The 56,083-nt window shown below is 53.2% G+C and carries 54 protein-coding genes and 3 pseudogenes (2 of these 57 only partly in view); 36 read left to right on the top strand and 21 right to left on the bottom strand.

The features are described from left to right. The 7 genes from ACIN8IBEIGE_RS15710 to murB all read left to right on the top strand — a co-directional run. Window positions 1-296, top strand: partial view of a MotA/TolQ/ExbB proton channel family protein gene (locus tag ACIN8IBEIGE_RS15710; RefSeq protein ID WP_160015472.1) — the end only. It extends 337 nt beyond the left edge of the window; only the last 296 of its 633 coding nucleotides appear in the window; its start codon lies off the left edge, out of view; it ends in the stop codon at window positions 294-296. Beyond that, the gene (locus ACIN8IBEIGE_RS15705) at window positions 293-721 is read left to right on the top strand and encodes a biopolymer transporter ExbD (protein ID WP_090248015.1); all 429 of its coding nucleotides are present in this window, start codon (window positions 293-295) and stop codon (window positions 719-721) included. The genes ACIN8IBEIGE_RS15710 and ACIN8IBEIGE_RS15705 overlap by 4 nt, the downstream gene beginning before the upstream one ends. 13 nt (window positions 722-734) lie before the next feature. Then, a complete protein-coding gene (gene lpxK, locus ACIN8IBEIGE_RS15700; protein ID WP_160015471.1) occupies window positions 735-1,736 on the top strand; it encodes a tetraacyldisaccharide 4'-kinase in 1,002 nt (333 codons plus the stop codon). A 61-nt stretch (window positions 1,737-1,797) separates the two neighbouring features. Then, window positions 1,798-1,983 carry a Trm112 family protein gene (locus ACIN8IBEIGE_RS15695; RefSeq protein WP_090387286.1) on the top strand — a complete coding sequence of 62 codons (186 nt, stop codon included), beginning with the start codon at window positions 1,798-1,800 and terminating at the stop codon, window positions 1,981-1,983. Further along, window positions 1,984-2,748 (top strand): 3-deoxy-manno-octulosonate cytidylyltransferase, encoded by a 765-nt coding sequence (kdsB, locus tag ACIN8IBEIGE_RS15690; RefSeq protein WP_160015470.1) that lies wholly within the window; start codon window positions 1,984-1,986, stop codon window positions 2,746-2,748. After that, entirely contained in the window at window positions 2,748-3,212 is a 465-nt protein-coding gene (locus ACIN8IBEIGE_RS15685) for a low molecular weight protein-tyrosine-phosphatase (protein WP_160015469.1), read from the top strand. Before kdsB ends, ACIN8IBEIGE_RS15685 begins: the two co-directional genes overlap by 1 nt. Next, complete coding sequence (gene murB, locus ACIN8IBEIGE_RS15680) at window positions 3,209-4,243, top strand: UDP-N-acetylmuramate dehydrogenase (protein ID WP_160015468.1); 1,035 nt, start codon at window positions 3,209-3,211, stop codon at window positions 4,241-4,243. Before ACIN8IBEIGE_RS15685 ends, murB begins: the two co-directional genes overlap by 4 nt. A 124-nt stretch (window positions 4,244-4,367) precedes the next feature. Here the strand turns inward: murB and rne are convergent, their stop codons facing one another. Next, window positions 4,368-7,466 (bottom strand): ribonuclease E, encoded by a 3,099-nt coding sequence (gene rne, locus ACIN8IBEIGE_RS15675; protein WP_160015467.1) that lies wholly within the window; start codon window positions 7,464-7,466, stop codon window positions 4,368-4,370. Between the two features lie 578 nt (window positions 7,467-8,044). On the opposite strand from rne, the gene rluC reads away from it, so the two are divergent. Genes rluC through ACIN8IBEIGE_RS15660 form a run of 3 tightly spaced genes read left to right on the top strand, consistent with a single transcriptional unit; the run spans window position 8,045 to window position 10,653 of the window. Next, window positions 8,045-8,998 (top strand): 23S rRNA pseudouridine(955/2504/2580) synthase RluC, encoded by a 954-nt coding sequence (gene rluC / locus ACIN8IBEIGE_RS15670; RefSeq protein ID WP_160015466.1) that lies wholly within the window; start codon window positions 8,045-8,047, stop codon window positions 8,996-8,998. Beyond that, entirely contained in the window at window positions 8,991-9,686 is a 696-nt protein-coding gene (locus ACIN8IBEIGE_RS15665; RefSeq protein WP_178124365.1) for an HAD-IA family hydrolase, read from the top strand. Before rluC ends, ACIN8IBEIGE_RS15665 begins: the two co-directional genes overlap by 8 nt. After that, a complete protein-coding gene (locus tag ACIN8IBEIGE_RS15660) occupies window positions 9,676-10,653 on the top strand; it encodes a S49 family peptidase (RefSeq protein WP_160015465.1) in 978 nt (325 codons plus the stop codon). The genes ACIN8IBEIGE_RS15665 and ACIN8IBEIGE_RS15660 overlap by 11 nt, the downstream gene beginning before the upstream one ends. A 50-nt stretch (window positions 10,654-10,703) precedes the next feature. Here ACIN8IBEIGE_RS15660 and ACIN8IBEIGE_RS15655 read toward each other — a convergent pair whose 3' ends face one another. Continuing rightward, window positions 10,704-11,282, bottom strand: coding sequence for a nucleoside triphosphate pyrophosphatase (locus ACIN8IBEIGE_RS15655; protein WP_306109730.1), 579 nt, complete (start codon window positions 11,280-11,282; stop codon window positions 10,704-10,706). Between the two features lie 120 nt (window positions 11,283-11,402). Here ACIN8IBEIGE_RS15655 and ACIN8IBEIGE_RS15650 point away from each other — a divergent pair, with 120 nt between their 5' ends. From ACIN8IBEIGE_RS15650 to ACIN8IBEIGE_RS15585, 14 genes and pseudogenes are all read left to right on the top strand, one after another. Beyond that, complete coding sequence (locus tag ACIN8IBEIGE_RS15650; RefSeq protein ID WP_160015464.1) at window positions 11,403-11,930, top strand: YceD family protein; 528 nt, start codon at window positions 11,403-11,405, stop codon at window positions 11,928-11,930. Between the two features lie 13 nt (window positions 11,931-11,943). Beyond that, window positions 11,944-12,126: a 50S ribosomal protein L32 gene (rpmF, locus tag ACIN8IBEIGE_RS15645; RefSeq protein ID WP_002552688.1), complete on the top strand. Its 183-nt coding sequence runs from the start codon at window positions 11,944-11,946 to the stop codon at window positions 12,124-12,126. Window positions 12,127-12,129: 3 nt separating this feature from the next. Next, window positions 12,130-13,140: a phosphate acyltransferase PlsX gene (gene plsX, locus ACIN8IBEIGE_RS15640; RefSeq protein WP_160015463.1), complete on the top strand. Its 1,011-nt coding sequence runs from the start codon at window positions 12,130-12,132 to the stop codon at window positions 13,138-13,140. Window positions 13,141-13,244: 104 nt separating this feature from the next. Further along, complete coding sequence (gene fabD, locus ACIN8IBEIGE_RS15635; protein ID WP_160015462.1) at window positions 13,245-14,183, top strand: ACP S-malonyltransferase; 939 nt, start codon at window positions 13,245-13,247, stop codon at window positions 14,181-14,183. Window positions 14,184-14,198: 15 nt separating this feature from the next. Continuing rightward, window positions 14,199-14,942, top strand: coding sequence for a 3-oxoacyl-ACP reductase FabG (fabG, locus tag ACIN8IBEIGE_RS15630; RefSeq protein WP_108486327.1), 744 nt, complete (start codon window positions 14,199-14,201; stop codon window positions 14,940-14,942). Window positions 14,943-15,138: 196 nt separating this feature from the next. Continuing rightward, window positions 15,139-15,372 (top strand): acyl carrier protein, encoded by a 234-nt coding sequence (acpP, locus tag ACIN8IBEIGE_RS15625; protein ID WP_058066290.1) that lies wholly within the window; start codon window positions 15,139-15,141, stop codon window positions 15,370-15,372. Window positions 15,373-15,479: 107 nt separating this feature from the next. Continuing rightward, on the top strand, window positions 15,480-16,724 hold the full coding sequence (gene fabF / locus ACIN8IBEIGE_RS15620) for a beta-ketoacyl-ACP synthase II (protein ID WP_160015461.1): 1,245 nt from the start codon (window positions 15,480-15,482) through the stop codon (window positions 16,722-16,724). Beyond that, window positions 16,724-17,539, top strand: a complete 816-nt coding sequence (pabC, locus tag ACIN8IBEIGE_RS15615) for an aminodeoxychorismate lyase (protein WP_160015460.1) — start codon at window positions 16,724-16,726, stop codon at window positions 17,537-17,539. The genes fabF and pabC overlap by 1 nt, the downstream gene beginning before the upstream one ends. 3 nt (window positions 17,540-17,542) lie before the next feature. After that, a complete protein-coding gene (mltG, locus tag ACIN8IBEIGE_RS15610; protein WP_160015459.1) occupies window positions 17,543-18,595 on the top strand; it encodes an endolytic transglycosylase MltG in 1,053 nt (350 codons plus the stop codon). A 9-nt stretch (window positions 18,596-18,604) separates the two neighbouring features. Beyond that, window positions 18,605-18,898: pseudogene (gene tmk / locus ACIN8IBEIGE_RS15605) on the top strand (dTMP kinase); the annotation flags it as partial. 506 nt (window positions 18,899-19,404) lie between these two features. Continuing rightward, window positions 19,405-20,460 carry a ComEC/Rec2 family competence protein gene (locus tag ACIN8IBEIGE_RS15600; RefSeq protein ID WP_160015458.1) on the top strand — a complete coding sequence of 352 codons (1,056 nt, stop codon included), beginning with the start codon at window positions 19,405-19,407 and terminating at the stop codon, window positions 20,458-20,460. A 1-nt stretch (window position 20,461) separates the two neighbouring features. After that, window positions 20,462-21,739 (top strand): ABC-three component system protein, encoded by a 1,278-nt coding sequence (locus ACIN8IBEIGE_RS15595; RefSeq protein ID WP_160015457.1) that lies wholly within the window; start codon window positions 20,462-20,464, stop codon window positions 21,737-21,739. Beyond that, window positions 21,723-22,256: an ABC-three component system middle component 1 gene (locus tag ACIN8IBEIGE_RS15590; protein ID WP_160015456.1), complete on the top strand. Its 534-nt coding sequence runs from the start codon at window positions 21,723-21,725 to the stop codon at window positions 22,254-22,256. The genes ACIN8IBEIGE_RS15595 and ACIN8IBEIGE_RS15590 overlap by 17 nt, the downstream gene beginning before the upstream one ends. After that, window positions 22,253-25,408: an AAA family ATPase gene (locus ACIN8IBEIGE_RS15585; RefSeq protein WP_160015455.1), complete on the top strand. Its 3,156-nt coding sequence runs from the start codon at window positions 22,253-22,255 to the stop codon at window positions 25,406-25,408. The genes ACIN8IBEIGE_RS15590 and ACIN8IBEIGE_RS15585 overlap by 4 nt, the downstream gene beginning before the upstream one ends. 245 nt (window positions 25,409-25,653) lie before the next feature. Here the strand turns inward: ACIN8IBEIGE_RS15585 and ACIN8IBEIGE_RS15580 are convergent, their stop codons facing one another. After that, window positions 25,654-26,121, bottom strand: coding sequence for a helix-turn-helix domain-containing protein (locus ACIN8IBEIGE_RS15580; RefSeq protein WP_160015454.1), 468 nt, complete (start codon window positions 26,119-26,121; stop codon window positions 25,654-25,656). Window positions 26,122-26,769: 648 nt separating this feature from the next. Between ACIN8IBEIGE_RS15580 and ACIN8IBEIGE_RS15575 the strand changes: the two genes are divergently transcribed. After that, window positions 26,770-27,204 carry a hypothetical protein gene (locus ACIN8IBEIGE_RS15575; RefSeq protein WP_256665193.1) on the top strand — a complete coding sequence of 145 codons (435 nt, stop codon included), beginning with the start codon at window positions 26,770-26,772 and terminating at the stop codon, window positions 27,202-27,204. A 190-nt stretch (window positions 27,205-27,394) separates the two neighbouring features. Here the strand turns inward: ACIN8IBEIGE_RS15575 and ACIN8IBEIGE_RS15570 are convergent, their stop codons facing one another. The 5 genes from ACIN8IBEIGE_RS15570 to ACIN8IBEIGE_RS15550 form a co-directional block, all read right to left on the bottom strand. Continuing rightward, window positions 27,395-27,829, bottom strand: coding sequence for a hypothetical protein (locus ACIN8IBEIGE_RS15570; RefSeq protein WP_160015453.1), 435 nt, complete (start codon window positions 27,827-27,829; stop codon window positions 27,395-27,397). Between the two features lie 44 nt (window positions 27,830-27,873). Next, window positions 27,874-28,770: a hypothetical protein gene (locus ACIN8IBEIGE_RS15565; RefSeq protein ID WP_160015452.1), complete on the bottom strand. Its 897-nt coding sequence runs from the start codon at window positions 28,768-28,770 to the stop codon at window positions 27,874-27,876. 439 nt (window positions 28,771-29,209) lie between these two features. Continuing rightward, entirely contained in the window at window positions 29,210-29,923 is a 714-nt protein-coding gene (locus tag ACIN8IBEIGE_RS15560; protein ID WP_160015451.1) for a hypothetical protein, read from the bottom strand. A gap of 131 nt (window positions 29,924-30,054) precedes the next feature. Continuing rightward, entirely contained in the window at window positions 30,055-31,074 is a 1,020-nt protein-coding gene (locus ACIN8IBEIGE_RS15555) for an ATPase (RefSeq protein ID WP_160015450.1), read from the bottom strand. A 53-nt stretch (window positions 31,075-31,127) separates the two neighbouring features. Then, window positions 31,128-31,865 carry an HNH endonuclease gene (locus ACIN8IBEIGE_RS15550; protein WP_160015449.1) on the bottom strand — a complete coding sequence of 246 codons (738 nt, stop codon included), beginning with the start codon at window positions 31,863-31,865 and terminating at the stop codon, window positions 31,128-31,130. 605 nt (window positions 31,866-32,470) lie between these two features. Here ACIN8IBEIGE_RS15550 and ACIN8IBEIGE_RS15545 point away from each other — a divergent pair. The 3 genes from ACIN8IBEIGE_RS15545 (at window position 32,471) to umuC (ending at window position 34,492) form a co-directional block, all read left to right on the top strand. Next, a complete protein-coding gene (locus tag ACIN8IBEIGE_RS15545) occupies window positions 32,471-32,680 on the top strand; it encodes a carbon storage regulator (RefSeq protein WP_160015448.1) in 210 nt (69 codons plus the stop codon). Between the two features lie 106 nt (window positions 32,681-32,786). Then, the gene (locus tag ACIN8IBEIGE_RS15540) at window positions 32,787-33,224 is read left to right on the top strand and encodes a LexA family transcriptional regulator (protein WP_160015447.1); all 438 of its coding nucleotides are present in this window, start codon (window positions 32,787-32,789) and stop codon (window positions 33,222-33,224) included. After that, the gene (gene umuC, locus ACIN8IBEIGE_RS15535) at window positions 33,221-34,492 is read left to right on the top strand and encodes a translesion error-prone DNA polymerase V subunit UmuC (protein WP_160015446.1); all 1,272 of its coding nucleotides are present in this window, start codon (window positions 33,221-33,223) and stop codon (window positions 34,490-34,492) included. Before ACIN8IBEIGE_RS15540 ends, umuC begins: the two co-directional genes overlap by 4 nt. Before the next feature lie 152 nt (window positions 34,493-34,644). Here umuC and ACIN8IBEIGE_RS15530 read toward each other — a convergent pair whose 3' ends face one another. The 5 genes from ACIN8IBEIGE_RS15530 to ACIN8IBEIGE_RS15510 form a co-directional block, all read right to left on the bottom strand. Further along, window positions 34,645-35,283 carry a hypothetical protein gene (locus ACIN8IBEIGE_RS15530; protein WP_160015445.1) on the bottom strand — a complete coding sequence of 213 codons (639 nt, stop codon included), beginning with the start codon at window positions 35,281-35,283 and terminating at the stop codon, window positions 34,645-34,647. Further along, window positions 35,273-36,151 carry a hypothetical protein gene (locus ACIN8IBEIGE_RS15525; protein WP_160015444.1) on the bottom strand — a complete coding sequence of 293 codons (879 nt, stop codon included), beginning with the start codon at window positions 36,149-36,151 and terminating at the stop codon, window positions 35,273-35,275. The genes ACIN8IBEIGE_RS15530 and ACIN8IBEIGE_RS15525 overlap by 11 nt, the downstream gene beginning before the upstream one ends. Before the next feature lie 305 nt (window positions 36,152-36,456). Further along, a complete protein-coding gene (locus ACIN8IBEIGE_RS15520; protein WP_160015443.1) occupies window positions 36,457-37,413 on the bottom strand; it encodes a 4Fe-4S cluster-binding domain-containing protein in 957 nt (318 codons plus the stop codon). Then, window positions 37,407-39,617 (bottom strand): hypothetical protein, encoded by a 2,211-nt coding sequence (locus ACIN8IBEIGE_RS15515; RefSeq protein WP_160015442.1) that lies wholly within the window; start codon window positions 39,615-39,617, stop codon window positions 37,407-37,409. Before ACIN8IBEIGE_RS15515 ends, ACIN8IBEIGE_RS15520 begins: the two co-directional genes overlap by 7 nt. A gap of 3 nt (window positions 39,618-39,620) precedes the next feature. Continuing rightward, window positions 39,621-39,893: a hypothetical protein gene (locus tag ACIN8IBEIGE_RS15510; RefSeq protein WP_160015441.1), complete on the bottom strand. Its 273-nt coding sequence runs from the start codon at window positions 39,891-39,893 to the stop codon at window positions 39,621-39,623. Window positions 39,894-40,126: 233 nt separating this feature from the next. Here ACIN8IBEIGE_RS15510 and ACIN8IBEIGE_RS20990 point away from each other — a divergent pair. After that, window positions 40,127-40,332, top strand: a pseudogene (locus ACIN8IBEIGE_RS20990) (hypothetical protein); the annotation flags it as partial. 90 nt (window positions 40,333-40,422) lie between these two features. Beyond that, window positions 40,423-41,445 carry a hypothetical protein gene (locus ACIN8IBEIGE_RS15505; RefSeq protein ID WP_160015440.1) on the top strand — a complete coding sequence of 341 codons (1,023 nt, stop codon included), beginning with the start codon at window positions 40,423-40,425 and terminating at the stop codon, window positions 41,443-41,445. A gap of 213 nt (window positions 41,446-41,658) precedes the next feature. Here the strand turns inward: ACIN8IBEIGE_RS15505 and ACIN8IBEIGE_RS15500 are convergent, their stop codons facing one another. From ACIN8IBEIGE_RS15500 to ACIN8IBEIGE_RS15470, 7 genes are all read right to left on the bottom strand, one after another. After that, window positions 41,659-42,375 carry a hypothetical protein gene (locus ACIN8IBEIGE_RS15500; RefSeq protein ID WP_160015439.1) on the bottom strand — a complete coding sequence of 239 codons (717 nt, stop codon included), beginning with the start codon at window positions 42,373-42,375 and terminating at the stop codon, window positions 41,659-41,661. A gap of 32 nt (window positions 42,376-42,407) precedes the next feature. Next, complete coding sequence (locus ACIN8IBEIGE_RS15495; RefSeq protein ID WP_160015438.1) at window positions 42,408-43,133, bottom strand: hypothetical protein; 726 nt, start codon at window positions 43,131-43,133, stop codon at window positions 42,408-42,410. Beyond that, on the bottom strand, window positions 43,087-44,196 hold the full coding sequence (locus ACIN8IBEIGE_RS15490; RefSeq protein ID WP_178124364.1) for a tyrosine-type recombinase/integrase: 1,110 nt from the start codon (window positions 44,194-44,196) through the stop codon (window positions 43,087-43,089). Before ACIN8IBEIGE_RS15490 ends, ACIN8IBEIGE_RS15495 begins: the two co-directional genes overlap by 47 nt. A 317-nt stretch (window positions 44,197-44,513) precedes the next feature. Continuing rightward, window positions 44,514-45,524, bottom strand: a complete 1,011-nt coding sequence (locus ACIN8IBEIGE_RS15485; protein WP_160015437.1) for a hypothetical protein — start codon at window positions 45,522-45,524, stop codon at window positions 44,514-44,516. Beyond that, entirely contained in the window at window positions 45,517-47,619 is a 2,103-nt protein-coding gene (locus ACIN8IBEIGE_RS15480; protein ID WP_160015436.1) for a tyrosine-type recombinase/integrase, read from the bottom strand. The genes ACIN8IBEIGE_RS15485 and ACIN8IBEIGE_RS15480 overlap by 8 nt, the downstream gene beginning before the upstream one ends. After that, window positions 47,612-49,555: a hypothetical protein gene (locus tag ACIN8IBEIGE_RS15475; RefSeq protein ID WP_160015435.1), complete on the bottom strand. Its 1,944-nt coding sequence runs from the start codon at window positions 49,553-49,555 to the stop codon at window positions 47,612-47,614. The genes ACIN8IBEIGE_RS15480 and ACIN8IBEIGE_RS15475 overlap by 8 nt, the downstream gene beginning before the upstream one ends. Before the next feature lie 255 nt (window positions 49,556-49,810). After that, window positions 49,811-50,623: a deoxynucleotide monophosphate kinase gene (locus ACIN8IBEIGE_RS15470; RefSeq protein WP_256665189.1), complete on the bottom strand. Its 813-nt coding sequence runs from the start codon at window positions 50,621-50,623 to the stop codon at window positions 49,811-49,813. 115 nt (window positions 50,624-50,738) lie between these two features. Here ACIN8IBEIGE_RS15470 and ACIN8IBEIGE_RS15465 point away from each other — a divergent pair. The 4 genes and pseudogenes from ACIN8IBEIGE_RS15465 to ACIN8IBEIGE_RS15450 form a co-directional block, all read left to right on the top strand. Beyond that, window positions 50,739-51,077: pseudogene (locus ACIN8IBEIGE_RS15465) on the top strand (dTMP kinase); the annotation flags it as partial. Next, window positions 51,070-52,056, top strand: a complete 987-nt coding sequence (locus ACIN8IBEIGE_RS15460; RefSeq protein WP_160015433.1) for a DNA polymerase III subunit delta' — start codon at window positions 51,070-51,072, stop codon at window positions 52,054-52,056. The pseudogene ACIN8IBEIGE_RS15465 and the gene ACIN8IBEIGE_RS15460, both read left to right, overlap by 8 nt. Before the next feature lie 36 nt (window positions 52,057-52,092). Continuing rightward, window positions 52,093-52,449, top strand: a complete 357-nt coding sequence (locus ACIN8IBEIGE_RS15455; RefSeq protein WP_090238100.1) for a PilZ domain-containing protein — start codon at window positions 52,093-52,095, stop codon at window positions 52,447-52,449. A gap of 60 nt (window positions 52,450-52,509) precedes the next feature. Then, window positions 52,510-53,292 (top strand): TatD family hydrolase, encoded by a 783-nt coding sequence (locus ACIN8IBEIGE_RS15450; protein ID WP_160015432.1) that lies wholly within the window; start codon window positions 52,510-52,512, stop codon window positions 53,290-53,292. 297 nt (window positions 53,293-53,589) lie between these two features. Here the strand turns inward: ACIN8IBEIGE_RS15450 and ACIN8IBEIGE_RS15445 are convergent, their stop codons facing one another. After that, window positions 53,590-54,723: an aminotransferase class V-fold PLP-dependent enzyme gene (locus ACIN8IBEIGE_RS15445; RefSeq protein ID WP_160015431.1), complete on the bottom strand. Its 1,134-nt coding sequence runs from the start codon at window positions 54,721-54,723 to the stop codon at window positions 53,590-53,592. A 76-nt stretch (window positions 54,724-54,799) separates the two neighbouring features. Here ACIN8IBEIGE_RS15445 and ACIN8IBEIGE_RS15440 point away from each other — a divergent pair, with 76 nt between their 5' ends. Both ACIN8IBEIGE_RS15440 and ACIN8IBEIGE_RS15435 read left to right on the top strand, forming a co-directional pair. Then, window positions 54,800-55,438, top strand: a complete 639-nt coding sequence (locus ACIN8IBEIGE_RS15440; protein ID WP_090247979.1) for a TetR/AcrR family transcriptional regulator — start codon at window positions 54,800-54,802, stop codon at window positions 55,436-55,438. Window positions 55,439-55,517: 79 nt separating this feature from the next. Next, window positions 55,518-56,083 carry the 5' portion of a GTP 3',8-cyclase MoaA gene (locus tag ACIN8IBEIGE_RS15435; protein WP_160015430.1) on the top strand. It continues 403 nt past the right edge of the window, so the window shows 566 of its 969 coding nt (coding positions 1-566); it begins with the start codon at window positions 55,518-55,520; the stop codon falls past the right edge of the window.

Genomic DNA, 56,083 nt, shown 5'->3' with positions numbered 1-56,083 from the left:
TTGCCGGTATTGCGCCGCTGCTCGGTTTGCTCGGTACGGTGCTGGGCATGATCGAAATTTTCAGCTCCTTTATGGGCTCGGGCATGGCCAATGCATCCTTGCTCGCCGGCGGTATTTCCAAAGCGCTGATCACTACGGCGGCGGGCTTGATGGTGGCCATTCCGGCACTGTTCTTCCACCGTTACCTGCAACGCCGCGTCGATGAGCTGGTGGTCGGCATGGAGCAGGAGGCGATTCGCCTGGTGGAAGTGGTGCAGGGCGACCGTGACGTCGACATGGGCGAGGACAAGGCGTGAAATTCCGGCGCAAACCGCGGGAGAACGTCGAGATCAACCTGGCCTCGTTGATCGACGTGGTGTTTATCCTGCTGCTGTTCTTCGTGGTCACCACCACCTTTACCCGTGAGACCCAGCTCAAGGTTGATCTGCCTGAGGCCGCCACTGGCACGCCGCCGGAGCAGACCGAACTGAAGCAGCTGGAAATCCTGATTGCCGCCGATGGCAGCTACTCGCTGAATGCCAAACAGTTGCTGAAAAGTGATCTGGAAAGCCTGATGGCGGCGCTGCAGAAGGAATCGGAAGGCGATAACAGCCTACCGCTGATCATTAGCGCCGATGCCAAGGCGCAGCATCAGGCGGTGATTACCGCCATGGACGCGGCCGGCAAGCTGGGTTTTGCCCACCTGCGCATGACCACCATCGAGGCGCAAGCCGCGCCTTGAGGGTTGCCCACTGATGAGCCTCTCCGCACGCCTTACTGCTGCCTGGTACGCCGGTCATCCGGCACTGGGCCTGCTGCGTCCGCTGGAGTGGCTGTATCGCACTGTAGTGCAGCGCAAGCGCGCACGTTTTCTGGCGGGTGAGGGCGAAATCTACCGTGCTCCCGTGCCGGTCGTGGTGGTGGGCAATATCACTGTCGGCGGCACCGGAAAAACCCCAATGATTCTCTGGCTGATCGAGCATTGCCGCCGCCAAGGGCTGCGCGTCGGTGTGGTCAGTCGTGGTTATGGTGCGCAGCCGCCGCAGCTGCCTTGGCGCGTGCAGGCTGATCAGGCTGCCAGCGTGGCCGGCGATGAGCCGCTGCTGATTGTGCAGCGCAGCGGCGTGCCGCTGATGATTGATCCTGATCGCAGTCGCGCGGTTGCGGCCTTGCTGGCAGCCGAGCCGCTGGACTTGATCCTCAGTGACGACGGCTTGCAGCACTACCGTCTGGCCCGCGATCTCGAACTGGTGCTGATCGATGCCGCGCGCGGCCTGGGTAATCGCCATTGCCTGCCTGCCGGCCCGCTGCGTGAGCCGGTCGAACGCCTGCAGAGCGTCGATGCGCTGCTGTATAACGGCGCGCCCAGCGATCCGCAGGATGGTTACGGCTTTACCCTGCAGCCGCGTACCTTGATCAAGCTGCGCAGTGGCGAGCAGCACCCACTGAGCTATTTTCCTGCTGGCCAGGCCTTGCACGCGGTCGCCGGTATTGGCAATCCGCAGCGTTTCTTCAATACCCTCGAAGGGCTACACTGGCGGCCTGTCGCGCATGCCTTTGCCGACCACGCGCCGTACAGCGCCGAGCTGCTGAATTTCAGCCCGGCGCTACCGGTGCTGATGACGGAAAAGGATGCGGTCAAGTGCCGTGCCTTTGCGGCTGACGATTGGTGGTACCTCGCGGTGGATGCCGAGCCTTCGGCTGCGTTTGTCGCCTGGTTTGATCAGCAATTGCAGCGTCTTGTGCCGCGCGCCTGACTGTTCTGATCATTCGGCGGCCTCGTCCGCCCCAGCAGCTGCTTCCTCTCAAGGATCTCCCATGGACCCGAAACTACTCGATATTCTCGCTTGTCCACTGTGCAAGGGCCCGCTGAAGCTCGCCGCTGACAAGAGCGAGTTGATCTGCAAGGCCGACGCGCTGGCTTTTCCGGTGCGCGATGGCATCCCGGTGATGCTGGAAACCGAAGCCCGCACCTTAAACGTCGACGAGCGTCTGGATAAGTAAATGAGCACTGTTTTTACCGTTGTGATTCCGGCGCGTTTTGCGTCCAGCCGCCTGCCGGGCAAGCCGCTGCAGGAAATTGCCGGCAAACCGATGATTCAGCATGTCTGGGAACAGGCGTGCAAAAGCAGCGCCCAGCAAGTGGTCGTCGCCACCGACGATGCGCGCATCGTTGAGGCCTGCCAGGGCTTTGGTGCGCAGGTGGTGTTGACTCGCGTCGATCACAACTCCGGCACCGACCGTCTGGCGGAAGTGGCTACGGCGTTAGGCTTGGCGGCTGATGCCATCGTGGTCAACGTGCAGGGCGACGAGCCGATGATTCCGCCATCAATCATCGATCAGGTGTCTGCCAATCTGGCCGCCAACCCGCAGGCCGCCATCGCCACCCTGGCCGAGCCGATTGAGGATGTGCAGGCGCTGTTCAACCCCAATGTGGTCAAGGTAGTCAGCGACAAGAGCGGCCTGGCCCTGACTTTTAGCCGCGCGCCGCTGGCCTGGGCGCGGGATGCCTTTGCCAAGAACCGTGATGAGCTGCCGGCAGGTGTGCCGTACCGTCGCCACATTGGCATCTACGCCTACCGTGCGCAGTTTCTGCATGACTTCGTCGCCTGGGGCCCGTGCTGGCTGGAAGACACCGAGTGCCTGGAGCAGCTGCGCGCGCTCTGGCATGGCGTGCGTATCCATGTCGCCGATGCCCTAGAAGCACCACCTGCGGGCGTCGACACGCAGGAAGACCTGGAGCGGGTTCGTCGCCTGCTGGGGGCCTGATGCGCGTTCTGTTTGTCTGCCTGGGCAATATCTGCCGCTCGCCAACGGCCGAAGGCGTGTTGCGTCATAAGCTGCGTGATGCGGGGCTGGAAGGGCGCGTGGAGGTAGATTCGGCTGGCACTGGCGACTGGCATGTGGGCAAGGCGGCGGATCTGCGCACGCGCCAGGCTGCGCAGCAGCGGGGCTATGATTTGTCTGCATTGTGCGGTCGGCAGGTCAAGGCGGCGGATTTTCATGCCTTCGACCTGATTCTGGCGATGGATAACAGCAACCTGCAGGACCTGCAGCGGCTGCGTCCGGGCAATGATGCGGCCGAGTTGGACCTGTTTCTGCGGCGTTATCAACTGGAGCTGGATGAAGTGCCGGACCCCTATTACGGTGGTGAAGCCGGTTTTACCCAGGTGCTGGATTTGATCGAACAGGCTTGCGATGCCCTGGTGCTCGAACTCAAGGAGCGCTTATGAGCCTGCAGGTGCGCACCCAGGTATCACTGAAACCCTATAACAGCTTTGCCGTTGAGGCCCAGGCCAGTCATTTTGCCGAGGCTGAGAATGATCAGCAGGTGCGCGAAGCGCTGAGCTATGCGCAAACGCAGCAGTTGCCGTTGTTATTGCTCGGTGGTGGCAGCAATCTGCTGCTCACTGCTGACGTTGAGGCGCTGGTGCTGCGCATGGCGAGCCGCGGTGTTCGCGTACTCAGCGATGACGGCGAGCGTGTAGTAATTGAGGCGGAGGCGGGCGAGCCCTGGCATCCGTTTGTGCAGTGGACGCTGGCTCAGGGCTTTGCCGGTCTGGAAAACCTCAGTCTGATTCCCGGCACCGTGGGCGCGGCGCCGGTGCAGAATATCGGCGCGTATGGCGTTGAGCTGAAGGACCTGTTTGCTGGCTTGACCGCCCTGGATCGCCGCAGTGGTGAGCTGCGCGAGTTTTCTCTGGAGGACTGCGCCTTTGCCTATCGCGATAGCCTGTTCAAGCGCGAAAACGGGCGCTGGGTCATCCTCCGGGTGCGCTTTGCCTTGAATCGCACGGCTGCGTTGCACCTGGATTACGGTCCGGTGCGTCAGCGTCTGGCAGAGCAGGGCATCAGTGCCCCGACGGCGCGGGATGTCAGCCAGGCCATTTGTGCCATTCGCAGCGAAAAGCTGCCCGATCCGGCTGAGCTGGGCAATGCTGGCAGCTTCTTTAAAAACCCGTTGGTATCGGCTGAACTCGCACAGCGCTTGCGCGCCGAGCATGCCGATCTGGTGGCCTATCCTCAGGTGGTGAATGGCCAGACGGATGGGCAGGTCAAGCTCGCCGCCGGCTGGTTGATTGAGCGCGCGGGCTGGAAGGGCTTTCGTGAGGGGGATGCAGGTGTGCATCGTCTGCAGGCGTTGGTGCTGGTGAATTACGGCGCCGCCAGCGGTGCGCAGTTATTGGCTCTGGCGCAGCGTGTCCAGGCGGATATCGCCCAGCGTTTTGCGGTGGAGTTGGAGATCGAGCCAAACGTGCTGTAAGGCCTTTTGGCGTTAGGCACCGAGTCGCGTATTGATCGCGCTGTAATAAAAGCCAGAACGCAAAAGGGGATGCCGAAGCATCCCCTTTTTTGTAGCCCGCCATCCCTGGTGGCTATCTTGCGGATCAGATCTGCGGTTTGACCGCTTCTTTGTCCTGCTCGTCAGCTTCCACTTCAGTAAACAGTGAGCTTTGCGGCTCCTGGTTCACTCCTGTTTCTGCTTCGGCTTCAGCCTTTGGCTCGGCTGCTTCGATGCTCGCAGGTGCTTCGGCTGCAGTTTCAACTACGGCTTCGGCAACTACTTCTGCAACCGGCTCTTCAGCTGCCGGGGCAGCCGCTTCAACCGGTGCCGAGGTCGCTGGTGCTTCGGCGGCTTCGCGGGCCAGGCGCTCGGCCTCACGCTGGCGACGGCGCACTTCACGCGGATCGTTAGGCGCACGGCCGGTGCTGCTGACAGCGACTGCAGGTGCAGCTTCAACTGCCACAACTTCAGGCACTGCAACTTCAGCAGTCGGTTCGGGAGCAGCAACCACAGCGGGCGCTTCAACAACCTCGGCAGCCGGGGCAGGGGCTTCTACAACAGCAGGTGCTGGTGCAGCTTTGCTGGTTTCGGCGGTATGTGCAGGTGCTTCGCTGGTCTCGACCACTGCTTCTACAGCAGCGATCTCAACAACGGCTTGTGGCGCTTCAGTTGCAGCGAGTTCGCGTGGCTGCTCCTGCTCGACAACTACTGGTGCTGCTTCAGCGTTCGCTTGGGCGGTTTCGTCCGCGTTAGTGATGATGGCGGCGGTTACTGCTGCTGCAACTACTGCGTTGTCGGCATCTGGTGCTTCTGTTGCTTCTTCGCTGCCTTCGATCGGATTGCCGTTGGCATCGTTCTGGCGCTCGCGACGATTGCTGCGACGACGCTGGCCACGGGAGCGGCGACGTGGACGATCGCCACCTTCGCTGCCTTCCTGCTCATCGTCCTGCAGTGCCTCTTCCGCGTTCAGTGCTGCTTCGTCACCGGCAGCTGCTGCCTGTTCGGCGCGCGGCTGGCGCTCTTCACGCGGTTGGCGCTGCTGGCGCGGTTCGCGTTGCGGGCGTTCGGCGCGGGTTTCTTCGCTGGCGGTTGCGCTATCGCCGGGGGCGGTATCCAGCGGCTCACGCAGTTCGCGTGGCTGACGCTCTTCGCGTGGCTTACGGTCGCGTTGCTGGCGCTCTTCGCGTGGAGGGCGCGATTGACGCACTTCCTGCGGTTCACGAACTTCTACGACATCGCGTGGGCTGCGTTCTTCGCGCGGTGCGCGATCCTCGCGTGGCGCACGCTCTTCGCGAGGTGCGCGGTCTTCGCGGGCGGCACGTGGCTGGCGCTCTTCACGCGGTGCGCGTTCTTCACGTGGGCCACGCTCTTCGCGTGGTTTGCGATCTTCGTTGTTGCGACCGCCACGGTTGCGGTTCTGCTGGCGACCGTTGCGACGCTCATCGCTGCGCTGTGGGCGTTCGCTGGTCTTCTTCTCGATGACGGTAGGTTTTTCTTCTTCCTTGCTGGCAAACAGGCTGACCAGCGACTTGACCAGACCTTTGAACAGGCTTGGCTCGGCAGTGGCAGCTGGTTGTGCAGCGACGGCCTCAGCGGGCGTTGGTGCGGTGCGCTGTGGGGCGGTCTTGATCGCAGCTTCCTGGCGGACCAGGGTGCGGGTGGCGGCAGCCTGCTTTTCTTCTTCCACTTCAACCACAGCCATTTCATAGCTGGATTGGCTGGATTGAGCTTCCGGGCTGTCGTCACGGATGCGCTGCACTTCGAAGTGCGGCGTTTCCAGGTGATCGTTCGGGATGATCACGATGCGGGCGCGGGTACGCAGTTCGGTCTTGGTGATCGAGTTGCGTTTTTCGTTGAGTAGGAAAGCGGCAACCGGAATTGGCACTTGTGCGCGAACTTCGGCGGTGCGGTCTTTCAGGGCTTCTTCTTCGATCAGGCGCAGGATTGCCAGCGACAGCGACTCGACGTCACGGATGATGCCTTGGCCGTTGCAGCGCGGGCAGACGATACCGCTGGTTTCACCCAGAGACGGACGAAGACGCTGACGCGACATTTCCAACAGACCGAAACGCGAGATGCGGCCCACTTGCACACGGGCGCGGTCGGCTTCCAGGCTTTCACGGACTTTTTCTTCCACGGCGCGTTGGTTCTTCGCCGGGGTCATGTCGATGAAGTCGATGACGATCAGGCCGCCGATATCACGCAGACGCAATTGGCGGGCGATTTCTTCAGCCGCTTCCAGGTTGGTCTGCAGGGCGGTTTCTTCGATGTCGCTACCTTTGGTGGCGCGCGCCGAGTTGATATCGATGGACACCAGAGCTTCGGTCGGGTCGATAACGATGGAGCCACCCGACGGCAGTTTCACTTCGCGCTGGAAGGCGGTTTCGATCTGGCTTTCGATCTGGAAGCGGTTGAACAGCGGTACGCTGTCTTCATACAGCTTGATCTTGCTGGCGTACTGCGGCATCACCTGGTTGATAAAGCTCAGGGCTTCCTGCTGCGCTTCGATGCTGTCGACCAGTACTTCGCCGATGTCCTGGCGCAGGTAGTCGCGGATGGCGCGGATGATCACGTTGCTTTCCTGGTAAATCAGGAAGGGCGCAGCGCGATCTTGCGAAGCTTCTTTGATCGCGGTCCAGAGTTGCAGCAGGTAGTCGAGGTCCCACTGCATTTCTTCACTGGAGCGGCCAAGACCTGCGGTGCGCACGATCAGGCCCATGTCGCTTGGTGCGACCAGGCCATTCAGCGCTTCACGCAGCTCGTTGCGCTCTTCGCCTTCAATACGACGCGAGATGCCACCGGCGCGCGGGTTGTTCGGCATCAGCACCAGGTAACGACCGGCGAGGCTGATGAAAGTGGTCAGGGCTGCGCCCTTGTTGCCACGCTCTTCTTTCTCGACCTGAACGATGACTTCCTGGCCTTCCTTGAGCACGTCTTTGATATTGACGCGGCCTTCTGGAGCCTTGCTGAAGTATTCGCGGGAGATTTCTTTGAGCGGGAGGAAGCCGTGGCGCTCAGAACCGAAGTCGACGAAAGCGGCTTCGAGGCTAGGCTCTACGCGGGTGATTTTACCCTTGTAGATGTTGGATTTTTTCTGCTCACGAGCGCCGGACTCGATGTCCAGGTCGTAGAGCTTCTGCCCATCTACCAGGGCAACACGCAACTCTTCGGGCTGAGTTGCGTTAATCAGCATTCTTTTCATGTAGTACCGTCGGTTTCCGGTGCTGGCGGAAGCGGCGTTCGGCACACACGACTTCAGGGGTCGGTGTCAGGTGCGTCAGGAACGGTCGTAAAGCGTTCCAGTGTCTAGCGGCGGCAGCCAATTGTGCTGGGCCGCGACGGACGTCTCCTGCTCGCTGTGATAACAGAAAGCACTAAGTCAGGAGGAGGAATCAGCTGTTGGTAGCGGACGAGATGAGGCGTCTTGGTAAAGCGAGCTGCTACGCGGACCAACAGTTGTACATCTCCACCCTACACGTATCGCTGAAACTCGGGTGCCGCTCGCGAAAATCCGCAGCGGGTTAACTATTACCGCAACCGTCCAGAGGGGCAGGTTGCGCATCATGGCTTAAAGGCTTTATTTCCGAGTTATTCACAGCCTTGGAGGCTTTTCTTTCGTTGAATAACCCGTCGGACGGCCTCACGTCCCGAATGGGTTGCGTTGGTTGGGGATGGCAGTTTTGGCGATCATCCGCAAACCAGGCCGCTTTTGGCGGCGTCCCGACTATAGCAGCAATGATTAAGTGCTTCAATTCCATAAAAAATTGTTATGATTGCGCGATGACAAATCCTTCCCCTCCAACCTCCGGCGTTCAGCTGCTCGAGGTTGCGCCGGAACTTGCCGGCCAGCGCATTGATAATTTTCTCCGCACCCAGCTTAAAGGTGTGCCCAAGACTCTGATTTACCGGATTTTGCGTAAAGGCGAAGTGCGGGTGAACAAGGGGCGGATCAAACCTGAGTACAAGCTACAGGCGGGTGACGTCGTTCGTGTACCGCCGCTGCGCTTGGCTGAGCGCGATGAACCTGAGCCGCTGGCTCAGGGGCTTTTGCAGCGCCTTGAGGCAGCTATTGTCTATGAGGACAAGGCGCTGATCGTGCTGAATAAGCCGGCTGGCATCGCTGTGCATGGCGGCAGTGGTCTGAACTACGGGGTGATCGAAGCCTTCCGTCAGCTGCGTCCGGATGCCAAAGATCTGGAGTTGGTGCACCGCCTTGATCGCGATACATCGGGCCTGTTGATGATTGCCAAGAAGCGCAGCATGTTGCGCCACTTGCATGAGGCTTTGCGTGGTGATGGTGTGGATAAGCGTTATATGGCGCTGGTGCGCGGTCATTGGGCGACCGCAAAGAAGCAAGTCAATGCGCCGTTGTTGAAAAGCAATCTGCGTTCCGGTGAACGTATGGTTGAGGTCAATCCTGAAGGCAAGGAGGCTCTGACCGTCTTTCGTGTGCTGCGTCGCTTTGGTGAATTCGCCACCTTGGTTGAGGCTAAGCCGGTGACTGGGCGTACCCATCAGATTCGTGTGCATACGCAGCATGCCGGGCACTGCATTGCCGGTGACAGCAAATACGGTGATGACGATTTCACCAAGGAAATTCGCGATCTAGGTGGTAAGCGCCTGTTTCTGCATGCCTATGAGTTGATTGTGCCGTTGCCTGAAGGTGGCCAGCTCAAGCTTGCAGCGCCAGTTGATGAGATGTGGGCGCGAACTCTGGAGCGTCTCGGTGCGTGATTATCAGCTGTTGATCTTTGATTGGGACGGCACGCTGGTCGATTCGATTGGTCGAATCGTTGCGGCGATGCATATGGCTGCTGATGCCTGTGACCTGCCGCGCTGCACGGATGAGCAGGTGCGCGGCATTATTGGCTTGGGTTTGCCTGAGGCCATTCGCAGCTTGTATCCGGATATGCATGATGCGACTCGTGCGCAGCAGTTGCGGCACAGTTACAGCGAAAACTATCTGGCACTTGAAGCGGAGCCTTCGGCACTGTTTTGCGGTGTGGCTGAGGGGCTGGAGGCGTTTCGTGCTGAGGGCTATCGTCTGGCGGTTGCGACCGGCAAAGGGCGGCATGGTTTGCAGCGCGTGTTGGCTGATCGCGGCTGGCTGGATTATTTCGATTACAGCCGCTGCGCCGATGAAACGGCGAGCAAGCCAGACCCGCTGATGTTGCACGAAATTCTTGCGCAGAGTGGCGTTGCTGCCAGTCAGGCGTTGATGGTTGGCGACTCGTCCTTCGATCTGTTGATGGCGCAGCGCGCGGGGATGGATTGTGTTGCGGTCGGTTATGGTGCGCAGCCTTTGCAGGCGTTACGCGAGTGTCAGCCAGCGTTGGCAATAGAATGTTTTACCGAGTTGCGCGCCTGGTTGGGTCGGCGTGCGTCTAATCAGTCAGTTGAGGTGGTTTTGCATGGCAGATGAATGGAAGGCGTCGGCAGCGGCTGATGGTGACGGTAAGAGCTGGCAGTTGCTGGAGAAGACTCTGCTGGCCGGTGTGCAGGAGCAGCGCCGTGCGCGGCGCTGGGGGATTTTCTTCAAGCTGCTGACCTTTATTTATATCTTTGGCGCGTTGGCCTTGTTCTCGCCCATGTTGGCGATGAAAAAAGGCGCGACCACCGGTAGTCATACTGCGGTGATTGAAGTGCGCGGGATGATTGCCGATCAGGAGGCTGCCAGCGCCGACAATATTGTCAGCAGCCTGCGTGCGGCGTTTGAGGATGCCAACACCAAGGGTGTGATCCTGCGCATTAATAGCCCGGGCGGCAGTCCGGTGCAGTCGGGCTACATCTATGACGAGATTCGCCGTCTGCGCGCGGAATACCCGGCGATCAAGCTGTATGCGGTGATCACCGATTTGGGTGCGTCGGGTGCCTATTACATCGCCAGTGCGGCTGATGAGATCTATGCCGACAAAGCCAGTCTGGTTGGCTCCATTGGTGTGACTGCGGCAACCTTTGGCTTTGTCGGGGTGATGGAGAAGCTGGGTGTTGATCGTCGCGTGTATACCTCTGGCGAGCACAAGGCGTTTCTCGATCCGTTCCAGCCGCAAAAGGCCGAAGAGACCAAGTTCTGGCAGGGGGTGCTGGAAACCACCCATCGTCAGTTTATTGCCAGCGTCAAGCAGGGGCGTGGTGAGCGCTTGAAGGACGCCGAGCACCCTGAACTGTTCTCGGGTCTGGTCTGGTCGGGCGAGCAGGCTTTAACGCTGGGTTTGGTCGATGCCTTGGGCAATACCAGCTATGTGGCGCGGGAAGTGATTGGCGAGAAGGAAATCGTTGATTTCACGGTGCAGGAGTCGCCTTTCGATCGCTTCGCGAAAACCCTGGGTGCCAGCATGGCTGAGCGCATTGCCCTGTGGATGGGGTTTCAGGGGTCAGCGTTGCGCTAAGGTTTGAAGCTGTTGCAAATAAGCCCGGTCGTTGATCGGGCTTGTTGTTTTTAGGGGATATCGATGCCGCTGGCCAGCAGCATGTCCACCAGGCGGATCAGGGGGAGGCCGATCAGGCTGTTGCTGTCGCTGCCTTCTGTGCTGCGAAACAGGCTGATGCCCAGGCCTTCGGCTTTGAAGCTGCCGGCGCAGTCGAAGGGTTGTTCAGTGGTCAGGTAGCGCATGATTTGCGCGTCACTAAGTGGCCGAAAATGCACGGTGAAGGGTATGCAGTCGGTTTGCTGCTGGCCGGTGGCGCTGTTAAGCAGGGTGAGGCCGGTCAGAAAGGTCACGCTGTTGCCGCTGGCGGCCAGTAGCTGTTCGCGAGCGCGCTCCAGGGTGTGTGGTTTGCCGATGATCTGTGAGCCGAGTACTGCTACTTGGTCTGAGCCGATGATCAGGTGTTGTGGGTGGGTAGCGCTCAGTGCTTGGGCCTTTTCCAGCGATAATCGGCGCACCAGGGCTTCTGCATCTTCATCAGGGAGCCGTGATTCGTCGATTTGCGGAGCGCTCCAGGTGAAGGGTAGGCGTAGGTGTGCGAGTAGTTCGCGTCGGTAGGGTGAGCTGGAGGCAAGCACCAGAGGCAGCACGACGATTTCCTTCTATATAGGAGTTTGCAGATGGTGGGCGATTCTAGCTGTCGGTCCATATGCTGGACAGGCCGAATTTCCTTTGACAGCGGCGGGTTGCATCCCTAAAATGCGCCGCCTATGTCAAATGGCCCGATTCCACCTCACGTTGATCCGCGCAAGCTAGCCGATCGCAGTGCCACCCTCGAAGGTGAGCTGCAACTGTCAGATTTGCAGCGTCTCTGCGGCCCGCTTGCCGATAACCAAGGCATGGTGCGTACGAAGTTTTTCTTCGAGCGCGACGAGCGCAATGCTGTAGTTTTTCACAGCGAGCTTGAGGTTGAAGTCAAGATGGTTTGCCAGCGTTGTCTGGAGCTGGTCACTTTGCCGATCCACAGTGCGTGTGATTACGCTGTGGTGAAAGAGGGTGGGAATACCCAGTCAGTGCCGCAAGGCTATGACGTGATTGAGTTGGGTGAAGACCCATTGGATCTGCTGGCGCTGGTTGAGGAGGAGCTTCTGCTTGCCTTGCCCATTGTCCCGGCTCATGACCCTAAAGATTGCCAGCAGCCGACCGGCCTCGAAGAGCCCGAGTCGAGCGAGGACGAGGTAACGCGGTCCAACCCGTTCAGTGTATTGGCGCAGTTAAAGCGTGACCCAAACGTTTAGGAGTTAATTAGTTATGGCTGTTCAGCAGAACAAAAAATCCCGTTCCGCCCGTGACATGCGTCGTTCGCACGATGCTCTCGAGGCCAGCACTCTGTCGGTCGAGAAAACCACTGGTGAAATCCACCTGCGTCACCACGTATCGCCAGAAGGCGTTTACCGCGGTCGTAAAGTGATCGACAAGGGCGCTGACGAGTAAATCTTGTCCGCTCCGATCATCGCGATTGATGCAATGGGTGGGGACTTCGGTCCCCACTGCATTGTTCCAGCCTGCATCTCCTGTCTGGCTGAATACCCTTCGTTACACCTGGTCCTCGTCGGCCAATCCTCTCTCCTTGAATCCTTGATTGCTCGCTATCCGGGCATCGATCGTGCACGTCTGCGCGTTGAGCATGCTGGCGAGATTATTGCCATGGATGAGCGTCCGGCTCAGGCGCTGCGTGGCAAGCCGGATTCGTCGATGCGTATCAGTCTTGAATTGCTGCGCAGTGGCGCGGCCCAGGCCTGTGTCAGTGCCGGTAATACCGGGGCGCTGATGGCGCTGTCGCGCTACGTGCTGAAAACTTTGCCGGGGATTGATCGTCCGGCCATGGTCACGGCTATTCCGACGCAGGCGGGCTTTTGTCATCTGCTTGATCTGGGTGCCAATGTCGATTGCAGCGCCGAGCACCTCTACCAGTTTGCCGTGATGGGCTCGGTTACTGCCGAGGCGCTGGGTGCAGTGCGTCCGCGTGTGGCGCTGCTGAACGTCGGCACTGAAGACATCAAGGGCAATCAGCAGGTTAAGTTGGCCGCCAGTTTGTTGCAGCAAGCGGAAGGCCTGAACTACATAGGCTTTGTCGAAGGCGATGGACTGTATCGCGGTGAGGCTGATGTGGTGGTGTGCGATGGCTTTGTCGGCAATATCCTGCTCAAGTCCAGTGAAGGCCTGGCGGCGATGATTGCCGGGCGGATTGAGGCGCTGTTCAAGTCCGGTCTGGCAGCACGCATGGTGGGGGTTTTGGCGTTACCGCTGTTACGACGTTTGCAGGGGGAGTTGGCCCCTGCGCAGCACAATGGTGCGAGTTTTGTCGGGCTGCAGGGTATTGTGGTGAAAAGCCATGGTGCGGCTGGGCCAGAAGGCTTTAAAAGCGCCATTCGCCGAGCTTTGCGGGAGATTGAAGAAAATTTGCCGCAGCGTTTGCATGGTCGGTTGGGTGAGCACCTGCTTTAGAATGTGACTGCAGCGGTCAGCCTGTCATCCAACTGTCAGTTTCTTGCGCTTGGCTAGGCTGGGCGCGTATTACCGACGATCACGATCATTAGGAACAGGTTTCCATGTCTGCATCTCTCGCATTCGTCTTTCCGGGTCAGGGTTCCCAGTCGCTGAGTATGCTCGCCGAGCATGGTGCGCAACGGCCGCTGATCCTCGAAACCTTCGCCGAGGCTTCCGAAGCTATCGGTTATGACCTCTGGGCGTTGACCCAGCAAGGTCCTGAAGAACAACTCAATCAAACTGACAAAACTCAGCCGGCGATTCTCACTGCTTCTGTTGCGCTGTGGCGTGCCTGGCTTGCCGAGAGTGCCGCGCGTCCGGCTTTTGTCGCCGGGCACAGCCTGGGTGAGTATTCGGCGCTGGTTGCTGCCGGTAGTTTGTCGCTGGCGGCGGCGGTCAAGCTGGTTGAGCATCGCGGCCAGCTGATGCAGCAGGCGGTTCCTGCCGGGCAGGGCGGCATGGCGGCGATTCTCGGTCTGGAGGATGCTGATGTACTGGCTGCTTGCGCCGAAGCTGCGCAGGGTGAAGTGGTCAGTGCAGTGAATTTCAATGCGCCAGGTCAGGTGGTTATCGCCGGTGGTGCGGCTGCCGTTGAGCGTGCCATTGAGGCGTGCAAGGCGCGTGGCGCCAAGCGCGCGATGCCATTGCCGGTTAGCGTGCCGTCGCACTGCGCACTGATGCGCCCGGCGGCTGAGCGCTTTGCCGAAGCAGTAGCGGCAATTGACTGGCAGGCTCCGCAAATTGCTCTGGTACAGAACGTCAGTGCTGCGGCCGTGACGGATTTGGAGGGGCTTAGGCGTGATCTGCTGGCTCAGCTGTACAGCCCGGTGCGTTGGGTTGAATCGATCGTCTGCCTGTCTGCTCAAGGTGTGACCGATCTGGTTGAGTGTGGTCCGGGCAAGGTGTTGTCTGGTTTGAACAAGCGCTGCGTTAAAGGCATCAATACCCATAACCTGGACACCCCGGACGCCTTCGCTGCTGCGAACGCGGCTCTGGTCTGATTAAGGAGAAACGATATGAGCCTGCAAGGTAAAGTCGCACTGGTTACCGGCGCGAGCCGTGGTATTGGCCAGGCGATTGCCCTGGAGTTGGGGCGTCAGGGTGCCGTGGTTATCGGTACCGCTACGTCCGCATCGGGTGCTGAGCGTATTGCGGAAACTCTGAAAGCCAATGGCATAGAAGGCGCCGGTCTGGTGCTGGATGTCAGTAATGACGAATCGGTTGCCAGCACCCTGGAGCATATCCAGCAACATCTTGGTCAGCCGTTGATTCTGGTCAATAACGCCGGTATCACCCGCGATAACCTGATGCTGCGGATGAAAGATGACGAGTGGTTTGATGTCATCAATACCAATCTGAGTAGTCTGTACCGGCTGACCAAGGCCGTGCTGCGGGGTATGACCAAGGCACGCTACGGGCGCATCATCAACATCGGTTCGGTGGTGGGTGCCATGGGCAACGCTGGGCAGGTCAACTATGCAGCTGCCAAGGCGGGCCTTGAAGGTTTTGGGCGGGCATTGGCGCGTGAGGTAGGTTCGCGGGCGATTACCGTGAACGCCGTAGCACCGGGCTTTATCGACACGGATATGACCCGTGAACTGCCGGATGCTCAGCGTGATGCGCTGCTGACACAGATTCCGTTGGGTCGTTTGGGGCAGGCTGAAGAGATCGCAAAAGTGGTCGCTTTCCTCGCTTCTGATGGCGCGGCTTACGTTACAGGCGCTACTATCCCTGTGAACGGCGGGATGTACATGAGCTGAATGTGACGGATTGCTTCAGAAAACTGTCATAGATGCTGTCTAAAATCCGTTATAAAGCTGCAACAGGTTTGTAGGCAGGTCGTTGAAGTGTTTGTGGGGCACCCCGGCATTCAGCTTGAAATGCTAAAAACCCTTTCTATACACTTGGCCGCAGAACAGTGGCCAAGATTTGTCCCATTAGGAGTGAGAACAACGTATGAGCACCATCGAAGAACGCGTCAAGAAAATCGTTGCCGAGCAACTGGGCGTCAAAGAAGAGGAAGTAACCAACAGCGCTTCCTTCGTTGAAGACCTGGGTGCCGACTCTCTTGACACCGTTGAGCTGGTGATGGCTCTCGAAGAAGAATTCGAGACCGAGATCCCGGACGAACAAGCCGAGAAGATCACCACCGTTCAGGAAGCGATCGACTACGTTACCGCTCACGCGTAAAACGTAATCGTCGGATCCCGACTCGGAAAAGCCGCACTCCCTTCATCAGGCGTGCGGCTTTTCTTTAAGCGCTTTCCAGGCGTTGAAAACTAGAAAAGGAGATTGCTGTGTCGCGTAGACGCGTCGTGGTTACCGGTATGGGTATGCTGTCGCCATTGGGTAACGATGTGCCGAGTAGCTGGCAGGGCATTTTGGCAGGCCGCAGTGGCATCGGCCTGCTTGAGCATATGGACCTTTCCGCTTTTTCCACACGTTTTGGTGGCGCGGTAAAGGGCTTCAACGTCGAGGAGTACCTGTCCGCCAAAGAGGCGCGCAAGCTCGATCTGTTTATCCAGTACGGGCTCGCTGCCAGTTTTCAGGCGGTGCGCAACTCCGGCCTGGAAGTCACCGATGCCAACCGTGAGCGTATCGGCGTGGCCATGGGCTCCGGTATCGGTGGTTTGACCAATATCGAAAACAACTGCAAGTCGCTGCACGAGCAAGGGCCGCGGCGCATCTCGCCGTTCTTCGTGCCCGGCTCGATCATCAATATGATTTCCGGTTTCCTGTCGATCCATCTGGGGCTGCAGGGGCCTAACTACGCCATCGCCACGGCCTGTACCACTGGTACGCACTGCATCGGCATGGCGGCGCGCAACATTGCCTACGGCGAAGCCGATGTGATGGTTGCCGGCGGTGCCGAAATGGCCGCGTGCGGCCTGGGCATGGGCGGCTTTGGTGCGGCGCGGGCGTTGTCGACGCGCAACGACGAACCGACCCGCGCCAGCCGTCCGTGGGACAAGGATCGCGACGGTTTCGTGCTGTCCGACGGTGCCGGTGCCCTGGTGCTGGAAGAGTTGGAACACGCCAAGGCGCGTGGCGCGACCATTCATGCCGAGCTGATCGGCTTTGGTATGAGCGGCGACGCTTACCACATGACCTCGCCACCGGAAGATGGCGCAGGCGCGGCACGCTGCATGACCAATGCATTGCGTGATGCCGGGCTGAATCCTGAGCAGGTGCAGTACATCAACGCCCATGGCACCTCGACCTCGGCGGGTGACAAGGCAGAAGTGGCTGCGGTGAAGTCGGTGTTCGGCGAGCATGCTTACAAGCTCGCCGTCAGCTCGACCAAATCCATGACCGGCCACTTGCTCGGCGCTGCCGGTGCGGTGGAGGCGATCTTCAGCGTTCTCGCGCTGCGCGATCAGGTGGCGCCACCCACCATCAACCTGGATAACCCGGACGAAGGTTGCGACCTCGACTTTGTCGCGCACCAGGCCAAGGCCATGGCGCTGGATGTCGTGTTGTCCAACTCCTTCGGTTTTGGTGGCACCAACGGCTCGCTGGTGTTCCGCCGGTTCGCCGGTTGATGCTGAGCTGGGTCGATGGCCAGCCGGCCGAGCTGTTGTCCGTCAAGGATCGCGGCCTGGCCTACGGCGATGGGCTATTTGAGACCATCGCTGTAAATGCCGGGCAGCCGGTACTGCTAGAGCGCCATCTGGCGCGTTTAGCTGAAGGCTGTGTGCGGCTGAAAATTTCCCTCGACCTACCCGCTGTACGTGCCCAACTGCTGGCCTTCAGTCAGCAGTTGGGAGATGGCGTGGCCAAGCTCATCCTCACTCGTGGCGATGGACAGCGTGGCTATGCGCCGCCACAGCCCGGCCGGCCTCGCGTGGTGCTGCAGGCGGCCGCGAAGCCTGTTTATCCCGCCGCCTATGCCGAGCAGGGCGTACGCCTGTTTGCCTGTGCTACGCGTTTGGCCGAGCAACCGTTGCTGGCGGGGCTGAAGCATCTCAATCGGCTGGAGCAGGTGCTGGCGCGCAGCGAGTGGCAGGACGCCGAGCATGCCGAAGGCCTGATGTTGGATGCCAGTGACCGGGTGATTGAGGGTGTTTACAGCAACCTGCTAATGGTCAGTAACGCTGTGCTGGTTACCGCTGACCTGTCGCGTTGTGGGGTGGCTGGTGTGATGCGCGCCGAGCTGCTGGCCCAGGCGGCTGCGCTGGGGATCGAGTGTCAGGTGCGTGATATCAGCTACGCCGAATTGCTAGCGGCTGATGAGGTCATGCTGTGCAACAGCCTCTATGGGGTGTGGCCAGTTCGCGCTTTGCTTGCACACGACTGGCCGGTCGGCCCGCTCACCCGTAAACTGCAGGCCATTGCCCGCGATCTACTGGACTGCTGATTCGTGATACGCAAAATTTTGCTGCTGCTGGAAGGCGGTGTGCTGCTGGCTGGCCTACTGGTCGCATTTGCCGCCTGGCAACAGCATGCAGCGCTGCATCAGCCTCTGAACCTCACTGAAGAGTACCTGGTGGATGTGCCTGCAGGTGCGACGCCGGGTGGTGTGCTCAATCGCCTTGAGGCCGACGGCATCCTTGATCAGGCTTTCTGGCTGCGCCTTTACTGGCGCTTCAACTTGCGCAATCAACCGCTGCACAGTGGCGAGTATCGCCTGACCCCCGGCGATACAGCGTTGGATATGCTTGGTCAGTGGCGACGCGGTGAAGTGCTGCAATACAGCCTGACGTTGGTTGAGGGCTGGAATTTTCGTCAGGTACGCGCAGCGCTGGCGCGCGAAACACGCCTTGAACTGACCCTCAGCGAGCTGAGCGATGCCGAACTGATGAAAAAACTCGGTCTGCCAGGCCAGAATCCGGAAGGGCGTTTTTTCCCCGATACCTACAGCTTTGTGCGTGGCATGAGCGATCTTGAGCTGCTCAAGAAGGCCCATGCGCGACTGGAGCAGGTGCTGGCCGAGGAGTGGGCACAGCGTGCCAAGGACTTGCCGTACAAGGAGCCTTATGACGCGCTGATCATGGCCTCGATGATCGAGAAAGAAACTGGCGTGCCGCAAGAGCGTGGCGAAATTTCCGGGGTCTTTGTGCGCCGTCTGCGTATCGGCATGCGCCTGCAAACCGACCCGACCGTGATCTACGGCATGGGCGAGCGCTACAACGGCCGTATCACCCGTGATGATCTGCGTCAGCCGACGGCCTACAACACCTATACCATCGACGGTATGCCGCCGACGCCGATCGCCTTAGTCGGTCGTGAGGCGATCCATGCGGCGCTGAACCCGGTTGCCGGCAGCAGTCTGTATTTCGTTGCCCGAGGCGATGGCAGTCACGTATTTTCCAACACCTTGGAGCAGCACAACCGGGCCGTGCGTGAGTATCAGCTCAAGCGCCGCGCGGATTATCGTTCGAGCCCGGCCCCAGTCGTGCCCAATAATCAGTAAGGACAGTCTGTGAGCGGTTTGTTTATCACCCTGGAAGGCCCAGAAGGCGCAGGCAAGAGCACCAATCGTGACTACCTGGCTGAGCGCCTACGTGAGCATGGCATCGATGTGCTGCTGACCCGTGAACCAGGTGGTACGCCACTGGCTGAGCGGGTGCGTGAGCTGCTTCTGGCGCCCACTGATGAGCCGATGGCGGCCGACACCGAGCTGCTGCTGGTGTTCGCGGCGCGTGCTCAGCACCTGGCGCAGGTGATCCGTCCGGCGCTGGCCCGTGGCAGCGTGGTGCTATGCGATCGCTTTACCCCGATGTTGGTTCCTGAAGTGCTATGGCGTAAACCGAACCGCTTACAGCCTACTTCCTCTTCAGTGTTCACTCTATCTGCTTAGATGCTAAGCAGTACAAGGGCTTAAGCCAAAATGAGATTCACTGTTAGCATCATTATATCACGTGGTTACGTGAAAATGTAAACATCATAGCTTTCGGATCCCTTACCCCCGCAAAACGTAAACCCGCCTTCCTCATTTGCCCTCATTTACGCCTGCTGGCAGCTCACTTGCCCCCGGCTGGCCATCCCAAACTCTGATAATTTCCCTCCCCCGAGGTTTACATTTTCCATGAGCGCCTCCGCCGCACAGGCATTGATGGCACCGCCTGAGTATCAATCCTAGGGTTTTAGTGTCTTGATCCCGTTTTGCGCTGCCCTGCATTTTTGATCTTCATCACAATTTACGAAATGGCTTGGGCGACGTGATATAAAAGCGAGACGACATCAAGAATTCTCGGCGGTTCAGAACAGGGAGGTTTTGTGGTGACTACCATCCGCCTACTAGAGGCGAGCTATGGCGACTCCATTCTAGTTTCTCACTCCTCAGAGACCGGTAGAGCCAACCTTCTGATTGACGGCGGCCCCGCCAAGACTTTCGGCGTAGGCCCAGGGGGGCGGCGTCCCGGCCCTTTGTGCAAGGCTTTGAATGAGATCAAGGAGAGAGGTGAGCACGTTGACCTAGTGATCCTGACCCATATTGATTCGGATCACATCAGGGGGTTGATCAAGGCCTTCAAGACTGAGGGCTACCTGAGCACTCATGCAAAGAGAGTTTGGTTAAACGCATCAAGCAACATCTCAGCCTACTTGAACCAGCCTGAAATACCGGAAAACTCTATTCCGTTCAGCACCGGAGAGAGCCCGGAAACGAGCGTTAGTGACGGCCAAACATTTGAGCAGGCTCTTACTAATCTGAACTGTTGGGGACGTGAAGTTATTGTCGCCGGCCAGGTAATTACTGAAGGGCCTTTCAAGTTCACAATACTCTCGCCTTCGCGTAAAAATCTCGAAAAGCTACACTGCATATGGCCCGATGAGTCACTCTCTGCTGAAACCTCAGGTGAGGCTAATGACTACCACTTTAGCCTAAATGATCTTCTCGAAAACGACTCGTTTACTGAAGATTCTACACCTGCGAATGGAAGCTCCATCGCATTTATTCTTGAGGTTGAAGGGAAGAAATTCCTATTCCTGGCCGATGCTTATGCGTCAACTGTTGTGGATGTTCTAGCAGAGCTCGGTTACACCAAAGAAAATAAGCTTGTAGTCGATTTCGTAAAAGTTTCTCATCACGGAAGCCATTTCAATACGAGTGTAGACATGCTTGAGTTTATTGAATGTAGGTCTTATTTGATCAGTACTGATGGGACTAGGCATGGTCATCCGCACAAGAGAACCTTGGCAAGAATCCTTAATGCACATCCAGAAAACGTAATATATTTCAACTACAAAAATGCATTTGACGGGATATTGTTAGATGGCGAGGTCGAGGCTTATGAGTCTAGATTGCGCTATCTCGCAGGTGGGATTCAGATTTGATATGAATAGTTTCGAGTTAATGGGTGCTCACGCAGTAAAAGTCAACAACGGCAGTGGAGTTTTGATCAGTGCGCTGTCTCATGAGTACTCATATGTTTTGACAGCCGCTCATGTCGTTAGGGGATATCAGAGTCAAACGATATTCAATCATAGGGGCGAGCAGATTCCTGATATTCAGACGTATGTTCATCCTAATGCTGACTGCGCAGTAATTAAGATCGCGTTTAATCCAGGTATTAATTTATCACTTTGCTTAGGCGAGCCACCTTACCAAGCTCCGTTGATGATGGTTGGGTATCCGGCTACTCGCGCAAAAGAAATAAAATTTATTCAACAGGCTAAACAGCAAGATGCTTCGTTAACTTCATGGGTTAATGGGGAAGTTGTGATATCTGCTAATGGTTCGCCAGATAAAGAGATGATCGACGGATTTTCCGGGGCTGGGGTTTACTATCTCGATGATGGTTATCCGCGCCTTGTGGCTGTCGAGTTCAGTATGGATGGAGCTAAGGCTGAGGAGTACTTTGGTCGTGTCAAGTGCAATGCTATCCGCTGGTATGATGAAATAGTACATACGCACTCTTTGGCGCCCATAATGCCTAGTTTTCTTGAGTGTTTTTCTAGACTTAAAGATCAAGCGTTTGTTTTTGATGTTCCAGGCGTGGCTTTTATAGAGCATATTCGAGAGGAGCTTGGGGGTATAATTGACGAAATATTGGATGACGACTCCCTAAAGCCAAATATTATATTGAAAAAATACGAATCTGGCTTGTTGTTCAGTGGTGAAGGGGAGTCAGCGCTTTTAGATATCAAGTTATGGATATCTTACCTAGAGTTCATGACTATATCAGTCTTGCTCGATAATCCTGATAAAGCTGATTCGAGTTACTTCTCTGGAATTGATCCTAAAAGAAGATTGGTCTTTAGTAAGAGCGAAAAGAGCTGGATTGGTGAGTTGCGAAGTCTACTTGAGTTGGCAGGCTCAATTCTGGACGAGGGTGGATCATTATTTATTGATAATCATGAGGCTGCGCCAATGGCGCAGCCCGCCAGCTTTCAGATACAGGACGTTCTGGCAAACATTGCTAGACCACGACCAACTGGTACTAGGTTGAGGATCAATCAGGTTTCGAAGGAAAAATACACGACATTCAAACTTGCTCATATACGAGCCTTGCATAGGCGTTGTGTGATCGAGCGTGTTGAAGATTTTTACCAAAGGGACTCAGCTGAGCATCTTGAGATGCTTCGGGGCTTTTATAATGTCTATGTCAATTAAGTATTTCGATTTCACTGAGCTTCAACGAAGCTTTCCATCTGTAGGCTTTGGATTTTATGTCTCAGAAGCCCAATCTTTCATCAGTTGCATCCTATGTGAGTTTGAAACCGCGAAAATCCTCGTAGATCAATGGGAGGCAATTCAGAATTTTATCTCTGTTTATCATCAGCCAAAGGTCGAAGCTGCGCGGTGGAATGTATATTTGATTCTTCTTTGTCCTGAAAATGTTGATGTTAGAGATAAGTACATAATTCAGAATGACACCTACACCGCTAGGAAGTTGATTGTTGAGAGAGAGCCAATTCCAGTCGATAGTTCCAGGGCTGTTAAAATTCTTAACAATGAATTGCTGGGATTTGACTTAAAGGCCGACTTTAGCGGAGCTGTTGTCGAGTGCAACTATCAATCGGCTATCTCTGATTTTCTCGAAGATGTACCTGTTGATTCTAGTACGAGCTCTCGGAGCATTCGTGCAGAAAAAATAATGTCTCTTATTGAATTTGTAGGCAAATCATGAAGCTTAAGCAGGTTTCAATTGAAGCGTTCCGTGCCTACAAGTATAAGGTGGATGGCACTTTCGATTTTACGGTAGATGGCAACAGGCCCTCGGGGTTTATTTCTATTTATGCGCCGAATGGATTTGGTAAGAGTTCATTTTACGACGCCGTAGAATGGGCGCTTACTAATAATGTGTCTCGGTATATCGGTGACGCGTACAAGAAAAATAATGAGATTGCGGCCAAAGGGACTAAGTTGGAGGGTATTCCTCAGTTTATTCTGAGAAATAAAGATGTCGAGAGTACGGTGGAGACTGCTGTTCTCGTCAGTACTACCGTGAAGGATTTTCCACGTAAGCTAAATAATGTCCGTGTGGATTCTCGTGATATTAGATTTACTGATAAGGACACTGAAGAGGGTACAAGAGAATTCAGGAACATCATTCTCTCGCAGGATGCGATAGATCGATTTGTTCGAGAGGTGAAGCCCGAAGATCGATATGACCTATTTATGGCGCATTTTGGCGGTAACGCTGAGCAAGTCCGGAAGGGCCTGCATATATTGGCGCATGAGAATAGCTCCACATTGTCAGATTTGGAAGTTAAACGCGACCTGATCTCGTCGCAGATCGTTAATGGTGTAGATGAGAGAGTCTTTGTTGACTACAACAATACTGTAAGCTCGCTGGCGTCAGCTGGAGAGACAATACAACCTATTTCTTCTGATCTTACTTCGATCCAAGAGCTCGAAATTGTCTCGTCTATTTTGACACGGAAGCACCAGATCAGCTTAGAGATAAAGCATTATGATACCGTAGTGGAGTCATTGCAGCAGAAGTTGGATAGAGCTGGCGAAGTTGCAAGCCTATTACTCAAGAAGTCTGAGTTGGAATCTGAAGCGCAGCGCATTAATAAAGGCGTTGAGGACGGGCAGAAGTATCAGGAGCTCTATCATCTCCACATGAGGAAAATTGACGAGCAAGGCACTGCCTTAGCGACAGTCAATAATTACAATGAACTAAAGTCTGAACTGCCCCAGTTTATGGAGCTATATTCAACTCTTGAAAAGGGGCGTTTAGAAAGTAAGAATTCCCACAGTGTTCGGGTTGATTTAGAGTCAAAGATTGATAAACAGCTATTCGGTCTGAGGAACGTTGAGACACTCATTGCGAATTGGCAGGGCGAATTACAAAAAAATGTCGAGTTACAGACTAATGCCAGCAATATATATGCTGAAATGGCAAATGCCCGCCAGCTTGCCTCCACTCTAAATTTGGAGATTGAGGCTCTAGACGCCGGTAGAAATGTCGATTTGGCCTCTATAGAGGCTAAGCGGTTCGAGCTAGCCCAGATCAGTTCACTTGACGTGAGCGTTGATGGTTTGCTTTCTACTGATATCTCTGCGCTTGAGATTGATGCGTCTCTTACCTTAGAGCTTTCAGAGCTTCGATCTAGAGTTATCAATTATGAGGAGCAGGTAAGCGGGTTGCTTACTGTCCAGAATGCGCTAACTGAGCAGTCAAGCACCATCGAACGTTTAGTAGGGCTGGGTCTTGAGCATATCAGTCTCCATCCAACCCAAGTCTGCCCGCTTTGTACTCATGACCATTTGGATGAGTTGGCTTTAAAGAATGCTATTGCAGGTAATAAATTTGTTTCCGATGCCCTGCAAACAAACTCCAAGATGATTGATCTTTCTCTTCAGTTGAAGGGGGAGGTCGAGCAGAGAGTTAAAGAGCTATTGGTGCAGGCTTCGAATAAGAAAGCTCAAGTTACTGATTCCATCAGAACCGCCATTCAGCAATTGGATGAAAATTTAAACAGTTATAGTCAATATCGTTTGCATTTGGAGGCGCAGCGTTCAACGGCGCTCGATAGGGTCTCCTCACGCAATGCTTTAGTGCTAGGTCTTGATTCTGCCGCTCTTCAGATCCGCTTGGAACATGACAAGCAGGCAGCATCCGACTCCTTGCAAAAATTGGTGGCTGATAAGGCTAACGCTCAGAAAGAAATCGATAGACTTAAGTCGGAATTAAATGACCTTATTGGCCAGGTGGCTGTTTACCAGAATCAAGAGATTTCTATTAAGCATGACCCATTGTTTGTAAAGTTTTATGACTTTATCAACTCAAAAGCTACGGACGTCATGAGTCTTCCGGCTGCAATTGATCAGGCTATTTCAAATGCTATGGTCGCTATGCAATCGGCAAGTACAGATATAGAAGCTCTTGTGAGGCGCTGTAGTTCGCTCAAGGGCGAAATGGAGTCTGAGGGTAATTGGCTAGACTTAGCGTTTTTGAAACATCGACAGGCTGTAATTTCCTCTGAGATAGCACAGTATGATGCCCAAATATTGCCCTATATTAGGGGGTTGGTTGTGCTGATTGGCAATTTTAATTTGCGGACTGAAACAGAGTTTAAGGCTGCTATTGAAGAAAAGTTGTCCACTTTTCTTCTCAGTCGCGAGCATAGCAGTTTTGTTCTGGCTTCCTACGAGCTACTGGAGACTCAGCTCCAGGCATTAGTCCCGTTTGTGCAAAATATCACTAGAAGAAAGGAATTGGCTCAATTAGAGCTTGAAATAGAAAAGCATTCAAAAGTCGCCACTGCGTTAGCCGAGGAAATGGAGAGCGTCGCGTCTTGCTTGGAAAGTCAGATAAAGTCTTATTTCTTTACGGACTTGATTAATGGCATCTATCGTAAAATAGATCCTCATCCTGCCTTCAAAAAAGTTGACTTTTCCCCTAAGTTCGTCATCGGCGAACGACCTCAATTAAATATCGTTATTTTAGATGATCTAGGAAACAGGGTATCTCCAAACCTTTATTTCAGCTCTGCGCAGTTGAATATTTTGAGTTTGAGTGTTTTTCTGGCGAGAGCAATTCATGCCACGCATGAAGGCAAGCCACTTGGCGTGATTTTGATTGATGATCCAATTCACTCTATGGATTCAATCAACGTACTTTCAATGATTGATATGTTGAGGAATATTTCCGTACAATTTGATAAGCAAATTATCATCTCAACTCATGATGAAAATTTCTTTGAGTTGTTGCAAAAGAAAATTCCTTCGGAAATATTTGACTCTAAGTTCATAACTTTAGAGACTTATGGCGTTGTTGCCAAAGGTACACCTCCCAAGCGTCAGTCCTCTATGACGTCTCCGGAGTGATTTTTGGGGCTAGGTTGAGAGCGATTCATTAGTTTCTGCAATCAACCGAAGACCTTCAGGCCCCTTCACCCTTCTTGGAGCCTGGTGAACATTAATGCGTAAGCCGATCTGGGTTGAGCTGTAACAAGCTTTATGATGCAGCTGTTGTTTCAAGTAGTTTGGGCAAAGAGCATGGGGTTGGTGGGCGGAATGGCGTTGAGTTCAAGCGCATGACTAGATAGCCGGGCGACCGATAGGAAAAGCCCTCATTCACTCTCTTCTGGTTTTACCCAGTACCGCCGAATCGTTCTGACGTCTACATCCAGTTTTTTTGCTACTTCAGCTCTGGATAGTCCCTGCGCCTGCAAGCGCGCTGTCTCTGTGCGCAAGGTATCTGCCCTCTGACCCCGGAGTCCCCGTTTGGCGTCTTGCTTTGAAAGCAGGTCGAAGCGCCCTGATGCCAACAGAGCTCGCATTTTCTTATTGTTAGTGGAAAGTAAGCCTTCAACCTCCACACCAGCCTGGCGGGCCTCCGCGACCAACAGTATCTGGCTCGTCGAAACGCCGAGCTCGTTGCAGAGAGCCACAAGGGTGTCGATTCTGAGAACTGTTAAGCCTTTCTCGACTTGGCGCAGGTGAGAAGCGCTGATGGTTTCAGCGAACGCTTCATGCGGTAGACCTGTGCGTATCCGGACATCCCTGACAACCTCTCCAAGCACTTTCTCAAAGTTCATCTTCATTGCGCCCGGCAAAAGCAAGCATATAGCCAGTTTTGACGGGACATATCCTGTAGGTGTAGCATCGCCTGGTGTCCGTATTGACAGATTATCTCTCTGTCAATAAGAGCCAATTGATATCAGTTGGCAAGGCGAAACTCAGAACCCTGCTCCCCGATATATCCCGAGACCCTTCCTATGCGCCCTCAAATTTGCGCCCACAAGGGCAATGCTGCCTTCGCTGTCAGCTCCGAAACCCCTGGAGCTTGGAGCCTCACCAAGCAAGGTCGTGAACCATGCATGCACATTACTCTCGCTTGTTCGACCTCTAATGCGGTCGTAAGCACCCTCGCCACGAACGACGCTTACCTCGTCAAGCGGACACTTGACGACCCTGGTCATGGGCTCGTGCTCAGGTCATTTCAAGTTGTGTTCTCTTGCGACTTTCCCGATAACAACGGAGTTGGAGTTGCCGATGTTTACGAGCTCACTGAGGCCAAAACAAAGCAGGGAGAAATCTTTCACCAGCTGAGCACTAAGTTCTGCACCTTCAGGATTGGCGGCCCAGCGGAGCTGATGGCGAGTCAGGTGAAGTTTGGATCTGAGGTGGTTCTTTACACTGCTGTCCGCCCAAGCCGTCGCCGGCACTACTACGAGAGCTAATGCATGTACGACCTGAACCCCCCCTACATTCTGGCCAACAATGATGCGCTACAAGAAGTAAATGATCTGCTGTATGGCGCCGGCGTCAGCATGCCTGGCCTAGAAATGGCTCAAGACGAGGCCGAGCTGATTAAATTCAATCACTTTCCTTATATGGACTACTGCCTAGTTCGCGATTGGATCTGGGTCGACCTTGATGTGTCGCCCGAACAACATGCGCAGCTATCCAAAACACAGCGTCAGCCGGCGATCATCTTTGCGAACACAGTCATATACGACAGTTCACGGCGTTTCGACGTCGGAGATTTTGTACGCACAAGTCCTCTTTACAAGTTTGAAGCAGGCTTCATCTTCGCGACCCTTAACTGCGCGTACCTCTTAATGGGTGACGGCGTACGCAAGCGCGCTAGCCTTGAAACAGTTGGCCGTCTTTTTTGACTACAAGCTGCGCTTCGTAGACCTCCAGCCAACCTCGAAAGCGAGGTGTTCACTATCAATGATCAAAGCCAAACCGCTCAGGAGATTTGCTGCACTCTATCAGGAGCGCTTTGGCTGGAGCGGTTTCAAAGGACGTAGCAAGGGGGGCGGCATAGCATCAGGACGTACCGACAGCTAGGCTGACCAATATCTAGAGCTTCAGCAGGTGCTTCACAATTTGCTCTTGTACGAAGGGCAGGTGCTCTTCATAAAGGGTTGCTGCCCTGACGTTGGTCAATCGCCCCTGATTGTCAGGGATATCGATAGTGAAATCACTTTTGACAGCCCATTCCACGTGTACGAACAGTGAGTTCCAATCCTTGATGGAGCCATAGCCCAAGTCGCCTTCTAGAATGCAGGACATCAGGTTCTTGCTGACGATGCCGATTCCTTTGACTCTTATACTTCGCGAGCCAGGACGGTTGGCCTTTATGTACAGGATGTCTCCAACTTTTAAGCTGGAAATGAATGAATACAGATCTTCAGCGCTCGCTTCATTCCAGCCGAGTATGAACTTTCTCTCTTCGAAAAATGTGATACAAGCTTCATGCCCGTCCCAGTTTGACCCTACACCATAAATAGCCACAGTTTCTCCAAAAAATCTAACGGTTTGTCTAAGGCTGGGTTGATTTAAGCCAGTGGGGTGAACATTTTATAAAGATCGGTTTCTATTCTGGCATGAGGCTTGTATTTATCTCGCTTCAGCATATCGGCAAAGTGCTTTTCACAAATAACAACATCGCAGTAACAGCTAGCTACTCCGACTCCCGCCCAATCCTCTAGGTCGCTTGGCTTAGCTTTGTACATGCGGTTTTTGAGGACTTGGCGATGGAGATGCATGTCTAGTTGCCTAGTAGGCATTGCAGCGAAGATTTTCTTATAATCCTCAAAGGTCAACTTCTCAAATTCTGATTGGCTGACCTTGTGTAGCGTTAGGATCTCAAAAAACGGATCTTTAATGTCGATCATGGTCATCGCGTGCAGCCAATTATCCAGCTTTCCCTTTTCCAGTAAGTCGTTTTTCTCGTGGAGTGAGTTTAAGTGTGAAAGAAAAATGCCTCGCTGCGCAGTTTGCGGGTGTTTTATAGGTTCTATCCCGAGATGCGGAATCCCAGTGAAAATCGCCTTCTCATAGAGGTCATCAAGCGCCTTGGGTAGTGAGTAATCAAAGTGCTCACCAAATGCATGTGCAACCCCTTTGCCAATTAGCTTTATTTGGCGGGGGCAGATTTGTGGAAATACTGTGCGCAGGCCTAGCTCTAGTTCTGTACGCACAACGTCTCGGTAGGAAACCAGCGTTTGTCCTTTAGAGAACTCCCACATTACTTCTCCTAAGCGCTCCCTTCTTCCTGTGTTAGAAATGGACGCGAATTCTAGGTAGTGTATTGCGGAAAGGGGCAAAACTAGTCCGCTGTTGATGGCTGCTCGAATTTCGTTAACAAACGATAGAGCTCCAGGAGACGAGTCTTTCCCATGGACTATTTTTGCTAGCTCGATCCACTTGTTCTGATCCAGGTAAGCGATCATCTCCTAGGCTGCCTGCGCTCGTGCAGAGTAATAAAAACCAAGAACTGTCCCAATTAGGGTTCCAGAAAAAGCAAGAACTTCACTGAAGTAGTTACTATTAGTTAATGCAGCAAAGAACACTAAGAGGATAAGCAGAAGCACGACCCCAAAGCCCAAGAGTGCCGGCATGCGCTTGTTGATTCTCTCGGTCTTGGGCTCGGCTAGGCCTATCCCGCCGCAGATGGAGCATGGTAACCCTAAGAAGTCCTTACCTTTTAAATCGCTTTGGTTTATACAGACAGCACATGAATGTAGATTCTGGCCGTTCTTGCATGTGCCAATTCCAGCACAGTGAGAACACGGGTAAAGATTCGATTTGATGTCGTGCATAGTCCCTCCGCAACGGCGTCTGAATTTGTGTGTGAGTGAGGATAAAGGTCGCACTGTATTGAAGTTTATTTTACTTTATTCCATCATACTGTTTGGCGACTTTTTCGGGATCATCTGTATAGACTTGTGCTAGTAAGAATTTAAATAAGCGCAGCATCGGGTCGTTCGTCTGCCCGAGACCTTGATGTATATTATCAAGACCGCGTACGACCAAATAAACGCCTGCGGTTAAAATAATTACATAAAAATTTACATCGTTAGACGGCCACCAATCGCCCTGATCATGTGCTCGGAGCGTGGCTATCGCAATGCCTGCCATGGCTTCGGATACGCCATAGGTCACGCGCCATTTCAATCTAAATACGAAAAAGAAAACACCCGTCAGAAACGTGGAGAGGGCGACGACGAACGAGAACTTGCCGCCGTGACTTAGGTGTTTCCAAGTGTATTCAAGTGCGTCGAGCAGCGTCATCCCAATTGCAGTTAATGAAACTAATAGAAATGCTGTAGAAATAAAAGCTAGTAGCCCGGCTTTTGCTGCATTCCATATCCTGGGCAGCCAGCTATTTTTTGTTCCATAAACTATGGTTAGGCCGAATATGGCTACGCCAAATACAGAAGTTCCGATTAGTGGTGCTGTAAGGAAACCTACCGCGCCTAGTTTGTAAGTCGCGTAAAAAATGCTTGCGATGGATGTTATAATAAATATTACTAGCACTGGGCCTTCCAGGCTTATTGCCCACGATTTACCTGTGTTAGGTTCTGATTGCTGGCTGTGTTCCAAGTTGATTTTCCGTATTTGTTAAGTGGTTTTTTGGTTTATAAGACGATGTGGTCAATTGGTATATTGTATATGCAAGGTGGCAAAAATAGATGCGCTTCTGTAGCACGGCTTCGTAGGATAACCTTGCAGTTTTAAGCTTTCGTAACTCCGTTGTTCTCTACCGAGGCAGTCTCGGCTACGTTGGCAGCGGCTTGCTTATGGCCTGGAAGTAGCACCAATTGTTTCAGGTCGCCGACCTCAAGGTTAATGCTTTTGCCAGTCGGTGAAACTGTCAGCTCGCCCAGTGCAAACACGCGGAAGTAATCAGCATCTTCCTGGCGGAGGATCCCGTCGAGGTATCGCCGAAATCGGTACTCACTCATCTGCTCTTTGGACACGTAGAGGAAGATGGGCTTCTCTTCGCGCCAATCAAAAAATCTGAGCTTGAAGCCAGCTCCCTCGCCCTTGCTATAGCGCCCGATCAGGCTGGCCCCTCCGTGGATAACGCGGTTCGAGGCTCCTACTTTGGCGTAGGCGATGCTCTTGAAGTACCAGGATAAGGGAATCTCTCCTTCGCCCACTATCTTCAGCTTCATCGCCTTGAACTCCTCATCAGAGAGTTCCAGCTTGGCTTGTCGATAGCACTCGACCAGTCGCTCAAGGCTACTGGTTTTGTGGTTTCGAGACATCCTTTCGCCTCGGCCTATCCCTTGGCCTCGACTCCCTCCTGTGACATCGCTGCCGCCGTCAGTGCCTTCCGGAGCACCTCCCTGAGTCGGCTGTTCAGTGGTGGGATCAAAGATATCGATGTAGTCGTGCAGCTTGCGCCGAGCTCTGCGAAGGAAGGCATCACCCTCGGTTTCACCAGGGAGCTTGCCGTCGATCTCCTCGGCATCCTCATTAATCATCCACTCACAATCCGGAGCATGAGCGTATTTCGGGTTCTCCCGAAAGTGAGCCATTCGATAAGTGTCGTTCGGTTGCTTGTCGTAGTTGACTGCGGTGATCTCAGCTTTTGTGATGAGGTCACGGCATGTCTCGTTCGAGCACAAGAACCGGAAGCGGCTGCGGGGCTCTGGGAGGGAGAAGAATGCTCGTCGAGCTTCCGCGATGGAGAGTATTTCGCCTAGCTCGACGCAGTAAGCGCTAGTGATGGGGGCTCTAGTCGACATCTTATGCAACTCCCTGATCTACACCGTACTGGAATAAGCCATTTGACGCGGTATCAATCGGCGTAGTCGAAGTTCTCTCTGTGGGTGGCGAGATAGGGCAAGTGCTTCGGATCAAGCTTTCGCAGCCTCATAGTCGACGATAAGCCGAACTCTGGGGGCAGCTTTGCAGCGGTACTCGACAGAAGAATAGAGCCGTCATCCTTGAATGAAATCAGCCCTTGGTCGAACAGCCGATCATAGTGGGGGGCAAGCAGCAGGCCATTGAACGGATCAAGCTTTGCACCAGCCTCAGACTTGCTCCAAGGCACTATGTGGGATGCCACCAGTAAGCTGGATTCAGTCACCCCAGAGAGTGCGCAAGCGGCGTCCCAGTAAGCCATCACATGCTTTCTAAATTTTTGCTGGCCGACACGCGCCATGACGGTTGTGGCACGAGCGGTAATCAGGTTGGCAACGTCCTGCTCATTACCGGCTTGGCCATCTTCATGTTCATTCGTGTCAAGCACTGTGACGATGAAACTGGATTCGGGGTTCTTCAGTACAACGGGCCGAATCATCTCCACCAGAACCTTGGGGAACTGGATCTCACGTCCGCTGGTGATCTGAAAGTAATCGACAATATCAAGATCGAATCGTGGTTCAAAGGCGATTTGCAGTAAGCGACGTGTGCCGTCTACGAATTTGCAGTGCTCTCGAACCGCAGGGTGAGATCCCCACAGAAGGTGCTCCTTCTTGCGGTCACGGAACGGCTGTTCCCAAGAGGTATCCGACAGCTGAATGAGCTTGGCCATGTCGATTCCTTTTCGATGGCGAAAGAAGCACTAGGCTATCGATGTACCCTTAAAGCGTCTATGTGTCTGGAAGCACTGTCAGCAATGGCCACCGATCATGAATCCACTCATGTTCGGCGGGCGACGTTGTGGTCACGACATAGACCCGCCGCTGTTCTCCCGTACCAATCACCAGGCACTCCAGGGCGGAGCCATCAGGCACGTCGAACCAGTGTGACGCCCGATTCTTCTCGCCTGGCTGACCTTCCTTCTCCATAAATCTCTGCACCATGGCGAAGCCACGGCGAGGCAGGTATTTATTCCAGCCTCCTGCTTGCACCGTGCTGAGCTTTGCCCACCCCCCTTGGGGCCCATTGCCAGGCTGCTCTTTGCGTCTGCCCCACGTAATCCAATCCAGCTGGCCGCTATCTTCAAGCAGTACAGGGAGGGCCGCCCTTGGATTCGGGAAGTAAATCTTCCAGACTTTGTCAGCCTCACGGGCTTCTACTCCACCGCACATACATGGCTCCTCACGCTGCACGCGGTTGCACATTCGACATCCGTCACTTTGTTCTAGACTGTCTGCGAAGGATGCGTATTACCCTAATCAGCAAAGGATTTGCCCCATGGGATATCTGACCGTTACTCGCCGTGAAGGCGAGACAATCCGTCTGACCATTGACCCCGGCGTCGACACGGAGAAACTCTTCAAGCAGCTGCTGAGCGACGGTATCACTGTTCACGTAGGGGCTTTCCAGGGCCAGAGTCAGTTGCGCATTAGCATCGAAGCACCGAAGCAGGTGCTTATCCTCCGCGATGAGCTGATCGGCGCCTGACTATCGGACTACACCTCCTCCTGTCGCGTTGACCGGGCCTTCGGTTGACCAATTTCGCGCCATCTCGAATACTGTATTCATATACAGTATTCGTGGAAGTGCCCTGATGTCTCTTTCAATCCTTGCTCGTGGTGAGCGTCTGCGAGAGCGCCTGCTCGCTGATGTGGCTGACCTGCGTATCACCGGCTTCCAATCGCCTGCTGAGGACGAGAAAGAGGAAGGGCTTTCCCTTGATCGCCTAACCGGACTGGGTGCACCGCATGTATGGGGTGTACGCGTGCTGGATGACACGCTGATTGGCTTTGGCATTTTTCCGGGTGATCGGCTGATCGTAAACAGAGCGGCAAGCCACTTGGACAACAAATTGGTGGTGGTTGACCTGGGTGGGCAGGGCTACAGGGTGCGGTTGGTTCAGCGCGATCTGTTCGGAGGTCGTTGGCTCAAAGCCGCCGACCCCATCGTTCCAGATGTGCAGCTTGATGGCGAAGAGATTATCGAAGTCTGGGGCGTGGTGTGCTGGGTAGTCAGCTGCGTGGCCCCATGACTGCCGCTCGCGTGTTTGCGCTGATCGACTGCAACTCCTTCTATTGCAGCTGCGAGCGCATCTGTCAGCCGGAACTCAAGCGCCGGCCAGTCGTGGTGCTATCCAACAACGACGGCTGCGTAATCGCCCGTACAGTTGAGGCCAAGGCACTAGGTATCGGCATGGGTGCGGCGTACTACAAAGTGCGCGATGAGATGCACCTCAAGGGTGTGGTTGTGCGCTCTAGCAACTACACCCTCTATGCGGATATCAGCAATCGAGTGATGCGCGTGATGGCTGACATGCTGCCAGGCATCGAGGTGTACTCCATCGACGAAGCATGGGGAGACATGTCTGGTGTTGCTGATCCTGAAGCGTTGGGGCGGAGCATTCGAGAGCGCCTCGCGCGTGATATCGGTATGCCGGTCGGGGTGGGTATCAGCGCGACCAAAACCTTGGCTAAGTTAGCGAACTGGGCCGCGAAGAAATGGAAGGGCACAGGTGGGGTGCTCGATCTGACTGACCCCACTCGCCAAGAGAAGCTCCTTCGTCTGGCTCCAGTGTCAGAGGTGTGGGGTGTAGGTCATCGCTCGGCGGCCAAGCTGGCGGCTCTGAATATTTCCACTGCCTGGGATCTGTCGCAGTTCGATATCGGTACGTTGCGCACAACCTTCGGCGTGACGATGGAGCGCACCGCGCGGGAGCTGCGCGGTATCAGCTGCATTGGTTTCCACCAAGGCCCGCCCCCGAAAGAAGCGATCTGCTCAAGTAAGATGTTTGGCGTACGCCAAACCGAGCTGGCTCCCATTCGCGAGGCCATGGCCGCTTATGTGACCCGCGCTGCTGAGAAACTCCGCGCTCAGAGCTCGCTATGCAGCACCATCCAGGTAGGCATCCAGACTCAACTTGCCGATCTCGATGGGCCGCGTTACGCCAACGCAATCACCCTGGCCCTGCCAGCGCCCACCGATGACACGAGAGAAATTCTGGTGCTCGCCCAGAGAGGCTTGAGTCAGATATATCGCCCTGGATATCCGTTCTCTAAGTGCTCCATCTTGCTCATGGATCTGAGTCAACGTGGTGAGCTGACGCCGGATCTGTTCGCGCCCAAAGCACGACGTGGTGCCGAGCAACTGATGGCAGTTGTCGACCATATCAACCAGCGCGAAGGAAAAGGGACTGTGCGCATTGGACGGATTCCAGCCAAACCTACTTGGGCGATGCGACGAGAGATGCTGAGTCCGAGATATACGACGCAATGGGATGAGGTGATTGGGGTGCGTGGGTAAGCTCGCTGAGGTGCGAGTAGAAACGCAAGCGACCTGATGAAAAATCCACGACAAGGACACCGTATCTCCAGGCAAAGATCCTTGCCCCCCAAAAAGGCTAAAGCTGAGCCCCTAATGGAGCTTAGTAGTTCACGAAGTGGGCTCAAGTTAGTTTAAAACGAGAGCAGGCCTACTAAAGTACGTGCATCAACTTCAGTTCTTTGAAATTCAATAGCTTCAGGATATCCATCGAGTCCAACAACCCTAACTTCCCCCGGCGAGCGCCCATGCATACAAACCAACGTTGATACAGCTAGCGTCTCCGAAACCAAAGCCGCGTGATACTCATGGCGTTCGACATGGTACATATCGCCACACCTCATGATTTCACGCTGTCTGACGATTGATTGGATGCGAGTCGTGGTACGTCGCAGGATATTTGAAGTACCTGACGAGTAGCGATCCCCCTCATAGGCGACCTCGTATAGTGGCTGCCCGTCAGTTTGAACCTCATAAACCTCATGAAGGATATTTGTAAGCTGGCCTTGTAAGATTCGACTTTCAATATGACGGTCATGAGTGTGAATAAACGCGGGCATACCGAGAATATTTCGGGGCCCCTTCGGCCAATAATGGAAACGCCACTCTTCCGTTTCTGTCCGGTCGAGTAGTACGACGTAAAAACCATGTGGATGTATCAAGCAGATTGGATTCGCCAGTTCTAGCCAGGATTTCACCGCAATTTTTAGCACAGAAATTGGCGTAGAGCTGACATATTCCCAAGTCAAAGGGAATTTGAGGCTAGCGGGCATAAGGGGAAGGGGATCCAGAGGCTTCTTCGGCTTGTTCATTCAAGAGAACTATATCTGAACTCTCACCAAACATTTCTTGAAGTGTGGCAGGCAGTGCAGCCGAGCCATGCTTATTAACCCTGTAAGAGTCATCACGAACCCAACTAAACTCTGTAACAAATGCAGAAAAATCACGATGAGCGCGAGAATAACGCGCTGCTAAATCTTTTGGGTCTTCGCGTGTAATAATTAATTCGTCAGACGATCCCTCTATTCGAAAAGTAGAGAGCCTTTTGCTCAAAAATAAATTTATTTCAATCAAGCCAGGGTTTTCTTGGGATGCTTTTAAAAGCGCTAGAATAGTTGCAACAATCTCCTTTTGTACATAACGAGTATCCCAAAGCCCGCTATCGAATGATGATGTTTTCCTGTAATTTGAGTATCGCTCACATATTGGGGTGTCACGAAAGTCAAGCAGAATTACTTCTGCTCGGATCGGGTGCCTATTTTTGCGAGCTTGCTTAATTAGTAATGGAAGAATTTCGGCGCGGAAGTGCCTGCCAGTTCTGGCAAATATTTTGTAATCTACAGCTCTCGTCGCTATCTCCCGCAAGGCTTGATCAATATCCTCAGGAAGCAATATGGATTCCGCCCTAATATCATTAGGATCGACAAAGAAATATGAAATATAAAGGCCGGATACTAGGGCAAATACTGCACTAGCAACAGCCGAAATAAGAAGATTGTTCAGTGCATTCCAAGCGGGGGTGTTCGGCGCAAGAATGGAGATCGAAAAAATTAAGATAATGAAGGCTAGAAGAACCGCTCCGGATGCAAGCAGAAAGCTTCGACGCTGTGACGGAGAGCTGAGGATACCGGAAAGGGTCATTGAGTATCACTTGTATTATCTGTGCGGGGAGTCGACATTGCCAAATATTGCAGCTGCCCAGATCGAAAAGCAAGAATCAGTTTCCGAGTTGTCTATCGATATTGAATGCCAACGAATTCGGTTTATTCTCCCAGGGAGGTCTGCTTCTGGCCGGATGCGGCCCATCTCACCGGCTGCAATCGGTCAGGGCAGCTACGGCACAAAATTATCGAAACCTCAGCATCATTAATGCTGAAAACCCCAATATCAAGAGCCAGTGAATATAATAAAGTAAGCGCTAAAAATCATAGCGCAGCGAATATGTGTTAATTGTGATTATGTGCATCAAGCCTGTCACGCCAGAGATTATATCTTTCCTCTTGGAGGCCAAGAGTCTTGAGGCGCTTCGGATTAGCTCTTTCGAACAAATTTCCAAATGAACCGATTTTGAGTGGGATCACTCGGGACGGAAGGTGAGGGTCGATTTTTCTAAGTCTTTTAAGAAGGTCATCTATGGCGTTTGAAGTTTCGATTGTCGAGCGAGCAATGTCGAGCATGGTCAGATATACGTCCAGTCGCGCTCCTTCGCTCAACAGTCGTTGCAATAAATAAAGCTGGCGGTCAAAGCAGTAGGCGGGAGCCCCAGTATTAAAAGTGAACCCCTTAGAATCAAAACCTTTTATACAGACCGTTCTGTAGTGGCCGGGAAAGTTCAGCACAAAGCGGCGTTGTTCTTTAGTTAGTTTTGACCAAAAAAAATCGCAGCTCAAGTTGTCATCAGACCAAACAGTAATCTTGCCTGCCAGCCCGCGCCGCTCAATTTCTTTCATAACCCAGTAGCACCACTCTGGAACAAGTTCAGGCTGCCCTCCAGATAGATCAATAACCGATGGGGTTGTGGGTTCGTTTAACGCGAGATCTACAAGTTCTTCAGCCGAAAACCATTGGGAGTGACTATGATCCGCAACAAGTAAAGATGTGTCGACATAACAGTACCAGCAGCGAAAGTCGCAACCGGCCAACTGAAATACCTGTGTCTCGTACTCACCATTAAACGGATGTAAGCTAACTCCCGAAAGCCTCTGGGGTATGTTTTTTTCGAAATGGAGGCCGAGAGCAGAGTATTTTCTTAGTCTTCCATACCCCAAGCAGTTGACCCTAGTATAGTCATCATTGGACTCAATAGAGTCTTTTATTTTTGATATTAAAACACGATTTGATTTAAGATCTACAAGCTTTTCACGCAATGCGATTTGACGCTCAAAAAATAATTGCTCTAGCATATACAAACATCCCCACTTGCGAATCCGATCATTAAGGCGCCACCATTGGGTGTGTAGCGACATACAGTGGGGGAGCTGCAACTTATTGGAACTATTGCTTGTCTATAAGAATCGCCATCCCAAATAAATAGAGTACCATCAACTGTTGCTATAGAGATTCTTTGTCCTGAAGCGTCGTAGCTCATTCCCCAGGCCCGATTATTAACACTAAAGACTGGGGATGATTGCTGGGAGCAATATACCATTCCATGCATATCAACAGCATAGAGTCCCCATTTTCCGTCAATAAGTGCCTCGCAAGCTGCTGTCACATAGGACTTCGTGGGGGCCCTCCATTCGAATTTTGTCATTAAGTCAGTAGAGCAGACTTCTGAGACCAGTCCGTCAGATGACCAAATTATTACCGAGTGTTCTCGGTGGCTTTTTGTCATTCCCAGAACATGGCCACCAAAACAACCACGAGTTACAGACGACTCTAAGACTCCATTTATCCATAGCGCGATGACACCGTCGGACGAGACAGAAATAATACGATGGTTGTCTAAGGCCACAACTCCATTTACCCATCTTGAATGTCCCTTTAGTCTAAGTACCTTTTCAATCGAGCCTTGGGCCAGGGATATTGCAAATATATCTGCCTTGCTTGTTCCTATAACAAGGTTCTGCCCACAAGGACTGATCGATATTGAGTTAAGCCAACAAGAATCAATGGAGTAGAATAAGACTTTATCTCCATTATCAATTCGGATGGTTCCGTCAGCCGCTGATGAAACCTTTACCTCCCCCTGTGGAGTCGAGCATAACGCCCAAACCTCCGCCCTGTGTTTTATGTCAGAGAAAGCAAAAAATCTATCCTCGACCACTTCAGATGCCCAAGCCGGTTTCATCTTGGTTATGGCCCTGCTTATCTCACCTGACTTAACAGCTTCCCCAATTACGTGGCTGCCTACAAAAAACTCATTTCCCACAAATAGCTGAGGCATCAAGCCCCATCCAGACTCCGATGCCAACTCATCCCAGTCTCCGTTTAGAGCACTTACATTACATATAACAGGACTAGGTATTAAAGATTGCGTCGCCAGAATCGCCTCGCACGAAGCAGTTGACTGGCTTTCTCCGCTACCACCGCAAACATACAGCACAGGAGTGGAGCGATCTGCGGGGGAGATGCAATTATTACTATGGAGTGAACAGTTTGCTCTTTCTGAAACGTCTTTCTCGATTTTGTATGAGAGCCCACGGACACTTTGTTTTATCAACTCAGCGTCTGCTCGGGATAGCATCACTGAGTTAGCATGCTCTTTTCGATCTCCAACCCAAACTGGAATGACATGACCTAATGTTGTGAGCCATTCAAGATCAAGATTTTTTGCAACTCCACCTACCGGTGCAGCAGAACACCTCGCATAAGAGCCTACTACCTCGCCGTCAAACGAAATAATCCTGATGTCGTAATAATATGGCCTGCCATTTATCTCGACAGTATCGGGCTCTATCCAGGGCTGCCACACATATTCTTCATCTTGATGCTGTGCACTAATTTGAGATGCTTCAAATCTAGATATGCCTTTACTTGCACTTCCAAACCTAGGTTTTCTTATATAAAAATCTGAGTCTTGGAGGCCTTGAATTAATGTGGGTGACTCGGCGGTTGGAATGGGTTTGACCTTGGTGTGCAATGATAAAACGCTGTGCGTTAATAATTTATCTCTACATATGGCAGCAGTTATTGCTGGATTGATTGTATAGTTTCTTGGTGCGCAGTCTGCTCGGACATGAGTTTTTCGGTAAACGGATGCGATTTTTTTTCCGTCGCGCAACGAAAGTCCACTGGATTGATCGAGATCTTTAGGGGTCACGACGACACATTCACGCCCTAACGCTTTAACCTTTGCGATTATTTCAGCGATATCATTTTCGTCTTCTTTCTCACTAGAATCGTCTAAGGAAAATGGTCGGAGAATAACAGCTACCCCATCCTCATTGGGTGAAGCGAGTACGCTGGCGATTTTTTCTATCGCGCTTGGGCCGGCAGAATTTATTGTGATTCCGCCGTCATTGGAAAATAATTTGAGCGTAGACAGTTGTGCCGGGGTGTCGTTAACTTCTATTAGCCAAAACTGGCCGTCCTGCCCCTTTATATAATCAAAGCCAAGTAGTCTCGCATATTTGAAATTCTTAGACTCTGTGAGGCCTTCTGACATATTTTAGGGGGTTGCCTTGATTTTCTTCCACCCGCCGCGTAATTCTGGGAATTTGTCTATCCCGCCTTGTTCTGGTTTTGCATACATAGAGTTTGAAGTGTCTTGAATGATGTCAATTACTGCATCTATTTCGTCGCTCGTCAGATCTAGTCCGGAATTTTTTATTGTTCCAGCAGTGTCTCTCTGCAAATCAGATGCCCATTTAGGATTGCGGCTCGCTATTTCAAGAACGCCACGGATTTTAATGAATGAACCTTTCCTCGTACTAGGCTGCATTGGAACCTCACAAATAGATAAATTAAAGTACGATGAGATTGATAGATCTCTACAGGTGAATTGTCAAATACGCGAGTGGCAGCTATCTGGCCGCTTCCTGTCCTTCATGATCGGCAGCGGCCAGAGCGGACGTTCACCAAACGCTGCTTCAGCCTGATAGTGGCCGGTCAAAAAAAATCGTGGTCTGTCCCAAATTATTCAAGGCCGATGATCGGGCATTGCGCCGCTTGCAGGTGGAGGACGAGTACGGCATGGTCAACGTCGTAGTTTGGCGCGACCTCGCGAGCAATACAGGGTTGCGTTAATGGGCTCTAAGCTGCTCTAGGTGAAGGGCAGGCTTGAGGAACAATCTGGTGTGAGGCATCTCATCGCGGGGCATCTGAAAGACCGCAGTGATTTGCTCGAAAGGCTTGACGTGAGGAGCAGGAATTTTCACTGATTGCATTGGTGCTTCGCCTACAGCACTCAATTACAGTTGGGTGTCAGGTCAACTTCCGCCGCCCCCTCAAGCGATATGCAGGAGCATCAATTGACCACTGAAGTCACTGAGGTCACTGACCTAGAAGTTGGTACGTCCTATGCCACTGAAGAGGTCTATTTTAGTGGAGGACTACGTGGGTTCCCCACGAATCGTGGCTGGGCGCTTTATCCGGTCTCGGCCGATCCGAATTTCGACGCACTAGTGTTTGAGAGCCCGCAAACGCACCTGCACTTTGCAACCCAAGAATGCGGCATGCGGTTTATCGGTACATGCGTACGCTATGAGCTTGATGCCGATGCGCCCACAATGGATGTCTGGGAGTCTGGCGGAAGAGATCCAAGCAACAATCTGAACGCAGCGGACTCTTGGAGCGCTGTCGGGCACCAAGCGGAAAAAGCGGGCGATAGCAAATACGCTACTTACGCGAAATCTCTGAGCGTTAGCCTGAAGCTCGCAGGCCTGCGACTGCGGGACATTTCAAGAAAGTATCACGATCAGTTGAGGTGGGCGCTTCGTGCTCGAAAGAGGCCTGGTGCTTGGTTCTCAAATGCAGCACTACTAGAACTCTATGCAGATTGTCATTCGCTAGCCTCCGAGCTTTCTTCGGCTCGCGATCACTTTGCTAGATTGGCTGCGATCCACGCCGGGGCTCCAGATAGGATTGACAGCCTAGCGCGCTTAGAGGACTGGCTCAGTAAAGAGATCAATCGTAGCCACGCGAGCCGGCCCATCGTGGCTCTTATGCTCGCGGCCTCAGGCTCCAAGGAGGATCCAGGTTGGCTTCGTAGGCTTGGCGTAATGCGCAACGAAATGCTGCATACCCTTCCAATGGGAGCCAACACGCGTGTCTCCGGACTGACACTTCAAGAGCTTGCCACGAGTATGGGGGCGATCACAGTGATTAGGCTGGCGGAGCCGTTGAGCAGAAGGCCGCTGGCCAATCAAGACCCTGATCCTCTGATTGAGTTGTCCCAACTCAGTACTGAAATGGAGCAACTCTGTCGCAGAGGATGGAAGCTTGCAAAGTATCCAGCATCGCTACCTCACTTCGTTGCGAAGCCTGGTGCATAAGAACTGACCCGGAGCGGATTAATGCAGATGCTAGCGCGAGGGGCAATGCTGAGGTGCGCGAACTGCTGGATGGAGCCGTGAGTTCATTCTGAACCCTATAGCTCAGCCGAAAGCATCCAGGCGGGTGCTGAGAGCCGGGTTGTAGTGACGATGGCCGGGCGGTAGTGGGCTTTTAGGCCTACTATCCGCTCATGAGTCGTCGCACATTCCTCGCTAAAGATCGAAGTCCTCCGCCCAAATCGTGGAGTGACCCCTTTCAATGCAGAAGTCATACATGCCTGCAAAGTCGTGGATGCCACGTTGTGTCAGTTCGGCATGAATTCCCCTTAAAATTATGACTCCATTTTTAATGTCTAATGCATGTAGAGGTGCTGTAGCAACACTATCCACGTGCGCAAACTGTACTTCGGAGGCGTCAGAGAATTCGACGTCAGTAAACTCGCATCGAGTGATTCCGTATCGACGGATGCGTTGCCTCTTCAGTTGATTACGCTGCTCATTGATATCACTTGCGAAGGATGTTCTAAGATCATTTAATATTGAATGAGAGGTAAGCGCCATGTAAATGGCCCTTACATACTTAAGGTAAAGATTGTTCTTGCCAATTGTAGATTGAATTCTGGCGTCGAGCAGCCCGCAGAAGTCGGGGCCTGATATGTATAGTTCACCATCCAGCGTGTGGGGGGTCGCAGGTGAGGAATAACCGTCAATTCCTTGCTGCCAGAGATAATTTGCCGCGCCGGAACTGCCCGTTCTTAGTAGGTTATCTAGCTCGGAAGTTTTGACGAAGCATAGTCCGTTCATTCGAACCAGAATAGCCCGGCTAAATGCGTTCTCTATCGCTGTTAAAGTTCTTCTGTGTAAGCGGCTGAGTAGAGCTGCATTATATTCAATTGCTTGATGCCGCAAGTTGATATCAAGATCGGACAAGGTATAGAAGCTAGTTGACGGAAAGTTTCCCCTCATAGTTTTCCGCCTGAAACGCGATGGAATGTTGTATTGATGTCCGCGCAAATTTCATTGTAATCCAAACCGGTGTTGGTGTTTTTCTTCCGGTCAGGATGAAATAGACTCAGGTAGGTTTTTTTCAGTTCATTAGCCTTCTTTACGTCGACCATATGTATTCGCTTAATCCCTAGGAGTTTATCGAAGGCCGAGTTGTTGATTTTGAAATAAAAAGCAAGTTCGTGCTCTTTGGTCTGAAAGTACCCTGAGTATTCACTATTTTTTAATAGTGTACTTTTTTTAATGGGCTCTTCATCTTTTTTGAGTGAAACTGTAATTTCCATTCTTACCTCAAGGTAGTAGCTAAATCTTGTTGATCTGGTCGCTCTTGCCTCGGACTCTAAATGTAATAAGGGGCTGCGCGCAACGATGGCAGGAGTTCCCGATGCCTGCGTCCGGAGCTCACCGATTACCAGAGGCAGGGTTGGATCAAAATGCCGACTTCGCCGGCCGATTGCTCCTGACGACAGCGACCTGTCACAAAGGGCTAGCCAACGATCAGCGCAAAACTCCCATCGCGAGGCTGGGAAAAGCATGGAGTAACGGATCAGCGAGCGCCCATCTGCCTCAGAGAGGAAGGGGAAGTCGCTTTCAGAGGCTTTATAGGCTAGGTCGTATCCGAGCAAGATGTAGCGATCAGCTTGGAGGGCATACAGGGGTAAGGTGGGCAGCGCCCTCGTCATCGCTCTCCATGTTATTGGGTTCACTTTGCTCTGATTGTGCGGCTTCGTGGGAAAGCACATCGGAGGGCAGCTCAAGGTCTCGAATGAAGGCGGTTGTGCTACTGGACGTGCCAGAGATCAGGTCTAGTGACTTGCCTTTGTGTAGCTGCAATACAATGCGGGCCATATCGACGTAGTACTTGAAAGTTGTCTCAAGATTCGAATGGCCCATTTGATTGATGAGCACTTGCGCAATCGCCAGGTAAAGTACCTCGATATTCTCAGTTAGCAGTCTATCGCCGAAAGTGCGAATTATGTACTGTGTTGGCCACCAGTGCCTTGATTGGTAGAAATTAAGATGCTGCCTAAAGTTAGGGTCGGCTTTGGTTGCGGCCTGTTTGGCGTCAAATGTTCGCGCTGCAATCATCTTTTCCGTAACGGGATCTCCTTTCTTGTTCAGGAATAGGATCCCAGGCGGGCAAGCCTTGCCATACTTCTGCTTGTATAATTTCTTTCTCTCGTTGTAATAGGGCGTGATGTAGTTGGCTTCCAGTGCTCGAAGATCATCCATGTTGATGACAATAGTACGATCTTTGTTTCCTTTACTCATCTCGACGGTGTAGAGAGCAGTAGAATCTCTATGATCCATCTCCGAGTATGGAAGGATATGTTTGTTAGGGCCATTACCAATAAATGGAAACTTAACCAGATCCATTGGTCGCATTGCTGTTCCGAGGGCAAGAGCGAACATGCTTTGATAAACCGGGTCTGAGTAGCTCTGCAATAACAGCTTGATCTCGTGGTCTGTTATTAAGAAATTTGAGGTTCTTTGACGGTTCTTTTTATCAAGTACCCAGATGTTATCTGAGTCTATTACGGTCTTAGCTTGGCTGCGGACATAGTTGAGCATGCTCGTTTTGTGGAATTTTGCATGCCAGGTTTTTAGCGTTACCTTAACATTGGTTGGATGGTTATTTTCGTTCAGCCATCTGAAAAACGTTAATAGTATCTTCGCATCTTCAAAAATGGTGAGAGAACTCGGGCGCAAAGATTGCTTTCGTACGCGCTCGATCTGACGACTCACCTGCCATCTTCTTATGTCACGATTCTCGGCTAGCACATGGTAGTCGCATAGGTCTCTGCCTTTCATCTTCTTTTGAGTGGATAGAAAGCGGTAGAACATTGAAATTATATTAGCATATCTAATTGAAGTTTTGATTGAGGAGCGTGTCGCGCTGTAAAGAAATACATTGGGGTGAGAAATTAGAATATTTTTGTTATTATGGTGCGCAACAAGGATGCAGTGCTTAACATCCAGGGATGTTTCAATGCTTTTATATTGAATCTGTTTGATGGAGATTTTAAGCATTTTAATTATTGGGCTTGTAATGTGAGTGGTAGTTAAACTTTGAAAGACAGTATGCTATCAAAGCCCCAAGACATCACGGGGTTATCTGCTGTGTCTGCACCCTTTATTTCCATGTCGGGCAATGGATTCTTGTAGAAGAATGAACGATGGGCCTTTTTCGTGGCCTCAGAGCTTTGAAATGGGATGTGAATGCTTCTTTTGAATTCAGTTGGTACATGCTTGAGAAAGCCCGTCACTTCGCTTCGTGAGAAGAGGGGGAGCCGTACTAGTATGGTGAACTCCCCAGGGGGGCCGAGAAACTCATCAGTAAAGGATTGAAAATCGGATATATAGCGCTCGGCAAAAATCACCACGTGAACTTCGGGCGAGTCCTTAAAGGATTTTATCTTCTCTCGAATCTTGACGATGGCGTCGAGCTTTTTGTCTTCGAAGCTCGATATATCCTTGTCGAGTTGATATGAGGCGCAGAATCTTTCAATATCAACATTGAACACTAATTTCTTGCTTGGGGAGGTGGCGGTCGCTCTTTGAGATACTGCTAACCCCGCACTTAGCTCTAGATCTTGAACCTGCCTTTTTAACTCGGCATTGTGAAGAGCATGTTTTTCAAGTGTGCTGCGAAGAGTAGTGCTCTCAAACAAAGCGATATCAGTGTTCATGAGCGAGGTTACATGGCTGTTCAGTGCAGACTCTAACTGACGCTCGTGTCGAGCCTCGATTTCGCGAATTCGTTGTTTCCACTTGCTTTCAGTCTCATTAACTGCTGACTGAGTGCGTATCAGGGACTTGGTCTCGTTGCCATTTACCAGGTCAGCGATATCTTTCTTACCTGCTATGAATGGCTTGAGATCCTTGTAATAGCGATCTAGAGCTTGCCTGCTAATGCCGGCGCGCTCTGCAATATCTACGAGCTTCAGTTTGGCTGTGCTACCCGACAGATAGTGCTCGGTGATGATTTTGATAATGATCGCGCGTCTTTCAGAGATCGCCTCTCCATCCGAGTTCTGAGTAGGGCACGCATTGCTTTCGGATGAGTTAGACATGTTTGGCCTCTATGAGTGGGCTTGCTGAGTGGCCAGTCGATTCCAGGTTATCTAAATGAACTCTCGTTGCCGCAATGCGGCGTTGCAGATCATGCTCGGCTTTGATGGATAGTTTTCCATTTGCAGCGTCGAGTATGCTTGAGTAGAACTTGATGTTATCGGATAGCGCTTGTTTGGCCGATCCAAGGATCACAACCTTCTTGCATTCAGGTTGGCAGTTCTCCGGAGCAGGCAATATAAGTTCCCCAGAAATATGCTTTCCAATTAAGCAGGGAGGAAGGTTGTCCTCGTTGAAACGCTCTCCTGTTAGGCAGTATGTCCCTACTGCTGTGCGGCGAATGAACAGCGGTTCGCCGGCTTCGAGCAGGTGAATTATGAAGCTAAGTAAAGACAATCTGATGTTCTTGCCGCTGAACTCATCGGGACGAAGACTAATTTTTTGGAAGATTCGATGCGCCGCATCACCGGAATAGGTGCCAAGGCGGATTCCTGCAACGATCTCGTGAAAATCTTCGGTGTAGTTTTGCTCAATTGCAATGGCAACGCTTCGAACCATGAGAGGGTTGCGTGCAATGTAGCGAAGGGTCATTGCATAGCTCTTGTGGCCAAACAAAGCCCTGATGATGTCTACATTTCGTTCATCTCGATTAATAAGAATCTCGGCGATTGTTTTGCGGAAGCGGTGGCAGTGTAGGCGATCAATTGGTAATTCTGATTTGAGCTGAATGATTACGTAATTAATCAGTGCCGGGGTGGCTTTGTTTACCGTCTTGTTAGATTTTTGAGTCTGGAAGAGCCAGCCTTGCTTGGTGAATGGAGCAAAGCTCCGCAGCTCTTTGTACTTCAGCAGCATCTCGCCGATAAAATTCGGAAGAGGCAACTTGTCGGTTTCGCCTTTGATGGGGTCTTTTGCTGTCTTCCACCGCGTTATTCGGAGCCAGTACTCGCCACCTTCTATGATTAAGTCGTCGAAGTGCATAACTGCAAGCTCAGCCTTTCTGGCTCCAGTCACAAGGGCCATCAAGATGAAAACCGCATTACGAACCCGATCTAGAGCTTCTGCGTATGCTGTAATCCACGAATAAGTAAAGTACGGGGTATCCCCGTGGTAGCGTAAATTTTTAGCTGGTGTCATAACGCTTTCACCCTCTATGGTGATCGTCATGGCCCGTTCAAGCTCTACAAACGTTTCTTTTCTGGTTACCGTCTGGTCAGAAAGAGAAATAAGGTCTTCGTTGATCAGGAAGTTTTTAAGCTCTTCCAGTTTAGGCATTACACCTTCGACCCAGAAAAGTGCGTAGTTGATCAATACCTCTAGGTCTTCTTCTGAGTACGAAGTCCACCCATCCAGCGTTCCTTTGAATCGAGATGCGACGATTTCTTTCCGCCTTTCTGGGGTGTCGATCTTCCGAAGGTCTACTTCCAGTCGAAGCTCCTCTGGAATTAATTTGTGCGCAGAAAGATTGATCCAGTGCTTTACTAGTTTGAAAAGGTTGAAGGCATCGCTCTTGGCCCCCTTGCTACGGGCGTCCTCAAAGGCGTTAGCTAACATAGGAACCGATATCATCTTGATGCACTTCGGCTCGGCTGAGAGCTTATTTGGCTCAAATATGTACTGCTCTAGCAGCTTGTAATGATTACCATAGGCTTTTGTAGTGCTGCACGCGCGTATGTAGCTAAATGGGGAGAACTGAGGGATAACGTAGTAAATCAAAGCGCGCTTCAGATCGTTTGAGCCAGGTAGCTCTCGGTCGAAGCGAATGTTGTTCGGGAAGGCGTGTGTTCCATGGCTGAGCTTCCACATCCTGTCCCGATACATAGATGATTCGCTCACAGGGAAGTCTCCCCATGTTTCCTTGAGCTTTGCGGTAAGTGATAGCGACGGGACGGAAAAGCTCGTATCGAGCTCCTCAGCGAGTGCTTCCAACTCCTCTAGGACGGACTCGTCATTGTCTTCATCTATCTCGTTGAGCAGAGCATCGTCATCTTCGAGCCCAAGAGATTCAGCGTCGTCAGTCTCCAATTCGGGCTGCGGGGAATCAGATTCGTGCTGTAAGCTAAAGTTTGATGTGTCTTTTGATTTCTTATTAGACATCGTGGGCTTCACTTTCAAAAATGATCTCTAGGGCCGCTAGGTCGCGAGGAAGAAGAGGTGAGTTATAGCGGCGATACCTGGCCGCCATTGCGATCTCATCTTCATCACCCCATTCGTCGAGTATGTATTGGATTGTCTCTAGTTCTTTTTCGAAACGAGACTGGAATCCAATATCCGACTGGTCTCCGAGAAATTCTTCTAGGTGTGAAAGGCGCTCCATCATGTATGGCAACGAGTCTTCGAAGATCCGCACCTGGCTGCAAAAGATGCACTGCCCAATTGCGGAGCATTTACGTCCTTTGCCTACTAAATGCTCCGATCCTGGCCAGTCTGGACTCTTCTGATCTGCGCAGCCCCACAGAGCACGTTCTTTTCCTGGGATATGGAAGATTTTGATATTGGCAGAGGCATCAGCTTGCGCCTTCTTTCCGATAAGCCCCTTGAACTGGCGACTCCTTAGGAGGGTTACAATGTTTTCCAGTTCGGAGCGCAGCCGCCTAAGACGCTCGTATTTTGCTGCCGTCGAGTTGTCATAGAAAATGTCTGTGGTCTCTCGGTCAGCATGTCCAAGCGACGATGACAAAAGTGCAATTGGGTTGTGCTTCTTCTTGTACTGGAGCCAAGTTGGGCGTAATCGACGGGTCAGTTCTTTTGCCGTGGTTAGTCGTTTACCTCCATCAATGACTTCATACTGCTTAAGGAACTGCTGCACCCCTACTCGGAAGGTTTTAGGGTGGGCTATCGAGGTATGACGTCCTGCTTTCTCCCACTCCGCCCATGGCCTTATGCACAAGAACAATGGATTTAGCCGATCTGCTTTGATGTGTGCGGGGAAATGGTCGAACGGGTAATCTTCAAGCGCAGTGGATAGATCTTGGGCAAGAACGATCAGGTTGAACGTGCTATAGGGTTCATCGTCTCTGGATGCACTGATCATTCGCTTGGGTACGTCAAAGGGAATGCCAGGCTCTTGTGACCTATTTTTCTCCGAGAAAATTACTCTTACATTGGACTCTAGAGCGCTAGTCAGTGCGTGCTCGAAATTGTCCTTGTCGAGCGCAAGCACCGTTTCTTTGTTCCAGTTTGACTGAAGCATCAGAAACATGACTGTTGATGTCATGTCCACAATGTTTGGGTAGTAAAGCGAGAGGAGCTCGTCAATCCTCAGAACTCGATTTTTGCTGCTACTGCGGTTAGCCGTTGTAATGCGGTGAAGTAGGATTTTTACAATGTCGTCGCAATCGTCTGGTATTACTGTAAGCGATGTATGGGTGTAAGTAGTATTTAACTTATTTAGGTCAAGGCTAAAAGGAAAACCGTGAGCGACGAAGGTTTTTACTGCCCGAGCGTAGTCAATGGGCCAGTTTGCGAAGCCGCCAGTGTCAAAGGGGTTTTCAACGCTGCTGCACGGGAATAGGTGCACGTCACGATCATAAATCCCGTGAAATTGTTTTATGCCATCTTTATTTCGAGGCAGCGCCCTGATTTCAGGATCGGTGCTAATCAAAAAGCGATTGTAGTAAACAGAGTCTCTTGGCCTGCTTTTCGACGCAATACAGTATGAAGCCCACTTGATCAGATTCTCCTTTGTTGCTTTAGGACGAACTGTATCCATCACCTCTTCGGCGGTATATGGTCTTACCGAATCTACCTGAAGGCGAAATGTAAGCTTCTGCCGCATTAAACCAGAATGTGTGATTAGTGCATTTTGCAGGGTTTTGAAACCGTCAGGCTCCAAAGGAGGGGTGCCTCCGTTTGCGGCGACCTCCACCTGAGGTAGGGTAATGGGGGGGAAGTTCTCATTTTCCTTTGCTACTGACGCAATCGCTTGCCTGAGTCCTTGTGCGCATGCAAGAGGAACATCCTTTTCACGAAGATAGTCGACATATCCCAAAAAAACTTCTGAGTTTATGTCGGTGTATTTTGAAACTTGCAAGGACTGAGGGTTTCTTTGGTTATGTAGTGCTCTGTAGTCCAAGAAATGTTCTATTGCCTGCCTCAGCAAGTAAGCATGCGAGTGGGTTCTGTCGGGGCAGTAAAGCACAAATAGCCAATGTAGCATCTTACAAATATTGGAGGATGCCGTAAAGTTAGAGCTATCTAAGTAGCGGCACTTTACACTCACGTCATTTGACGTGGTGATGCTTGTGATCGGGTGAGCGTTGGCTGTCATGTTGGTGATCGCTTTATGTTACTTATTATTATTTTTGTTATGCGCAAGCCACGCCTTGTCCACAAGCATCTTCAAGTCACTCAGCGATCCATCGTTAACAATGACTATGTCCTCTGGAGACTTGTTGATCCCGAATTCTGATGAGTGTGCTTTGACCTTGAGGACATCCGGGCGGACGATGTGCCAGATTTTTCCGTGGTGAGTACGCAGGAACGCTGCCTCATTTTCGAAGCGAACGTCTTTGATGATGATCGTGGTGGCGTCTTGAGGGATTTGTTCACGACGCTTAGCGATGCTGACTTGGCGATCTAGCCTTCGTGCGGAATAGTTGGGGAACATCGCCAGAGCATGACGACGCAAGAGAGCCTGAGCTTGGGCGGGGCTTAGTCCCCAATACCCATCCTTTATATGAGCTCTGTTAGGATTCCAGGCTTGGTCATCGGTGAAGCCGTAAATCGCTTGGGATGCGAGAGCGAACGGTGCTTGGGGCAGATCGAGGTTGATCGGGAAGTCGGGGCTTCGCGGGAGCGCGGGGAGATTGATTTCCCTGTCAGCTCTCATCAACCAATGGTCTGCGTTATGATGGCGCATCCATTCAGTTCCAACGGTTTGAAAGAATTCTCGCGGTGAGCAACCCCAGAGCTGGATCTTTTTTTCCTTGATGTCATCCTGCCAGGTCTCCTCTTCGGTCAAGCCGAAAAGCGCCTGGCAACCCAATTTCAGTGGATCGGCCAAAGCATAGGCAGCTACACCGGGGTAGGCCAAAAGCATTGACGCTACGGTGTCTTTTCCAGATCTAGCTAGGGCAGCAAGGCCGATGATCGTTCTCATGTAGGGCTCCTAGTTTTCGCTCAAGCCCTCATGAATCCTGGGCTCTGTTACGTTTACATTTTATAAAATGGATTATAATTCTTCTGTGTTTACGTTAGCAACAAACGGGAAACAAGATGCCACCTACGCCTATCAGGGCGGTGGTCGGGGTCTCTCCGAGGTGCGTATCGCCTTGTTGGAGGAATTTGTTCAGGGCTCACTTCGCCCGGACCTGACCCTGGTGTTCGATCTGCCGGTTGAAGTGGGTCTGGCCCGTGCTGCAGCGCGCGGTCGGCTGGATCGCTTCGAGCAGGAAGGCCGGCAGTTCTTCGATGCAGTGCGCCAGACTTACCTGCGCCGCGCTGCCGAGCAACCGCAACGCTATCGCATTCTGGATGCCTCGCAATCTCTGAGTCAGGTTCAGCGCGCTCTGGATGAGCTGCTGCCGCAACTGCTGGAGCTGCAGCGTGGCTGACGCTTATCCCTGGCAGGATTCACTTTGGCAGCGACTGGCTGGGCGCGCGCAGCATGCCCATGCCTATTTGCTGCACGGGCCGGCCGGTATCGGCAAGCGCGCGTTGGCTGAGCGGCTGATGGAGCGGCTGTTGTGCCAGCAGCCCGCTGGCCTGGATGCCTGTGGCCAGTGCAAGTCCTGCCATCTGCTGGCGGCTGGCACCCACCCGGATAACTACATTCTGGAGCCGGAAGAGGCTGACAAGGCGATCAAGGTTGATCAGGTGCGTGAGCTGGTCAGCTTTGTGGTGCAGACCGCGCAGTTGGCCGGGCGCAAGGTGGTGCTGGTCGAGCCGACCGAATCGATGAATATCAATGCGGCCAACGCCTTGCTGAAAAGCCTGGAAGAACCGTCCGGCAATACTGTTCTGTTGCTGATCAGCCATCAACCCAGCCGCCTGTTGCCGACGGTGAAAAGCCGCTGCGTGCAGCAGGCTTGCCCGCTGCCAAGCGAGGCAATGAGTCTGGCGTGGTTGCAGCAGGCGTTGCCAGGTTGTAGCGCGGAAGAGCATCGCGAGTTGCTGTTCCTGGCCGCCGGTTCGCCGCTGGCGGCGGTAAAGATGCATGAGCAGGGTGTTATCGCGCAGCGTGCGCAGGTGGTCGAAGGGGTGAAGAAACTGCTCAAACAGCAGATTTCTCCCAGCCAGCTGGCCGAAAGCTGGAATGCGGTGTCCCTGCAATTGCTGTTCGACTGGTTCTGTCAGTGGTCACAGTTGATGCTGCGTTATCAACTGACCCGTGATGAAGACGGCCTCGGTCAAGCCGATATGCGCAAGGTGGTGCAGTACCTGGCGGATAAAGCCTCGCAACCAAAAGTGCTGAACATGCAGGATTGGTTGCTGGCGCAGCGCCAGAAAGTCCTCGGCAAGGCTAACCTTAACCGTGTCTTGCTTCTCGAAGCCTTGCTGGTGCAGTGGGCAAGCTTGCCCGGACCGGGCTAGAATCGGCCATTAAGTGAATAAAATCAGGAATGCCGCATGAGTCTGCCTCCTAACTTGGGCCCGCGTAACGGAATTTTGTCGCTGACAATCAAGGACAAATCCGTGCTCTATGCCGCTTACATGCCCTTTATCAAGAATGGCGGCCTGTTTATTCCCACCAACAAGAGCTACAAGCTCGGCGATGAAGTGTTCATGCTGCTCAACTTGATGGACGAACCGGAAAAGATTCCGGTCGCCGGCAAGGTGGTGTGGATCACGCCGAAGGGCGCGCAAGGCAATCGCGCTGCCGGTGTGGGTGTGCAGTTCAATGATGGCGACAACACCGCGCGCAACAAGATCGAAACCTACCTGGCTGGTGCGCTGACCTCGGATCGCCCGACGCACACCATGTAATTCGCCGTTCCCCTTTGTGCTGCTCCTTTGGGAGCAGTGACTCTCAAGTGATTGCTTCCCATGCTGGTTGATTCCCACTGTCACCTTGATCGCCTTGATCTGGCCGCCCATGGCGGTTCGCTCGATGCGGCGCTGGATGCTGCGCGGGTGCGCGGCGTTGGTCATTTTCTGTGTATTGGCGTCAGCGCCGACAACGCCGCTGCAGTCAAAGGCCTGGCTGAGCGTTATGCCGATGTCGATTGCTCGGTCGGTGTGCATCCGCTGGATCTTGAGCCTGGTACGGCGCCAGCGCTGGACTGGCTGCTGGGTGAGCTGAACCACCCGCAGGCGGTGGCCATCGGCGAAACCGGACTGGACTATCACTACGAGCCAGAGTCCGCTGCGCTGCAGCAAGCATCTTTTCGTCTGCACCTCGATGCGGCGCGGATTACCGGCAAACCGGTGATCGTGCATACCCGCGAGGCGCGTGCCGACACCCTGGCGCTGCTGCGTGAAGCGGCGCTGCCGCAAGCCGGAGTGCTGCACTGCTTTACCGAAGATTGGGAAATGGCCAAGGCCGCGTTGGATATCGGCTTCTATATTTCTCTGTCCGGTATCGTCACGTTCCGTAATGCCGAAGCGCTGCGTGAAGTGGCGCGCCAAGTACCTGCTGATCGCTTGCTGGTGGAAACCGACTCGCCCTATCTGGCACCTATCCCGCATCGCGGCAAGCCGAACTTGCCGGAATACGTGCGTGATGTGGCCGAGTATCTAGCAGTGCTAAGGGGGGTGAGCTTTGAGCAATTGGCTGAGCAGACCACTGCTAATTTCAAGCGCCTATTCCCGCTGGCTCGGGTGAGCTGAGTTCCTAAGAATCAGCGAAAAATTGCTTTGAGCAATTTTTAACATCGCGTAGCGGCGGCCCGATGGGGATTCGCCATGAGTGGCGGGCAAAAAAAACCCGGGCTCTGGGGGATGAGACCGGGTTAAGACCATTAGGAGTAAATCAAGGTACGCGGTCCACGGTACCTTGCCTGACGGGGCGCTTGGGGGATACGCCGCACACCAGTACTTATCAGTATTGGTGAAGTTTGCCGAACGTCCAGGCCGTTTGCCGGCATTCTTAAACGGATTTGGAATACGGATCGCGCTGCTGAGTTCTCAAGCAGTCGCCAGCTGTTGCAGCAGTGCCAATGTCTCCTCAATCACCCTGGGTGCTGTGTAGAAATGCGGCGACAGGCGGATGCCTGCACCGCGCTGTGCGCAGATCACTTGCTGCTGTTTCAGTTGACCGAACAAGGCCGTGTTGTCCCAGCCGTCCAGGCTGAAAGTCAGGATGCCGGCGCGTTGCTGACGCTCCACGGCGCTGTGCAGATGCGCGCCGGGTATATTGCCCAGTCCATCCAGTAGCCACTGCATGCGCTCCTGCAGGGCGCTTTCGACGGCCGTCATGCCCACTTCTTCCAGCAGCGACAGGCTGGCCTCCAGGGCCATGGCGCCGAGCATGTTTGGGCTGCCGCACTCAAAACGCCGGGCGCTACGGGCGGGCTCCCAAGTGGTGCGCTGGTAGTCCCCAGCATGTTCGAGCATATGCCAGCCGTATTCATGCAGCTTGAGCTGCGCGCGCAGGTCGCTGCGGCAATAGAACACCCCGAGTCCTTCCGGGCCGAGCAGCCATTTATGGCCGTCGGCCATGGCAAAAGCACATCGGCTGGCCTGCACATCAAAGGGCAGGGCGCCGAGTTGCTGGATGGCATCGATGCATAACAGCACGCCGCGGGCATCGCAGCCCTGGCCCAGGCGCGGCAGATCCAAGCGCAAACCGCTGGCGTATTGCACGGCGCTGATCGCTATCAACCGGGTGCGCGGCCCGCAGGCGGCGAGCAGGGCGGCTTCGGCATCGCCCTGATGCAGATTGACCTGCACCACCTCGACGCCCTGGGGCGCGAGTGCTTCCCAGACAATCCGGTTGGACGGGAACTCTTCATCGCTGATCACCACCTGATCGCCTGGCCGCCAATCCAGGCCGAAGGCGACGAAGGACAACGCCTCGGAGGTGTTTTTCACCAGGGCGATATCGCTATGCGAGGGCGCGTTAAGTAGACGCTGCAGGCGCTCGCGCAGGCGCCGCTCGACTTGCAACCAGGCTGGGTAGTCACGGGCGCCGGTTTGCGCGTTCTCGATGGCAAAGCGGCTAACCGCATCGACGGCCCGTTGTGGCCAGGGGGAAACGGCTGCGTGGTTCAGATAGCGCAGGCCGGGAAGTTGCGGAAACTCGTCATGAACTGCGTACATGGTCGGATGATCCGTGCAATTTGCCGTTAGTTAGGCATAATACGCGCCTTCGTTTTTTTGACCCCGTAGTCCTTTTATGCATAAAGAACCCCGCAAGGTCCGTGAGTTTCGCCGCCGCGAACAGGAAATTCTCGACACAGCACTGAAGCTCTTCCTCGATCAGGGTGAAGACAGCGTGACTGTGGAGATGATTGCCGACACGGTTGGTATCGGTAAAGGCACCATCTACAAACACTTCAAATCCAAGGCGGAGATCTACCTGCGCCTGATGCTCGACTACGAGCGCGATCTCAACGAGTTGCTGCACTCGGCGGATGTTGACCGCGACAAGGAAGCGCTGTCGCGCGCCTACTTCGAGTTCCGCATGCGCGACCCGCAGCGATACCGCCTGTTTGACCGACTGGAAGAGAAAGTGGTCAAGGGCAACCAGGTGCCGGAGATGGTCGAGCAACTGCACAAGATTCGCGCTTCCAACTTCGAACGCCTGACCCAGCTGATCAAGGGCCGCATTGCCGAAGGCAAGCTGGAAGACGTACCGCCGTATTTCCACTACTGCGCCGCCTGGGCACTGGTGCACGGTGCCGTGGCGCTGTACCACTCGCCGTTCTGGAGCAATGTGCTGGAAGATCAGGAAGGCTTCTTCCAGTTCCTTATGGACATCGGCGTGCGCATGGGCAACAAGCGCAAGCGTGAGGGTGATACCCCGGCTAGCTGAGGTATTCAGCGCGTGGATAAGCAGTCTGCTGCGCGGGTGGCGCACTTATACTCGGCGCCTACCTTTGCTGGAGACGCGTATGATCGTTGACCGCCAGGGCCGGCGTTTTCGTAACCTGCGCGTCAGCCTGACCGCCGCCTGCAACTATGCCTGCACCTACTGTGTGCCAGACGGCAAACGTCTGGTGGCTGCGCAGGATGAGTTGTCCGCCGAGGCCATGCTGCGCGGCGTGGCCTACCTGATCGAAGCGGCTGGCATTGAGCGCTTGCGTATCACCGGTGGCGAGCCGCTGGTCAGCCCCAAGCTGGACAGCTTTTTGCGCGGCGTCAGCCAGCTCGGTTTGACCGATATCAGCCTGACCAGCAATGGTCAGCTGCTGGCGCGCAAGCTACCGCTGCTGCTGGAATGCGGCATTCGCCGCTTGAATATTTCCCTGGATACTCTCGATGCGGCGGCATTTCGCAGCATCGCCCGTGGCGGCGATCTGGCGACCGTGCTCGATGGCCTGCAGCAGGCGCGGGCGGCGGGGATGCAGATCAAGGTGAATATGGTGCCGCTGCGCGGGCAGAACCTCGATCAGGTGCTGCCGCTGCTCGACTACTGCCTGGTCAATGGCTTCGAGCTGCGCTTTATCGAATTGATGCG

The sequence above is a fragment of the Pseudomonas sp. 8BK genome, assembly GCF_902506475.1.
GTDB classification, from domain to species: domain Bacteria; phylum Pseudomonadota; class Gammaproteobacteria; order Pseudomonadales; family Pseudomonadaceae; genus Aquipseudomonas; species Aquipseudomonas anguilliseptica.
The sequence above is the reverse complement of the archived record's forward strand: the minus strand, read 5'-3'. Positions and strand labels throughout refer to the sequence as shown.

What these genes read in the sequence shown, in the direction of transcription:
- umuC (WP_160015446.1), top strand. Translation starts at nt 33,221, where the DNA reads ATGACTGCCGCTCGCGTGTTTGCGCTGATCGACTGCAACTCCTTCTAT.
- ACIN8IBEIGE_RS15580 (WP_160015454.1), bottom strand. Translation starts at nt 26,121, where the DNA reads ATGAACTTTGAGAAAGTGCTTGGAGAGGTTGTCAGGGATGTCCGGATA.
- ACIN8IBEIGE_RS15510 (WP_160015441.1), bottom strand. Translation starts at nt 39,893, where the DNA reads ATGCAGCCTAGTACGAGGAAAGGTTCATTCATTAAAATCCGTGGCGTT.
- ACIN8IBEIGE_RS15540 (WP_160015447.1), top strand. Translation starts at nt 32,787, where the DNA reads ATGTCTCTTTCAATCCTTGCTCGTGGTGAGCGTCTGCGAGAGCGCCTG.
- ACIN8IBEIGE_RS15455 (WP_090238100.1), top strand. Translation starts at nt 52,093, where the DNA reads ATGAGTCTGCCTCCTAACTTGGGCCCGCGTAACGGAATTTTGTCGCTG.
- ACIN8IBEIGE_RS15590 (WP_160015456.1), top strand. Translation starts at nt 21,723, where the DNA reads ATGTCTATGTCAATTAAGTATTTCGATTTCACTGAGCTTCAACGAAGC.
- ACIN8IBEIGE_RS15585 (WP_160015455.1), top strand. Translation starts at nt 22,253, where the DNA reads ATGAAGCTTAAGCAGGTTTCAATTGAAGCGTTCCGTGCCTACAAGTAT.
- ACIN8IBEIGE_RS15550 (WP_160015449.1), bottom strand. Translation starts at nt 31,865, where the DNA reads ATGGCCAAGCTCATTCAGCTGTCGGATACCTCTTGGGAACAGCCGTTC.
- ACIN8IBEIGE_RS15450 (WP_160015432.1), top strand. Translation starts at nt 52,510, where the DNA reads ATGCTGGTTGATTCCCACTGTCACCTTGATCGCCTTGATCTGGCCGCC.
- ACIN8IBEIGE_RS15480 (WP_160015436.1), bottom strand. Translation starts at nt 47,619, where the DNA reads ATGTCTAATAAGAAATCAAAAGACACATCAAACTTTAGCTTACAGCAC.
- ACIN8IBEIGE_RS15470 (WP_256665189.1), bottom strand. Translation starts at nt 50,623, where the DNA reads ATGAGAACGATCATCGGCCTTGCTGCCCTAGCTAGATCTGGAAAAGAC.
- ACIN8IBEIGE_RS15545 (WP_160015448.1), top strand. Translation starts at nt 32,471, where the DNA reads ATGGGATATCTGACCGTTACTCGCCGTGAAGGCGAGACAATCCGTCTG.
- fabG (WP_108486327.1), top strand. Translation starts at nt 14,199, where the DNA reads ATGAGCCTGCAAGGTAAAGTCGCACTGGTTACCGGCGCGAGCCGTGGT.
- lpxK (WP_160015471.1), top strand. Translation starts at nt 735, where the DNA reads ATGAGCCTCTCCGCACGCCTTACTGCTGCCTGGTACGCCGGTCATCCG.
- ACIN8IBEIGE_RS15520 (WP_160015443.1), bottom strand. Translation starts at nt 37,413, where the DNA reads ATGCTAGAGCAATTATTTTTTGAGCGTCAAATCGCATTGCGTGAAAAG.
- rluC (WP_160015466.1), top strand. Translation starts at nt 8,045, where the DNA reads ATGACAAATCCTTCCCCTCCAACCTCCGGCGTTCAGCTGCTCGAGGTT.
- fabD (WP_160015462.1), top strand. Translation starts at nt 13,245, where the DNA reads ATGTCTGCATCTCTCGCATTCGTCTTTCCGGGTCAGGGTTCCCAGTCG.
- ACIN8IBEIGE_RS15565 (WP_160015452.1), bottom strand. Translation starts at nt 28,770, where the DNA reads ATGATCGCTTACCTGGATCAGAACAAGTGGATCGAGCTAGCAAAAATA.
- rne (WP_160015467.1), bottom strand. Translation starts at nt 7,466, where the DNA reads ATGAAAAGAATGCTGATTAACGCAACTCAGCCCGAAGAGTTGCGTGTT.
- ACIN8IBEIGE_RS15440 (WP_090247979.1), top strand. Translation starts at nt 54,800, where the DNA reads ATGCATAAAGAACCCCGCAAGGTCCGTGAGTTTCGCCGCCGCGAACAG.
- ACIN8IBEIGE_RS15650 (WP_160015464.1), top strand. Translation starts at nt 11,403, where the DNA reads ATGTCAAATGGCCCGATTCCACCTCACGTTGATCCGCGCAAGCTAGCC.
- kdsB (WP_160015470.1), top strand. Translation starts at nt 1,984, where the DNA reads ATGAGCACTGTTTTTACCGTTGTGATTCCGGCGCGTTTTGCGTCCAGC.
- ACIN8IBEIGE_RS15595 (WP_160015457.1), top strand. Translation starts at nt 20,462, where the DNA reads ATGAATAGTTTCGAGTTAATGGGTGCTCACGCAGTAAAAGTCAACAAC.
- ACIN8IBEIGE_RS15695 (WP_090387286.1), top strand. Translation starts at nt 1,798, where the DNA reads ATGGACCCGAAACTACTCGATATTCTCGCTTGTCCACTGTGCAAGGGC.
- rpmF (WP_002552688.1), top strand. Translation starts at nt 11,944, where the DNA reads ATGGCTGTTCAGCAGAACAAAAAATCCCGTTCCGCCCGTGACATGCGT.
- ACIN8IBEIGE_RS15525 (WP_160015444.1), bottom strand. Translation starts at nt 36,151, where the DNA reads ATGACCCTTTCCGGTATCCTCAGCTCTCCGTCACAGCGTCGAAGCTTT.
- ACIN8IBEIGE_RS15515 (WP_160015442.1), bottom strand. Translation starts at nt 39,617, where the DNA reads ATGTCAGAAGGCCTCACAGAGTCTAAGAATTTCAAATATGCGAGACTA.
- pabC (WP_160015460.1), top strand. Translation starts at nt 16,724, where the DNA reads ATGCTGAGCTGGGTCGATGGCCAGCCGGCCGAGCTGTTGTCCGTCAAG.
- ACIN8IBEIGE_RS15530 (WP_160015445.1), bottom strand. Translation starts at nt 35,283, where the DNA reads ATGCCCGCTAGCCTCAAATTCCCTTTGACTTGGGAATATGTCAGCTCT.
- ACIN8IBEIGE_RS15685 (WP_160015469.1), top strand. Translation starts at nt 2,748, where the DNA reads ATGCGCGTTCTGTTTGTCTGCCTGGGCAATATCTGCCGCTCGCCAACG.
- ACIN8IBEIGE_RS15485 (WP_160015437.1), bottom strand. Translation starts at nt 45,524, where the DNA reads ATGTCTAACTCATCCGAAAGCAATGCGTGCCCTACTCAGAACTCGGAT.
- murB (WP_160015468.1), top strand. Translation starts at nt 3,209, where the DNA reads ATGAGCCTGCAGGTGCGCACCCAGGTATCACTGAAACCCTATAACAGC.
- ACIN8IBEIGE_RS15660 (WP_160015465.1), top strand. Translation starts at nt 9,676, where the DNA reads ATGGCAGATGAATGGAAGGCGTCGGCAGCGGCTGATGGTGACGGTAAG.
- ACIN8IBEIGE_RS15495 (WP_160015438.1), bottom strand. Translation starts at nt 43,133, where the DNA reads ATGACGAGGGCGCTGCCCACCTTACCCCTGTATGCCCTCCAAGCTGAT.
- ACIN8IBEIGE_RS15575 (WP_256665193.1), top strand. Translation starts at nt 26,770, where the DNA reads ATGTACGACCTGAACCCCCCCTACATTCTGGCCAACAATGATGCGCTA.
- acpP (WP_058066290.1), top strand. Translation starts at nt 15,139, where the DNA reads ATGAGCACCATCGAAGAACGCGTCAAGAAAATCGTTGCCGAGCAACTG.
- ACIN8IBEIGE_RS15445 (WP_160015431.1), bottom strand. Translation starts at nt 54,723, where the DNA reads ATGTACGCAGTTCATGACGAGTTTCCGCAACTTCCCGGCCTGCGCTAT.
- ACIN8IBEIGE_RS15555 (WP_160015450.1), bottom strand. Translation starts at nt 31,074, where the DNA reads ATGTCGACTAGAGCCCCCATCACTAGCGCTTACTGCGTCGAGCTAGGC.